Source organism: Nocardia sp. NPDC019323, assembly GCF_044389845.1.
GTDB lineage: Bacteria > Actinomycetota > Actinomycetes > Mycobacteriales > Mycobacteriaceae > Nocardia > Nocardia implantans.
In genome coordinates this window covers 230,687-286,854 of the sequence record NZ_JBIRYN010000004.1, presented here as the reverse complement: position 1 = coordinate 286,854, position 56,168 = coordinate 230,687, and the positions used below count along the sequence as shown (strand labels likewise).

At 67.8% G+C, this 56,168-nt stretch carries 55 protein-coding genes and 1 pseudogene (2 of these 56 running past the window's edge); 31 read left to right on the top strand and 25 right to left on the bottom strand.

Features of this window, described 5'->3' with window-relative positions:
• From ACH49X_RS17950 to ACH49X_RS17910, 9 genes are all read left to right on the top strand, one after another.
• On the top strand, positions 1-413 hold the 3' portion of the coding sequence (locus ACH49X_RS17950; RefSeq protein ID WP_357205889.1) for an ABC transporter ATP-binding protein. Its footprint begins 277 nt before the window's first position; 413 of the gene's 690 nt are visible here — the last part of the coding sequence; its start codon lies beyond the left edge, outside the window; its stop codon occupies positions 411-413.
• Positions 410-781, top strand: coding sequence for a hypothetical protein (locus ACH49X_RS17945; RefSeq protein ID WP_195079206.1), 372 nt, complete (start codon positions 410-412; stop codon positions 779-781). Before ACH49X_RS17950 ends, ACH49X_RS17945 begins: the two co-directional genes overlap by 4 nt.
• Positions 782-1,001: 220 nt before the next feature.
• Complete coding sequence (locus tag ACH49X_RS17940) at positions 1,002-2,168, top strand: acyl-CoA dehydrogenase family protein (RefSeq protein ID WP_357205886.1); 1,167 nt, start codon at positions 1,002-1,004, stop codon at positions 2,166-2,168.
• Positions 2,168-2,932 carry an SDR family NAD(P)-dependent oxidoreductase gene (locus ACH49X_RS17935; protein WP_357103102.1) on the top strand — a complete coding sequence of 255 codons (765 nt, stop codon included), beginning with the start codon at positions 2,168-2,170 and terminating at the stop codon, positions 2,930-2,932. Before ACH49X_RS17940 ends, ACH49X_RS17935 begins: the two co-directional genes overlap by 1 nt.
• Positions 2,932-4,158, top strand: coding sequence for a CaiB/BaiF CoA-transferase family protein (locus tag ACH49X_RS17930; RefSeq protein WP_357205699.1), 1,227 nt, complete (start codon positions 2,932-2,934; stop codon positions 4,156-4,158). Before ACH49X_RS17935 ends, ACH49X_RS17930 begins: the two co-directional genes overlap by 1 nt.
• Positions 4,155-4,988: an enoyl-CoA hydratase-related protein gene (locus ACH49X_RS17925; protein WP_357205696.1), complete on the top strand. Its 834-nt coding sequence runs from the start codon at positions 4,155-4,157 to the stop codon at positions 4,986-4,988. The genes ACH49X_RS17930 and ACH49X_RS17925 overlap by 4 nt, the downstream gene beginning before the upstream one ends.
• Positions 4,981-6,126, top strand: coding sequence for an acetyl-CoA C-acyltransferase (locus ACH49X_RS17920; protein WP_195079210.1), 1,146 nt, complete (start codon positions 4,981-4,983; stop codon positions 6,124-6,126). Before ACH49X_RS17925 ends, ACH49X_RS17920 begins: the two co-directional genes overlap by 8 nt.
• Before the next feature lie 13 nt (positions 6,127-6,139).
• Complete coding sequence (locus ACH49X_RS17915; protein ID WP_357205693.1) at positions 6,140-7,291, top strand: acyl-CoA dehydrogenase family protein; 1,152 nt, start codon at positions 6,140-6,142, stop codon at positions 7,289-7,291.
• Positions 7,292-7,589: 298 nt separating this feature from the next.
• The gene (locus ACH49X_RS17910) at positions 7,590-8,804 is read left to right on the top strand and encodes a cytochrome P450 (protein ID WP_195079212.1); all 1,215 of its coding nucleotides are present in this window, start codon (positions 7,590-7,592) and stop codon (positions 8,802-8,804) included.
• Between the two features lie 148 nt (positions 8,805-8,952).
• Here ACH49X_RS17910 and ACH49X_RS17905 read toward each other — a convergent pair whose 3' ends face one another.
• On the bottom strand, positions 8,953-9,258 hold the full coding sequence (locus tag ACH49X_RS17905; protein WP_357103090.1) for a hypothetical protein: 306 nt from the start codon (positions 9,256-9,258) through the stop codon (positions 8,953-8,955).
• Positions 9,255-9,365, bottom strand: coding sequence for a polymorphic toxin type 37 domain-containing protein (locus tag ACH49X_RS17900; protein ID WP_323124072.1), 111 nt, complete (start codon positions 9,363-9,365; stop codon positions 9,255-9,257). The genes ACH49X_RS17905 and ACH49X_RS17900 overlap by 4 nt, the downstream gene beginning before the upstream one ends.
• A gap of 159 nt (positions 9,366-9,524) precedes the next feature.
• Between ACH49X_RS17900 and ACH49X_RS17895 the strand changes: the two genes are divergently transcribed.
• The gene (locus ACH49X_RS17895) at positions 9,525-12,302 is read left to right on the top strand and encodes an AAA domain-containing protein (protein WP_357205690.1); all 2,778 of its coding nucleotides are present in this window, start codon (positions 9,525-9,527) and stop codon (positions 12,300-12,302) included.
• Between the two features lie 43 nt (positions 12,303-12,345).
• Here ACH49X_RS17895 and ACH49X_RS17890 read toward each other — a convergent pair whose 3' ends face one another.
• The 3 genes from ACH49X_RS17890 to ACH49X_RS17880 form a co-directional block, all read right to left on the bottom strand.
• Positions 12,346-12,885, bottom strand: a complete 540-nt coding sequence (locus ACH49X_RS17890) for a hypothetical protein (RefSeq protein WP_357103084.1) — start codon at positions 12,883-12,885, stop codon at positions 12,346-12,348.
• A 252-nt stretch (positions 12,886-13,137) separates the two neighbouring features.
• Positions 13,138-13,422 (bottom strand): hypothetical protein, encoded by a 285-nt coding sequence (locus ACH49X_RS17885; protein WP_357205687.1) that lies wholly within the window; start codon positions 13,420-13,422, stop codon positions 13,138-13,140.
• Between the two features lie 19 nt (positions 13,423-13,441).
• Positions 13,442-13,639, bottom strand: a complete 198-nt coding sequence (locus ACH49X_RS17880; protein WP_357103078.1) for a hypothetical protein — start codon at positions 13,637-13,639, stop codon at positions 13,442-13,444.
• A gap of 250 nt (positions 13,640-13,889) precedes the next feature.
• Here ACH49X_RS17880 and ACH49X_RS17875 point away from each other — a divergent pair, with 250 nt between their 5' ends.
• The 3 genes from ACH49X_RS17875 to ACH49X_RS17865 all read left to right on the top strand — a co-directional run bounded on the left by ACH49X_RS17875 (position 13,890) and on the right by ACH49X_RS17865 (position 15,685).
• Positions 13,890-14,816: a helix-turn-helix transcriptional regulator gene (locus ACH49X_RS17875; protein ID WP_357205684.1), complete on the top strand. Its 927-nt coding sequence runs from the start codon at positions 13,890-13,892 to the stop codon at positions 14,814-14,816.
• Complete coding sequence (locus ACH49X_RS17870; protein WP_357205681.1) at positions 14,806-15,012, top strand: DUF397 domain-containing protein; 207 nt, start codon at positions 14,806-14,808, stop codon at positions 15,010-15,012. The genes ACH49X_RS17875 and ACH49X_RS17870 overlap by 11 nt, the downstream gene beginning before the upstream one ends.
• 334 nt (positions 15,013-15,346) lie before the next feature.
• Positions 15,347-15,685, top strand: a complete 339-nt coding sequence (locus ACH49X_RS17865) for a hypothetical protein (RefSeq protein ID WP_357205678.1) — start codon at positions 15,347-15,349, stop codon at positions 15,683-15,685.
• Between the two features lie 348 nt (positions 15,686-16,033).
• On the opposite strand, the gene ACH49X_RS17860 is transcribed toward ACH49X_RS17865, so the two are convergent.
• From ACH49X_RS17860 to ACH49X_RS17845, 4 genes are all read right to left on the bottom strand, one after another.
• The gene (locus ACH49X_RS17860) at positions 16,034-17,218 is read right to left on the bottom strand and encodes a DUF4041 domain-containing protein (RefSeq protein ID WP_357205675.1); all 1,185 of its coding nucleotides are present in this window, start codon (positions 17,216-17,218) and stop codon (positions 16,034-16,036) included.
• Entirely contained in the window at positions 17,215-18,393 is a 1,179-nt protein-coding gene (locus ACH49X_RS17855) for a hypothetical protein (RefSeq protein WP_357205672.1), read from the bottom strand. Before ACH49X_RS17855 ends, ACH49X_RS17860 begins: the two co-directional genes overlap by 4 nt.
• 171 nt (positions 18,394-18,564) lie before the next feature.
• The gene (locus ACH49X_RS17850; protein ID WP_357205669.1) at positions 18,565-20,091 is read right to left on the bottom strand and encodes an EAL domain-containing protein; all 1,527 of its coding nucleotides are present in this window, start codon (positions 20,089-20,091) and stop codon (positions 18,565-18,567) included.
• 17 nt (positions 20,092-20,108) lie between these two features.
• Entirely contained in the window at positions 20,109-20,465 is a 357-nt protein-coding gene (locus ACH49X_RS17845; protein WP_357205666.1) for a hypothetical protein, read from the bottom strand.
• A gap of 94 nt (positions 20,466-20,559) precedes the next feature.
• Between ACH49X_RS17845 and ACH49X_RS17840 the strand changes: the two genes are divergently transcribed.
• The 3 genes from ACH49X_RS17840 to ACH49X_RS17830 all read left to right on the top strand — a co-directional run bounded on the left by ACH49X_RS17840 (position 20,560) and on the right by ACH49X_RS17830 (position 22,161).
• A complete protein-coding gene (locus ACH49X_RS17840) occupies positions 20,560-20,910 on the top strand; it encodes a hypothetical protein (protein WP_357205663.1) in 351 nt (116 codons plus the stop codon).
• A gap of 43 nt (positions 20,911-20,953) precedes the next feature.
• Positions 20,954-21,568 carry a hypothetical protein gene (locus ACH49X_RS17835; protein ID WP_357205661.1) on the top strand — a complete coding sequence of 205 codons (615 nt, stop codon included), beginning with the start codon at positions 20,954-20,956 and terminating at the stop codon, positions 21,566-21,568.
• 446 nt (positions 21,569-22,014) lie between these two features.
• Positions 22,015-22,161, top strand: a complete 147-nt coding sequence (locus ACH49X_RS17830) for a hypothetical protein (protein ID WP_357205658.1) — start codon at positions 22,015-22,017, stop codon at positions 22,159-22,161.
• Between the two features lie 62 nt (positions 22,162-22,223).
• Here ACH49X_RS17830 and ACH49X_RS17825 read toward each other — a convergent pair whose 3' ends face one another.
• Positions 22,224-22,520: a hypothetical protein gene (locus tag ACH49X_RS17825; RefSeq protein ID WP_357103072.1), complete on the bottom strand. Its 297-nt coding sequence runs from the start codon at positions 22,518-22,520 to the stop codon at positions 22,224-22,226.
• A gap of 199 nt (positions 22,521-22,719) precedes the next feature.
• Here ACH49X_RS17825 and ACH49X_RS17820 point away from each other — a divergent pair, with 199 nt between their 5' ends.
• The 6 genes and pseudogenes from ACH49X_RS17820 (at position 22,720) to ACH49X_RS17795 (ending at position 26,995) form a co-directional block, all read left to right on the top strand.
• The gene (locus ACH49X_RS17820) at positions 22,720-23,142 is read left to right on the top strand and encodes a hypothetical protein (protein WP_195079220.1); all 423 of its coding nucleotides are present in this window, start codon (positions 22,720-22,722) and stop codon (positions 23,140-23,142) included.
• An 81-nt stretch (positions 23,143-23,223) separates the two neighbouring features.
• A complete protein-coding gene (locus ACH49X_RS17815; protein ID WP_357205656.1) occupies positions 23,224-24,249 on the top strand; it encodes an FAD-dependent monooxygenase in 1,026 nt (341 codons plus the stop codon).
• 237 nt (positions 24,250-24,486) lie between these two features.
• Positions 24,487-24,746 (top strand): annotated as a pseudogene (locus tag ACH49X_RS17810) (IS982 family transposase); the annotation flags it as partial.
• A gap of 38 nt (positions 24,747-24,784) precedes the next feature.
• A complete protein-coding gene (locus ACH49X_RS17805; RefSeq protein WP_357205653.1) occupies positions 24,785-25,198 on the top strand; it encodes an Imm10 family immunity protein in 414 nt (137 codons plus the stop codon).
• 282 nt (positions 25,199-25,480) lie between these two features.
• Complete coding sequence (locus ACH49X_RS17800; RefSeq protein ID WP_195079451.1) at positions 25,481-26,062, top strand: hemerythrin domain-containing protein; 582 nt, start codon at positions 25,481-25,483, stop codon at positions 26,060-26,062.
• 186 nt (positions 26,063-26,248) lie between these two features.
• Entirely contained in the window at positions 26,249-26,995 is a 747-nt protein-coding gene (locus ACH49X_RS17795; RefSeq protein WP_195079222.1) for a DUF6882 domain-containing protein, read from the top strand.
• 37 nt (positions 26,996-27,032) lie between these two features.
• On the opposite strand, the gene ACH49X_RS17790 is transcribed toward ACH49X_RS17795, so the two are convergent.
• Positions 27,033-28,217: a hypothetical protein gene (locus ACH49X_RS17790; protein WP_357103059.1), complete on the bottom strand. Its 1,185-nt coding sequence runs from the start codon at positions 28,215-28,217 to the stop codon at positions 27,033-27,035.
• A gap of 401 nt (positions 28,218-28,618) precedes the next feature.
• On the opposite strand from ACH49X_RS17790, the gene ACH49X_RS17785 reads away from it, so the two are divergent.
• Together ACH49X_RS17785 and ACH49X_RS17780 are read left to right on the top strand one after the other, a co-directional pair.
• The gene (locus ACH49X_RS17785) at positions 28,619-29,203 is read left to right on the top strand and encodes a hypothetical protein (protein ID WP_357103056.1); all 585 of its coding nucleotides are present in this window, start codon (positions 28,619-28,621) and stop codon (positions 29,201-29,203) included.
• Between the two features lie 137 nt (positions 29,204-29,340).
• The gene (locus ACH49X_RS17780) at positions 29,341-31,296 is read left to right on the top strand and encodes an FAD-dependent oxidoreductase (protein WP_195079225.1); all 1,956 of its coding nucleotides are present in this window, start codon (positions 29,341-29,343) and stop codon (positions 31,294-31,296) included.
• A 16-nt stretch (positions 31,297-31,312) separates the two neighbouring features.
• Here ACH49X_RS17780 and ACH49X_RS17775 read toward each other — a convergent pair whose 3' ends face one another.
• The 7 genes from ACH49X_RS17775 to ACH49X_RS17745 form a co-directional block, all read right to left on the bottom strand.
• A complete protein-coding gene (locus ACH49X_RS17775; RefSeq protein WP_195045546.1) occupies positions 31,313-31,687 on the bottom strand; it encodes a DUF742 domain-containing protein in 375 nt (124 codons plus the stop codon).
• Positions 31,684-32,100 carry a roadblock/LC7 domain-containing protein gene (locus ACH49X_RS17770; protein WP_067799109.1) on the bottom strand — a complete coding sequence of 139 codons (417 nt, stop codon included), beginning with the start codon at positions 32,098-32,100 and terminating at the stop codon, positions 31,684-31,686. The genes ACH49X_RS17775 and ACH49X_RS17770 overlap by 4 nt, the downstream gene beginning before the upstream one ends.
• 30 nt (positions 32,101-32,130) lie before the next feature.
• Positions 32,131-34,575, bottom strand: coding sequence for a nitrate- and nitrite sensing domain-containing protein (locus ACH49X_RS17765; RefSeq protein ID WP_357205649.1), 2,445 nt, complete (start codon positions 34,573-34,575; stop codon positions 32,131-32,133).
• Positions 34,576-35,248: 673 nt separating this feature from the next.
• The gene (locus ACH49X_RS17760) at positions 35,249-37,054 is read right to left on the bottom strand and encodes a 3-deoxy-7-phosphoheptulonate synthase (RefSeq protein WP_357205646.1); all 1,806 of its coding nucleotides are present in this window, start codon (positions 37,052-37,054) and stop codon (positions 35,249-35,251) included.
• A 45-nt stretch (positions 37,055-37,099) separates the two neighbouring features.
• The gene (locus ACH49X_RS17755) at positions 37,100-38,569 is read right to left on the bottom strand and encodes an NAD(P)/FAD-dependent oxidoreductase (protein ID WP_195079227.1); all 1,470 of its coding nucleotides are present in this window, start codon (positions 38,567-38,569) and stop codon (positions 37,100-37,102) included.
• 917 nt (positions 38,570-39,486) lie between these two features.
• Complete coding sequence (locus ACH49X_RS17750; RefSeq protein WP_323124068.1) at positions 39,487-39,969, bottom strand: nuclear transport factor 2 family protein; 483 nt, start codon at positions 39,967-39,969, stop codon at positions 39,487-39,489.
• A gap of 121 nt (positions 39,970-40,090) precedes the next feature.
• The gene (locus tag ACH49X_RS17745; protein ID WP_195079229.1) at positions 40,091-40,747 is read right to left on the bottom strand and encodes a TetR/AcrR family transcriptional regulator; all 657 of its coding nucleotides are present in this window, start codon (positions 40,745-40,747) and stop codon (positions 40,091-40,093) included.
• A gap of 184 nt (positions 40,748-40,931) precedes the next feature.
• Between ACH49X_RS17745 and ACH49X_RS17740 the strand changes: the two genes are divergently transcribed.
• Positions 40,932-41,429 (top strand): GyrI-like domain-containing protein, encoded by a 498-nt coding sequence (locus ACH49X_RS17740; RefSeq protein WP_357103042.1) that lies wholly within the window; start codon positions 40,932-40,934, stop codon positions 41,427-41,429.
• Between the two features lie 275 nt (positions 41,430-41,704).
• On the opposite strand, the gene ACH49X_RS17735 is transcribed toward ACH49X_RS17740, so the two are convergent.
• Positions 41,705-42,208, bottom strand: coding sequence for an SPW repeat protein (locus tag ACH49X_RS17735; protein WP_195079231.1), 504 nt, complete (start codon positions 42,206-42,208; stop codon positions 41,705-41,707).
• A gap of 129 nt (positions 42,209-42,337) precedes the next feature.
• Here ACH49X_RS17735 and ACH49X_RS17730 point away from each other — a divergent pair, with 129 nt between their 5' ends.
• Positions 42,338-42,784: a MarR family transcriptional regulator gene (locus ACH49X_RS17730; protein WP_195079232.1), complete on the top strand. Its 447-nt coding sequence runs from the start codon at positions 42,338-42,340 to the stop codon at positions 42,782-42,784.
• A 296-nt stretch (positions 42,785-43,080) separates the two neighbouring features.
• Here the strand turns inward: ACH49X_RS17730 and ACH49X_RS17725 are convergent, their stop codons facing one another.
• Entirely contained in the window at positions 43,081-43,689 is a 609-nt protein-coding gene (locus tag ACH49X_RS17725; RefSeq protein WP_195079233.1) for a TetR/AcrR family transcriptional regulator, read from the bottom strand.
• 56 nt (positions 43,690-43,745) lie between these two features.
• Here ACH49X_RS17725 and ACH49X_RS17720 point away from each other — a divergent pair, with 56 nt between their 5' ends.
• From ACH49X_RS17720 to ACH49X_RS17710, 3 genes are all read left to right on the top strand, one after another.
• The gene (locus tag ACH49X_RS17720) at positions 43,746-46,931 is read left to right on the top strand and encodes a carboxyl transferase domain-containing protein (protein ID WP_357205883.1); all 3,186 of its coding nucleotides are present in this window, start codon (positions 43,746-43,748) and stop codon (positions 46,929-46,931) included.
• 301 nt (positions 46,932-47,232) lie between these two features.
• Complete coding sequence (locus ACH49X_RS17715) at positions 47,233-49,077, top strand: acetolactate synthase large subunit (RefSeq protein ID WP_195079234.1); 1,845 nt, start codon at positions 47,233-47,235, stop codon at positions 49,075-49,077.
• Positions 49,074-49,298: a hypothetical protein gene (locus tag ACH49X_RS17710; RefSeq protein ID WP_195079235.1), complete on the top strand. Its 225-nt coding sequence runs from the start codon at positions 49,074-49,076 to the stop codon at positions 49,296-49,298. Before ACH49X_RS17715 ends, ACH49X_RS17710 begins: the two co-directional genes overlap by 4 nt.
• 40 nt (positions 49,299-49,338) lie before the next feature.
• Here the strand turns inward: ACH49X_RS17710 and ACH49X_RS17705 are convergent, their stop codons facing one another.
• Together ACH49X_RS17705 and ACH49X_RS17700 are read right to left on the bottom strand one after the other, a co-directional pair.
• Positions 49,339-50,502 carry a serine hydrolase gene (locus ACH49X_RS17705; protein ID WP_195079236.1) on the bottom strand — a complete coding sequence of 388 codons (1,164 nt, stop codon included), beginning with the start codon at positions 50,500-50,502 and terminating at the stop codon, positions 49,339-49,341.
• A gap of 13 nt (positions 50,503-50,515) precedes the next feature.
• Positions 50,516-50,809 (bottom strand): hypothetical protein, encoded by a 294-nt coding sequence (locus ACH49X_RS17700; protein WP_357205643.1) that lies wholly within the window; start codon positions 50,807-50,809, stop codon positions 50,516-50,518.
• Positions 50,810-50,849: 40 nt separating this feature from the next.
• Between ACH49X_RS17700 and ACH49X_RS17695 the strand changes: the two genes are divergently transcribed.
• A complete protein-coding gene (locus ACH49X_RS17695) occupies positions 50,850-52,202 on the top strand; it encodes an aminotransferase class I/II-fold pyridoxal phosphate-dependent enzyme (protein WP_357205640.1) in 1,353 nt (450 codons plus the stop codon).
• Here ACH49X_RS17695 and ACH49X_RS17690 read toward each other — a convergent pair.
• Genes ACH49X_RS17690 through ACH49X_RS17680 form a run of 3 tightly spaced genes read right to left on the bottom strand, consistent with a single transcriptional unit; the run spans position 52,199 to position 55,352 of the window.
• Positions 52,199-53,194, bottom strand: coding sequence for an LLM class flavin-dependent oxidoreductase (locus tag ACH49X_RS17690; RefSeq protein WP_357296690.1), 996 nt, complete (start codon positions 53,192-53,194; stop codon positions 52,199-52,201). The two genes, ACH49X_RS17695 and ACH49X_RS17690, sit on opposite strands and share 4 nt — an antisense overlap.
• The gene (locus ACH49X_RS17685; protein WP_357103032.1) at positions 53,191-54,495 is read right to left on the bottom strand and encodes an NtaA/DmoA family FMN-dependent monooxygenase; all 1,305 of its coding nucleotides are present in this window, start codon (positions 54,493-54,495) and stop codon (positions 53,191-53,193) included. Before ACH49X_RS17685 ends, ACH49X_RS17690 begins: the two co-directional genes overlap by 4 nt.
• Positions 54,496-54,509: 14 nt before the next feature.
• Positions 54,510-55,352, bottom strand: coding sequence for a rhodanese-like domain-containing protein (locus ACH49X_RS17680; RefSeq protein ID WP_357103029.1), 843 nt, complete (start codon positions 55,350-55,352; stop codon positions 54,510-54,512).
• A 173-nt stretch (positions 55,353-55,525) separates the two neighbouring features.
• Here ACH49X_RS17680 and ACH49X_RS17675 point away from each other — a divergent pair, with 173 nt between their 5' ends.
• Positions 55,526-56,168: the 5' portion of a sulfurtransferase gene (locus ACH49X_RS17675; RefSeq protein WP_195079241.1), read on the top strand. 254 nt of this gene lie beyond the right edge of the window; 643 of the gene's 897 nt are visible here — the first part of the coding sequence; it begins with the start codon at positions 55,526-55,528; its stop codon lies off the right edge, out of view.

The window sequence follows — 56,168 nt, the reverse complement described above, 5'->3', positions numbered from 1 at the left end:
ACCTGCTGATGATGACCTTCACCGGGCGGTCGCGGGAGGAGATCGAGGAGATCGCCTTCAGCCGCTTCCCGATCCTCGGCAAACGCGCGGGCCAGATCGCGGGCACCATGTCCGGCGGCGAACAGCAGATGCTGGCGCTGGCTCGCGGCCTTGCGACCGATCCGGCCGTGCTGCTGCTCGACGAACTGTCCATGGGTCTGGCCCCGCTGGTCGTCGGCAGGCTCTACGACGAGGTCGCCGAGATCGCCCGTCAGGGAGTCGCGGTGCTGGTGGTCGAGCAATTCGCCGCCGCCGTGCTGGATATCGCCGATCACGCGGCGGTCCTGGTGCGCGGCCGGGTGGTGCGGCGAGGACACCCCGACAGCGCAATCCGCAACGAATTGGCAGCCCTCTACCTAGGAAGTCCCCCATGACCGAATCCCGCGCGGAGCGTTTCGTCCGCGAACTGCAGCAACTGAAGATCCCCGATCCGGCGGTGGGCCGCTCCGGATTGTGGCTGCGCACCGGCGTCACCCTCATGGTGGCCGGGCCGCTGGTGGCGGTGCTGGCGTATTTCCTCTCGCACGGCACGACCGACGCGCTCACCCAGCGCGACGCCATCACACTGGCCCTCGGTGGTGTGGCGGCCAGCGTGGTGGGTTCGGCGCTGTTCCTGCGCTATTCGCTGACCAACTTCCTGCGCTTCTGGCTGGCGCGCCAGTCCTACGACCTGGATGAACTCGGCAATCGGGTGCTCGGCCCCGAGTTGCGCTACGACGGGGCGGCCTCGGCGCCCCGATGAGCCTCGGTGCGCCCGCCGCGCCGAGGGACGGGGATCGGCTCGCGCGTCGTCCGCCTCGACTGGGGAGACGGAGGGCCTTACGCGCGGTACCGAGCGGTCGCCCGTCGGACGCCGCCGGTGCGGGAGGGCTGGATCGACCTTCCGCACCGGCGTGCGGTGAGCGAGCCGCGATACGAGAAGTGGAGGTGCGGAAGTGTCTGGTGACGCCAACGACGAGGGCATGAATTTCGAGCTCACCGAGGATCAGGAGCTGATCCGCACATCGGTGGCCGAGTTGTGCCGCAAGTTCGACGACCAGTACTGGATGGCGAAGGACCAGGCGCACGAATTCCCCACCGAGTTCTACGACGCCATCGCGGGCGGCGGGTGGCTCGGCATCACCATCCCCGAGGAGTACGGCGGCCACGGCCTCGGCATCACCGAGGCCGCCCTGCTGGCCGAGGAGGTGTCGCGCTCCGGCGGCGGGATGAACGCGGCCAGTTCCATCCACATGTCGATCTTCGGCATGCATCCCGTGGTGGTGCACGGCTCCGAGGAATTGAAACGCCGCACCCTGCCGCGCGTCGCGAACGGCGAGCTGCACGTGTGCTTCGGCGTCACCGAACCCGGTGCGGGACTGGACACCCCGCGCATCACGACCTTCGCCCGCCGCGACGGCGACCACTACGTGGTGAACGGTCGCAAGGTGTGGATCTCCAAAGCGCAGGAGTCGCGAAAGATCCTGCTTCTCACCCGGACCAGTTCCTACCAGGACGTCGCCAAGAAGACCGACGGCATGACCTTGTTCCTCACCGATCTCGATCGCGCGCACGTCGACATCCGTCCGATCGCCAAGATGGGCCGCAACGCCGTCACCTCCAACGAGCTGTTCATCGACGACCTGCGTATCCCGGTGGAGGACCGGGTCGGGGAAGAGGGCGAGGGGTTCCGGTACCTGCTGGACGGACTGAATCCCGAGCGCATGCTCATCGCCGCCGAAGCCCTCGGCCTCGGCCGGGTGGCGCTGGACCGGGCGGTGCGATACGCGCGGGAACGCGTGGTCTTCGACCGGCCGATCGGCATGAACCAGGGCATCCAGTTCCCGCTGGCCGATTCGCTGGCCCGGCTGGACGCCGCCGAGCTGATGCTGCGCAAGGCCACCTGGCGCTACGACAACGGCAAATCCTGTGGACGCGAGGCGAACACGGCGAAATACCTGTGCGCCGACGCCGGATTCACCGCCGCCGACCGGGCGCTGCAGACGCACGGCGGCATGGGTTACGCCGAGGAATATCACGTGGCCCGCTACTTCCGGGAGGCGCGCGTGATGCGCATCGCCCCCGTGAGCCAAGAAATGATCTTGAACTACCTGGGTTCGCATGCCCTGGGATTGCCGAGGAGCTACTGATGCCGCAGCAGACATTGTTCGACTTGACCGGGCGTTCTGCGCTGGTCACCGGCGCGGCGGGCGGTATCGGGTCGGCGGTGGCGCAAGCGCTGGCCACCGCGGGGGCGGCCGTGCTGGTCACCGATCTCAACGGCGAGGCGGCCGCCGCGGTCGCGGAGAAGATCGTCGCGGACGGCGGCGTCGCTGCCGCGTGCGCCCTGGACGTCTCCGACCGGGATTCCGCCGCGGCGGCCGCCGAGCAGGCCGCCGGGCTCGCCGGCGGCGTGCTGCACATCGTCGTGAACAACGCCGGGGTCACCGCGCCCGCGATGTTCGCCGACACCACAGCGGAATCGGTGCGGCGGCTGTTCGACATCCACGCGCTCGGCACGATCAACTGCTCGCAGGCCGCGTTGCCGTTCCTGCCCACCGACGGCACGGGGCGCATCATCAACGTCACCTCCGCCGCCGGCATCGTCGGCACGCTCGGCCAGGTGAACTACTCGGCCGCCAAAGCCGCGATCATCGGCATCACCAAATCACTGGCGAAAGAGTTGGCGCGCAAAAACATCCTGGTCAACGCGTTGGCCCCGCTGGCGGCGACGCCGATGACCCACACCATCCGCACCGACGAGCGGTTCTCCGAACAGATGCTCAACCGAATCCTGTTGCGGCGCTGGGCCGAACCGGAGGAAGTCGCGGGCGCGTTCGTCTTCCTCGCCTCCGACGCCGCCTCCTTCGTCACCGGCCAGGTGCTGCCGGTGGACGGCGGCACGGTGATCTGATGGCGGACCTCGCGCAGGGCGTCGAGTCGTCCGGTGGGCCACTGGCCGGTATCACGGTGATCGCCCTGGAACAGGCGGTGTCCGCACCGATGTGCACCCGCACCCTCGCCGATTTCGGCGCACGGGTGATCAAGGTGGAGCACCCCGACGGCGGCGATTTCGCCCGGTACTACGACGACGTGGTGCACGGGCAGGCCGCCCACTTCGTCTGGGTCAACCGCGGCAAGGAATCGGTCACCCTCGACCTGAAAACGCCCGCGGGCGTAAAGTTGCTGCACCGCCTGCTGGGCCGGGCCGACGTGCTGGTGTCCAACCTCGCGCCCGGCGCCACCGCGCGCCTCGGCCTCGCGCCCGCGGATCTGGCCGCACGTCATCCGGATCTGATCGCGGTGGAGATCGACGGTTTCGGCGCGGGCGGGCCGCTGTCGCACAAACGCGCCTACGACCTGCTCGTGCAAGCCGAATCGGGCGTCTGCGCGGTGACCGGAACCGCGGACGCCCCGGCCAAACCCGGGCCGCCGGTCGCCGACGTCACCACCGGTCTGTACGCGGCGCTGTCGGTCCTGGCCGCGCTGTGCGGGCGGGCCAGGGGCGCGGCCAACGGCAACGCGATCGCGGTGAGCCTGTTCGACACCATGGCCGAGCTGATGGGCTATCACCTGACCTACGCGCGGCACGCCGGGGTGGATCAGCAGCCGCTCGGTATGAGTTCACCGGCCGTGGCGCCCTACGGCGCCTACGCCACCGCCGACGGGCGAACAGTGGTGCTTGGCACCACCAACGACCGGGAGTGGCAGCGTTTGGCGACCGAGATCCTGAACCGCCCGGATCTCGCCGCCGACGAACGATTCCGCACCAATCCCGGGCGCGTGCGCCACCGCGCCGAGATCGACGCGGCGATTGCCGCGTGGTGTCTGCGTCACGACTTGGCGCGGATCCAGAAGATCGCCGACGACGCCGGGATCGGCAACTCTTGCTTTCACCGCCCGAGCGAAGTGCTCGGCCATCCGCAGCTCACCGAGCGCGGCCGTTGGCGCGACATCGAGACCCCCGCAGGCCCGATCCCGTCCCTGCTGCCACCCGCGATCCTCGCGGGTTTCGAGCCACCGATGGGACCGGTGCCGGGTCTCGGCGCGCACACCGACGCGGTGCTTCGCGAACTCGGCTGCACCGCAGCGGATATCGAGGCGCTGCGCGACTCGGGAACGATCGGGCCGCGCCGATGACCGGGCCGGTGCTGCTGCGGGAGGATCTCGACGGCGTGCGCACGCTGACGCTGAACCGGCCGCATCGCAAGAACGCGATCGACGCCGAACTCTGGGCCGCGCTGGCCGACGCGCTGCGCACCGCCGCGGCCGACCGCACCGTTCGCGCCTTGGTGCTCACGGGCGCGGGCGGCGCGTTCTGTTCCGGCGCGGACATCTCCACTCCGGACAACGCGCACCCGGTCTACCGGATGCGCGCCCTCACCGACGTCGCGATGCTGCTGCACGAGCTTCCGCTGCCCACCGTCGCGAAGGTCGCCGGGGTCGCGGTCGGCGCGGGCTGGAATCTGGCGCTGGGCTGCGACCTGGTGGTGGCCACCCCGGAATCGACGTTCGCGCAGATCTTCGCCCGCCGCGGCCTGTCGCCGGATCTCGGCGGCTCCTGGCTGCTGCCCCGGCTGATCGGCATGCAGCGGGCCAAACGGCTGGCGCTGCTGGCCGAGACGATCGACGCGGCGCAGGCACGGGAACTCGGGCTGGTGACCTGGGTCGTAACGGGGAACGAGATCGACGGATTCGTCGCGGATCTGGGTGCGCGGCTGGCGGCCGGACCGCCGGTGGCGCTGGCTCAGACCAAGGCGCTGTTGCACGAAGGCGCGGTTTCGGCACTCCGCGAAGCGCTCGCTGCCGAGGCGAGGGCGCAGGGCTTGAACTTCGCCACCGCGGACGTCCCCGAGGCGTTCGCGGCCTTCGCCGAACGGCGTGAGCCGCGGTTCACCGGCCACTGGACGGTTCGGCGGCCACCGATCCGCGCCGCCGAGAATTCCGAGAAGGGGAGACGAGATGCGTGAGGTAGTCATAGCCGCGGCGGTCCGCACCGCCGTCGGCAAACGCAACGGGGGACTGTCCGGGGCGCATCCGGCCGATCTGTCCGCGCTGGTGCTCACCGCGCTGGCCGAGCGCTGCGGCATCGACCCGGCATTGATCGACGACGTGATCTGGGGCTGTGTCTCCCAGGTCGGCGACCAGTCCAGCAACATCGGCCGCTACGCCGTGCTGGCGGCGGGCTGGCCGGAGAGCATCCCGGGCACGACGGTCAACCGGGCCTGCGGGTCCAGCCAGCAAGCGCTGGATTTCGCCGCGCAAGCCGTGCTCTCCGGACAGCAGGACATCGTAGTCGCCGGGGGCGTGGAAGTGATGAGCCGGGTGCCGTTGAACGCGGCCAAGGCATCCGGAGCCCCCTATGGGCCGAAGGCATTGGCCCGCTACCAGGATTTCGCCTTCAACCAGGGCATCTCCGCCGAGTTGATCGCGCGGAAGTGGGGTTTCGGTCGCACGCGGCTCGACGAGTACGCCGCGCGCTCGCACGAACTCGCCGCCGCCGCCCAGGACGCGGGCGCGTTCGCCGACCAGATCGTCTCCGTCACCACCGAGTCGGGCGTGGTGCGCGCCGACGAGGGGATACGGCGGGGCACCACCGCGGCGAAGCTCGCCGGGCTGAAGCCCGCCTTCCAGGACGACGGTGTGATCCACGCTGGCAACGCTTCCCAGATCTCCGACGGTGCGGCCGCACTGCTGGTGACCACGCCGCGGAAGGCGCGGGAGCTGGGCCTGACGCCGTTGGCCCGCTACCACGCCGGCGCCGTGGCCGGTTCCGATCCGGTGCTGATGCTCACCGGCCCGATCCCCGCGACCGAGAAGGTGCTGCGCAAAGCGGGTCTGGCGCTCGCAGACATCGGCGTCTTCGAGGTGAACGAGGCGTTCGCACCCGTTCCGCTCGCCTGGCTCGCCGAGACCGGCGCCGAGGAGGCGCTGATGAATCCGCTGGGCGGAGCGATCGCGCTCGGGCATCCGCTGGGCGCGTCGGGAGCGGTGCTGATGACCCGCATGCTGCACCACATGCGGGACAGTGGAATCCGCTACGGCTTGCAGACCATGTGCGAGGGCGGCGGAACCGCCAACGCCACCGTCGTCGAACTGATGTCCTGAACGGAGGAGCGCCGTGCGACGAGAGCTGTTCACCACCGACCACGAGGCGTTCCGGGAGCTGGTCCGGGAATTCGTCGACAAGCGGATCGCGCCGAACTATGCCGAGTGGGAGAAGAACGGCAGGATGCCCCGCGAGATCTTCGCCGAGATGGGCCGACTCGGGCTGCTCGGCTTCGCGTTGCCCGAGGACCACGGCGGAGCCGGGATCCGTGACTACCGGTACAACGTGATCCTGCAAGAGGAGGCGGCGCGAGCCCTGGTCACGCTCGGCACCGTGCGCACCCAGCTCGACGTCATCCTGCCGTACTTCCTGGAGTACGCCGATGCCGCGCAACGGGATCGGTGGTTTCCCGGACTCGCGTCGGGGCAACTGCTCACCGCGATCGCCATGACCGAGCCCGGCACCGGTTCGGACCTGGCGGGCATGCGGACCAGCGCGGTGCGCGACGGCGAGGACTATGTGCTCAACGGCGCCAAGACCTTCATCACCGGCGGCCTGCTCGCGGACCTGGTGATCGTGGTGGCGCGCACCGCCACCGACCCGGACGACCGGCGCGCCGGGCTGACTCTGCTGGTGGTGGAGGACGGGATGCCCGGCTTCACCCGCGGCCGCATGTTGGAGAAGATGGGCTGCAAGGTTCAGGACACGATGGAGCTGGCGTTCCACGACGTCCGGGTGCCCGTGGCCAATCGGCTCGGCGCCGAGGGCGCGGCGTTCGGCTACCTCGGCCACAATCTGCCGCAGGAGCGGCTCACCGTCGCGGTCGGCTCGGTCGCCCAGGCGGGTGCCGCGATCAACGCGACCGTCGAATACACCAAGCAGCGCAAGGCCTTCGGCACGCCGGTCGCCTCGTTCCAGAACACCAAGTTCGAACTCGCCGCCCTGTCGGCGGAAGTCGAAGCCGCGCAGACCATGATCGATCGCGCGGTGCTCGAACTGGTGGAGGGCACGCTGTCCGGCGCGGACGCCGCCCGCGTGAAACTCTTCTGCACGGAGGTGCAGGCGCGCGTCGTTGACCGTTGCCTGCAACTGTTCGGCGGATACGGGTACATGATGGAGTACCCGATCGCGCGCTTGTACACCGATGCGCGCGTGGCCCGCATCTACGCGGGAACCAGCGAGGTCATGAAGATGATCGTCGCCAGGGACCTGGGCCTGTCCTGAAACTGCTTTGATTTTCAACGGTTTACTGGAAATTGCCTGTGCATCTTTCCTGAGACCGGTACCGTGCACAGCGCTGATATCTGCATCGTTGCTGATGACTCGACGCGTCATCGCCGCGCGCGGTGTGGGCATCGGCGGAGTTGGTTCGTGAACAGCACTGCTCTCCGAGCGGGATCGGCGTACCTGCCCGCAGGAGTGAGAACGCTCGGCGAGGATCTGTTCCATCGATTGGAGTCTCGTCTTTGACCGTGCACTACATCCCGGTGCCGCCGCGACAGCGTTCGTCCGCGGGTGCCCGATGATCCAGGGTGAGCCCACCGGAGGGGTGGGACCGCGCTACGCCATCTACGGGGAGGAATTCGCCAACGACCCGCACCGTGCCTATGCCGAGATGCGGGATCGCCACGGTGCGCTGGTCCCCATCGAACTGTCGCCGGGCGTACCGGCCACCCTGGTGATCGGCTACGCCGCCGCTCTGCGCATCCTCAACGACCCCGAACGGTTTCCGGCCGATCCACGCAACTGGCAGAACAGTATCCCGGCCGACTCACCGGTGCGGCCGATGATGGAGTGGAACCCGACGGTGCTGCGCAGCAGCGGTGAACTGCATCAACGCTTTCGGCGCGCTCACGTGTACGCCCTCGACGGGATAGACCTGTACGAGTTGCGCCAGGATGTGGAACGTATCGCCGTCCCGCTCATCAACTCGTTCTGCGAGTCGGGGAAGGCCGATCTCGTCACCCAGTACGCGTTCCCGCTGGTTTTCCAGGTGCTCAACCGAATGGTCGGCTGCACACCGGAGTTGGGTCAGCGGGTGGCGGCCGGGGTGGCGGCGCTGTTCGAAGGGATCGACGCCGAATGGGGGATGAAGCATCTCGCCGAGGCGCTGCTGGAACTCATCATCCAGAAACGAGCCCACCCGGGCGACGATGTCTCTTCAAGGCTGGTGCACCATCCGTCGAATCTCGACGACGAGGAAGCGCTCTACAACCTGAGCACCATCTACGGCGCCGGGGTGGAACCGCAACAGAACCTCATCGTCAACACCCTGCTGCTGATGATGACCGATGAACGATTCGGCGGCAGCATGCTCGGCGGCAGCCTGGCCACCCGAGACGCCTTGGACGAAGTGCTGTTCAACGATCCGCCCCTGGCGAACTTCTGCACCACCTATCCGCGTCAAGCGGTCCTCGTGGAGGACACATGGCTGCCGGCCAATCAGCCGGTGCTGATCAGCCTGGCCGCGTGCAACAACGACCCGGCCATCCGAAGCGGCGACTTCACCGGCAACCGATCCCACCTGGCCTGGAGCATCGGCCCGCACGCCTGCCCGGCCCGCTCACCCGCGTACGTGGTCGTCGAGGCCGCGATCGACCTGCTGCTCGACGCACTCCCGGAACTGGAACTGGCGATACCGGCCGAAGAACTCGTCTGGCGGCCGGGACCGTTCCACCGGGCACTGGCGGCCCTGCCGGTCGTCTTTCCACCGTCGCCACCACTGAACGCTTTGTAAGGCACGCGTTGCCGGTGATGCCGACCGCGTCCGGTTTGCCGGCAATTCGGTCTGAAGCTCACATACGACCACGAGCGGGTTGTCGTGGCGAAAATTGATCCACAACTACCCGTGTGCGTGGCCTGTGTCTGAAGACCGGATGGGGCTGCTACCCGAAGACTTCTTCGTGCCACCAGCGATCGGGGTGGCTGAACCAGGGGCCGACCCGGTCCGCGCTGAGGACTCGTAGTTCCTTCAGGTCGATGTGGTATCTCCGGTAGAGCGCGACGATCTCGTACAACCCGCCTTCATCGACGGCGTCGAGATCGACGGTGAGATACAACGTGCGCGATTGTCCTCGGTACGACTCGATGCAGGGGATCGCGTCGAGCCACCCGAAGAACACCGCCTCGTCGTGCGGCGAGTAGTGCGTGACGCCGGTGGCTTCGATGACCACGGTGCCTGTGCCGTTCATCGCGACTTTCCGGCTGGATACACGTTCGTATAACCACCTTCCTTCTCTTGGACGTCCCAGTGCGGGACGCCGTGTGCTGTCGAGCCTCGACCGGTCGGTACCCACACGTCTATCCGCGTCTGTCATACCGAATGCTGCTCAGCGACAGTATGTTTCAATCGAAACGTGTAGTCTGTGCGCTGCGGGGACGTCAAGCAAGCAGCGGTGGCCGCAGCGGCGTGGAAATCGAGCACCGCGCACTGTGGTGCCGGCACAAGGGGGGTTCGATGCTCGATCCGCGAGTTGTCGCGGTCGTCATCCGTCGCAAGGAGGACTGGGTCCCAGAGGACAAGACTCTGGAGATCACCGAGTTCGATCCGCGATCGGACCGGGTATGGGTGCGGTTCGGCAGGTCCAGGAGCTATCCATTCGGGCGGGAGCGAGTGACGATTCTCGACCGGCCTGCGCCGGTATCGCTGGGCCCGTATGCGCAATTGTTCGTCGACGGAGTCCCGATGGACGCGATCGAGGCGCACGTTTTCACCGGACCGCCGGAGGCGGGATCGTGGTGGCACGTCCGCGGTACGGGCGGATGGAATGTCTACAGCATGGATCGGGTGCAGGTACTGCCGAACGCCGCCACTGCCCCCCGCTCCAAGGATGTGCTGACCTACTGGCGGACGGTGGCTGAGCGGCTGACCGACGATTCCGGCCTACTGCTCCGAAACCACCAGAACCTGAGCTTCATTCATCCAGAAAGCGCGTTGACCCGGATTCTCGAGCAGGCGCCGGTAGAGCCCCGCCCGGACAGCGAGGTGCCGCTGGCGGTGTACCCGTTCCGCACGAACATCAGTCAAAGTACGGCGGTGCGCAACGCATTGCGGTATCCCGTCTCGGTGATGGATGGTCCACCTGGCACCGGGAAGACGCAGACGATCCTCAACATCATCGCCTCCGTCATCTGCCGACCTGGTGCGACCGTGGGGGTGGTGTCTTTCAGCAACTCCGCTGTCGACAACGTTTTCGAGAAGCTGACCAAAGAAGGCTTCGGGATGGTGGCGGCCAATCTGGGACGCGTCGAAAAGCGGCAGGAGTTCTTCGACCGCCAGGCGGCACGCAACGTGGCAGTCGATGCGATGCTGCGCGTCGGTACCGCACCCGCCGCGGACGCTGCAGATGAACTCGCCAAGGTGAACCGGCGACTGGCCGCGCTGCTGGAACAGGACCGTCTGCGCGCCCGGCTACGCCATCAACTGCACGCATACCGGCTGGAACAACAGCATTTCCAGTCGTTTTTCGACCGCCACGAGATACCGGACGCCGGCGACCTGCCACTGCTGCGCCGCTACAGCGCGGACAAACTGCTCGATTTCATCGCCGACACCGATCCGCGCTGGATCCGCGACCGTGGCTTGGGGCGGATGGTGGAGTTGATGAATCGCTACTTCAGGTACCGGGCGCTGCGCCACGTCGACGCCGGGGACATCGACGTCGTGCTGCGGATTCAACGCTTGTATTACGAGAAGAAGATCGCCGAACTCGAGCGGCGGGCCGAACAGCTGACCAGAACACTGGAGCGCAAGGACTTCGAAGCACTCTTGGCGGACCAGGCGCGGCTGTCCCAGCAGTTGCTCCATGACGCGCTGCGCTCCCGATACGGCTCGATACCCCGCACGGTCTACACCCCACAGTATCGACAGCAGTTCGGGCAGTTCACCCACGACTACCCGCTGATCCTGAGTACTTGCCATTCGCTCCACAACAGCATCGGGCGCTCCACCCTCCTGGACTACCTGATCATCGATGAAGCATCACAGGTGGACCTGGTGACCGTGAGCCCGGCACTGGCATGTGCGCGGAACCTCATCGTGGTCGGCGACCTGGCACAGCTACCGCCGGTCACGAAAGACCTCACCGACCCTCCGCCGGCACCCGATCCGGTCTTCGACTACCGGCGCAGCGTTCTGTCCTCGGTCATCGAACGGTACAGCGATCAGTTGCCCCGGACGATGCTGCGTGAACACTATCGGTGTGATCCGGACATCATCGAGTTCTGCAATCGGAAGTTCTACGACGGTCTGCTGATTCCGTATACGCGCAGCACGCCCGGTGTGGCCCCGATGACGGTGGTGCGTACGGCCCCCGGCAACCACATGCGCCGCGCCTACGGCGACGACGACCCGAAGTCGAAGGGACGGAGCAACCAACGCGAGATCGATGTAATCCTGCACGAGGTGCTGCCCTGGATATCCGCCGATATTCCACCGCACGAGGTCGGGGTCACCACTCCGTATCGCCGTCAGGCGAACAAGGCGACCGATGCTCTGATCGAGGCCATCGAGTCCGACACAGTGCATCGCTTCCAAGGTCGAGAGAAGGACGCGGTCGTCATGACCACGGTGTTGGACGACACCCCCGGCAGCCGGGCAGCTTTGCGGTTCGCCGACGATCCTCAATTGATCAATGTGGCCGTATCCCGGGCGATGCGCTTGTTCGTCCTGGTCACCCATCATTCCGGGCTGCCGGAGAGCCGACACCTGCGCGATCTGATCGGCTACATCCGGTACCGGGACCCGGACAACGCGGTCGTAGACAGCGATGTGGTGTCGATCTTCGACCTGCTGTACACGGACTACACGCGGCGGCGGCGCGCGCACCCGCATATCGGGTGGGAGCGCACCGGATGGCCTTCGGAGGACATCGCCCTCACCATGCTGGAGGGGGTGCTCGCCGAGCCCCGCTACGGTCACCTCGCAGCACACCGGCAGGTCTACCTGCAGAATGTGTTCCCGCGCGGTCTCGACCGGCTCGATGCTCGGCAGCGTGAATTCGTTCGGCGCCGATCGTCGTTCGATTTCGTCATCTACAACCGGATCACCAACGAGAGCGTCGGCGCCATCGAAGTGGACGGCTTCAGCACCCATGAAGCGAACCCGACGCAGCTCGCCCGCGACGCGGTGAAGGACGAGATCTGCCGGCGCTACAACTTCGGACTGCTGCGCCTGCCGACAACCGGGAGCGGCGAGGTCGCTCGGGTGCGCAGGTTCCTCGACCGGCTGCCTTGAGACCCGAAAATTCGCCGCCGATACCGGCTGCCACGCCGGACGTTCATCCCTTGGCTGTGACGGTCCATATCGCCAGCTCGGCTTCGCGAGTCGGCGTTCCGTTCCACGGATGGGTCCGGAATTGATTGTCCGCGAGGTACTCCATGTATTTCGCTCCGGCATATCCCCAATTGGTGATATCCAGCTCGGCCGTCTTCTGTCCGAGTTCGCTTTCTTTCCAGACATGTGCGATGTCGGTGGCGATCGGGCGTAGGTCATCCGGTGTTGCCGCCGTGGGTACATCGAGGGTGATGAGGAATCTCATTTCGTCCAGTCGGCGGGGATCGCCCACCACATTCACAGAATTGAGACACGCTCCCACCGGTAGGTGCGTCGCTGCCAGGGCGGTCTTCAATTCCTCGGTAACCAGGGGGTCGGCAGACAGGGCGGGGCAGCTTGCTGGTTTGGTTGTCGTCGAGGGCGTCGCATCGCTCGGCTCCACCGCCGAATCCACCGAGCTGCCCGAACCGCAACCGCCCAGCACTGCGACACCGGCGACGGCGGCCAGCAGACTGGACCCAATACGAACCATCAACCCCACCATGTTCCTCCGCTCGGGTTCGACTCAGCCATGGGCCGCATGTCACCCCTCCCCGCATCTCTTGCGAGAACAGTCCGGAACTCCCGATATGACTGAGGTTTTCATCCTATCCGCCGCCGCCGGAACCCGATCCGGCCACCGCGAAGCCCTGGTTACACCGTCGCCGACCATGCACTGAGCAGGCGACTGCCCGCACCCGCGACGCGAGTTGTCGGATGCGTCTCAGATCGCCGCGACCTCCGTCCTCGATCGAAGTCACTCGAGGTGTGGGTGTTTCCCCTGTTCTCCGGGTGGATGCCACCGGGTCAGCTCCCGGCGGCACGCCGCGAACTCCTCGGGGTCGCGCAGCGCCCGGCCTGCGGCGAGATCCAACTCGAACGAGTGGTCGCTGTGGCCGGTCGTCGCCGCGATCATCTCGCGGGCGGTGGTGCGTATTGCCGACTTGTCGCCGGTCATCGTCCAGCAGTACGCATCCGGCACGTGGATGAGCCAGCGTGGGCCGCAGCAGTGCACCTCGACGTAGTACCGGCGCACGGTCACGGCCTCCGCGCCCTGACCGTCACTCGGTCCATGACAGGGCTTCGGTGAGGGTCACCGGAGGCGGGGGAGGGGTCGACACCCCGCCTCCGGGACGTTCGGGTGCGGCGGACCACTGCCGCAGCGCGGCCGCGTAGCGCTCGAGCACGGGCAGCGGCACGCCCCTGTAGGGGGCGCGCGGCCGGGGGAAAGGAACGCGTTGCGGCAGTCGGTTGGTCATGTGTCCTCCGCTGGTCCAATGGCGGCGAACGGGGAGTCTCGCCGCGCCGATCACGCGGTCAGTGGAGCACCCGGCGCGGGCCGTGTGGATATTCCCGCGGAAATTCGCGATGCGAAGTGGCAAAAGCCCTGGACACCTTCCAGCGATCCTGCACAATGGCGTCCAGAAGGCCGAAAAACCGCCTTCCACAATATCTTTCGAAATATTCCAGTCAGCGGGTGCGGATATTCCACAGAAGGGAGCAAACAGCATGGGGGAGAGCGATGCGAGCGCCGGTATTCGGCAGCTCAAGGCCGACATTCGCGGGACCGGGGGCGTTCCACACCGCAGCCTCGGCCGCTGCCTGCGCGGGATGAGGCAGGAGGCGGGACTGTCCATCGAAGTGGCGGCGCGGGCCATCGGGCGCGGGGCGGGGACGCTGCACCGTTTGGAGACCGGTGCCCCGAACGTGATCGTGCGCGATGAAGACCTGCGGCGGCTGTGCAAGCTGTATCAGCGGGTGGACATGCTGCCGGTGTTGAAATCGCTCGCGGCGCAGGGGAGAACGCCGTCATGGCTGGACGAGTTTCCCGATCAGGTGAATCCGACGTTCAACGCGTACATCCAGATGGAGGCGGCGGCCTCGCATCTCACGTTCTATCGGCCCGACATGGTGCCCGGACTATTTCAGATCCCGGACTACGCACGGGCGCTGGATCGTGCCTACTTTCCGATGGACACCGCCGAGGAGATCGAACGGCGGGTGCGTGTTCGGCGCAACCGGCAGGCGTTGATAACCCGGGATTTCGCACCGCTGGCTGCGATGCTAGTGCTGGACGAGGCGGCGATCAGACGGGTCGTCGGCAGTCCACGCATCATGTCGACGCAGCTGCGACACATGGCGGACCTGCCACCGAACGTTCGGGTGTACGTTGTACCGTTCGGTGCCGGATTCCCGCTGGGAACATCGACTGGTCCATTCACAATCTTGGACTTCGCCGCTGATGGCGACGGTCGGCCGTTGGAGCCGCCAGTAGTTCATGTCCAGAGCTACACCGGCGACATCTACCTGGAAGGTGCCGACACTGTACGCAGGTACAAAGCTGGAATCGATGTCATGCGCCGGGTAGCGTTGGACACGCTCAACAGCAAGCGTCTGCTACGACAGGTGGCGAAGGAGTTCGACTGTGTCCGTTGATCTATCCGGAGCGCGGTGGTTCAAGAGCACATACAGCTCAGCTGGGAGTGAGTGCGTCGAGATCGCGCATCTGGACGGCGGACGCGTGGGGGTTCGTGACTCGAAGAACCTCCACGGCGGGGTGCTGGTGTTCACGCCCTCGGAGTGGGACGCGTTTGTGTCGGGCGCGCGGAGCGGGCAGTTCGACCGGCTCTGAGTTGCACCTGCTCGATGGCCGGTGTCCACCGGAGACGACAGTAGGCGTGCGGCGGCAGCGAAGGTCCTGAGATCGGGGTTCCGATAAATATCGTGCGCACCACCGGCTGCGTCGGCGGGTCGGGCGACCTGCCGACGTTCCGGCAGCAGTTCTAGCGGTGCGAGGCCCCGCGGGTCGATGCGGTGTCCGATCTAGTCGATGCGGCGTTGTGCGCGAATAGCCCTGTCCGCCACTACCGGAGTCATCGCGGGTTGGTAGGCATCGATGGGGCGGTGGCAGATGTAGCGCGAGAACCGAGGAGATTGTGAGTAGCACACCGATTCCGCCGCGAGCGTTGACCGAACTCGAAACCAACGTCGTCACCAGGCTGCTGTCGTCGAATGCCCCCGGCGCCACTGAGTATCTGGCGCAGGTACCGTACTCGCAGGTCGTCGCAACGTGGGGTGTCGGTTCACCGAGTGTCGATCTTGCGGTCCGGCCCGGCGCGGTGCAAGCATCCGGTTCGACCGACGGGATCTTCGCCAGCGGAGCGGTCACCGACCGCAACGAATCACCGATCGGCGAGGTCATTTTGTGGGTCGAGAATGGTTGGCTCAGTGGAATCGAGTACGCCTGGTATACGAACGAACGCCCACACACGCTGCCCGAACCCGATCAGATCGTACTTCTATAGCGAGCGATGATTGGGCGAAGCACCGACGGAAAGCGGCGAACTGGATACACATAGTCGGAAGTGGTGGCCGAGTTGCTGCCCAGGCTTCTCAATGATCGACAGTTTGCGGGTACAGGATTGCCTGAGTTTTGGGGCACATTTAAAAGGAGCTGCTCGACGAGCTCGGACCACGCCCTTGATCGGCCCTCGGCCGAAGGGCCACCACATTTTCGCGCAAACGAGAAGGCCTCGAACCACACAACCCCTGTACTCAGCCATCGAGACCGGCAAGGAATGCCGGCTGGATTCGCCGGTCGCCGGGCAGCCGGTCCGGATCGAATACGTGGGCGCGGACTTTCTCGGATGGGGTCACACTCGATGGTCGGGCCAGTACCGCTTGGATTGGAAGTATTGTGTAGCCGCCGGCGCGTCGTTGTAGTCGAGGAGGTTTCCCACCTTCTTCGCAAGTACTCGACGTACCTCTTCGGGGCTGGCGAAGAAGAACTCCCGTCGAGTATTCGCGTGGTTCAGTCGCACCGCAGCGAACTCTTTGTGGAGTTCGTTTTCGAGTGTGACGGCATCGTCGGAGAAGTAGACGGCGTGGACGTCGAAGGGGAAGGGGACGGACGCGCCGCCGAGTTCGCGGACCCGGTCGAGGGGTTCGAGTCTGCGGGTCAGCCCGATCTTGACGACGTTGGGGCCGAAGGCGCCGATGTTGGAGATGACGTAGACATAGCCTGCGCGGATGTTCGCAGCGCGGTAGTCGTTCTGCGCGATCGCGTCGGCGATGCGGGTGAGTTGGTCTTCGATGTCGCGGGTGTCTTGTCCGGTGGCGGTGAGTCGTTGCAGCACGGCTCGGTAGTGTGCTTGTTCTTTCTCGAGTCGCTCACGTTCGGCGGCGAGTTCTTGTTCCACTTTGCGTTCCTCACGCAAGCGCTCGCGTTCCTCGCGGGCGGCTTCACGTTCCTCCTGCACCTTCATCATGTAGTCGGCTGTGAGTTCGAGTTCCTTGATCCGCAGCGCGTGATACGTGGGGGACACGTGCATCTGCATTGCCGCGCCGAGCTTTTCGATGTCTTTGGCAGCCTTGTCGAGTCGTCGTTTGGCGGTGTCCAGGTTGCCGGCGCGTATGGTCCGGACGCAGTTCTCCGCCTCGGCGTTGTATGCCCGCAGCATGAGCTTGGACAGGTCTGCGGTCAACCGACGGCCTTCGGCGAGGGAGTTGTTGAAGCTGAACTTTCTGGCTACCACGATGGCCTCGCTGGTCTTTACGGCTTCACGCACGTCGGCCCGCAGCTCGGCGAGGGCCTGCTTGTAGCTGTCGGCGTTCTCCAAGGGATGGTGATACTCGTAGATCCCCACCTCTTGAAGCACCAGCGCGTCGTCCACGGTGATGAGCCGGGAATCCTTCGGTGGCGGTGCGGCGGCTGAGATCGGGCGCGCGTGCAGTTGCGCGGTGAGCTCTTGAATGCGGTCTTGGAGGTCGGCGGATTCGCGTTCTTTGACGATCAGCATCTTGCGCAGTGCGACGATCGCAGCTTGGGGGTCGTTCATCCGCGTACTCCGTGGTTTGCCAAGGGCGCAAGCCCGTAGGGGTTCTTCGAGACTGCGGCCGCAAGGTGAGTCAATGTGGCTGCCGGCTCCACCCGTGCAAGGTCGATCGACAGAAAATCGGCGCGGTCAGTGGCGAGCCGCACGAGGTCGATGCGGGTGTCGTGGCCGGTAGCGGCATCGACGGTGTCGACAGCCACGGTTAGTGCGATGCTGTCGATGATCTCTTCCCGATCGGCTTCGAACACTTCGTGTACTGTCCGCAGCGCGGTCTGCGCGATCGCCGATGCGTAGCGACGTTTGACCTCAGCGGCCGGCAGCGTGGTTGTCGTGATTTCGTCGGTGGTTTTGTTGTAGCGGAACGCTTTCGATGTCGGGAAGGTGTCGGGATGCGGGGCCAACACCGTGACGCGTAGTTCGCGGTCGCTCGCGTCGAAGGAGTGCTCGTAGGACACTTCGAATTGCTCGGGATACACCGAGTTGGCCAGCACAATGCCGACGTATTCTTCCATTGCGTCGGGCCGACGCTCACGTAATCCAGCGATGAGCCCATCCAAGCGCGCGTTCGATTCTTCGACCTGTCGGCGACGTACACTGCTTGCTTGCTCGAGCCGTCGCCGGGCATCGCCCAGCTCCGCGACCCGCGAGGCTTCGTGCTGTCGCCACTGGGCACGTAGTTCCGCGTTGGCGGCGCAGGTTCGGGCGAGCGTCAGCTGCCACTGCTGTACAGCGTTGAGGTATTCCCGTTGCGCCGCCTCCAGTTGGGCCGCGTACCTGCGGTTGCCGCCCAGAGCACCGCCGAGACCTGTTGGCTGAGCAGGTGGCACGAAGATCGGGTGATCCGGCATTGTGTGGTAGCGAGGAGCCGGTGATGGTGTGAGCAACTCGGGACGATCGAACGGGAGGTTGGTAGCCGTTTCGCGCAGGGATTCGAGGTCGACCCAGTCATCGACTTCCAGCGTGGCGTCCAGCAGGTGGTCGATCGCGTCGTAGGTGGCGGCGAGCTGCGCGTTCTTCTCTTCGACCTCTGCCTCACGCGCAGCGATGTGGGCGAGTCTCGCAGCCATCTCCGCTGCCGCGCGTTCGGCGGCCGAGGCACGCATAGCCGCGGCAGCGGCTCGTTGCTGCTCCCGGGCGAAGCGTTGCGCCTCCCTTACGGCCACATTGTGGGCACGCATCGCTGCCCGTTGCTGCTGCGCCTGCCTTCGCTGCGCCAGCCTATGCTGGTGCTGTAGTTCAGCGAAGAACCCCCTGCGTCGCGCCACCCAGCTACACCCCTCTTCCAACTTCGACGTGATCTGGCCGGAGAACCGCGGCCCGCAGTTACTGTCGTGACAGAACCAGCTCCGTTACATGCGCCACACAATGAATTTTCCAGCTATCAGCGCTCGAGCTTCCTCGCGGGTCACCGGTGGTGCGAACAGGAATCCTTGAGCCCGATAGCAGCCGAGATCAATCAGAGTTCGGGCGGCCTCGGGGGTTTCGACGCCGGCGGCGGAAACACTCAGTCCGAAGCTGGTGGCTAGCGCGATGATAGCTCGTACGATGGCGACGTCTTCAGTGTTGCTGTTGAGTCGCTGAACGAAGGCGCGGTCGACCTCGAGTGAATCGACCGGGAGCCGCTGCACCATCTTTATCGAGCTGTTGTAGGTCCCGAAGCTGTCGATGCCGACCTGCACACCCAGACGCTTCAACCCACGTACTGTGGTGACAGTGGCGTCAAAATCTGTGTCTTCCCGCTCTGTGATCTCGATACAGACAGATGGGCAGTCCACGCCTGTTCGACGCAGTATGTGTCCCACCTTCTCTACGAACGCCGGTTCGTCTAGAAGGGTCGGAGACACATTGATTCGCAACGTAAGATTGCGGCCGAGTCCATCGGCCTGCCAGCCAGCAAACTCGGCACATGCCGTTCGGATCACCCACCATCCCAATTCTTCTGCCAGGCCTGCTTTTTCCGCTGCCGAAACAAAAGTATGGGCCGACAAGAATCCCCGTGTCGGATGATTCCACCGAACCAGCGCCTCGATCCCGAGGACCTCACCTGTCCGCAGGTCGATTTCGGGTTGGTAGTGCAGTGTCAGCTGTCCAGTCCGGATGGCATCACGCAGTTGGGTGTCGAACGGTGGTCCAGCCAGGTGTGCTCTGTTTCGAATCAAGCCGAGATGGTCGAGCAGTGGATTGAGGTCCGCCTGTGGCTGCCGAAGGCCTACGGCGGTGAGTTCGTAGCACAGTTGCCGATGTAGAGCTGGCAAAGTAAGGAACTCATCACCTAGCGGCATGCCCTCGCGGAGTAAGCGGATAAGGCGGTCGGTATAGGCGGGGTAGGTTTCCGCATCGAGCTTCTTCGAAATCCCGTTCGGCGGTGCCGAAGTCAAGACCGCGGTTCCCTCGGCGGCGATCTCGACGAGCAGATCATGGGCGCCCGGGGACTGGTTCAAGCCGAGCGCGCGTCCGGAGTAGCAACAGTCCAAGATCACGACGCGCGCCGCAGTGGCGCTCTCCAGATAGAGATCGCGTACAGCATCGAAAGGGACACCTCCGATGCCTGGACGAAGAGGATGGGTGTCTGTAACGGCAAGATGCAGCTCGCTCCGCCGGGGGCCCAGCACACCGTGCCCTGCGAAATAGATCAACAACAGATCTTGTGCTTGGTCCGACGCTTCGGCAATCGCGTCACCGATATCGGCTGGTGATGCCCGCTCAGGTAGTAGAATACAGCCATCCAACAAAAGAGAACCGTGCACCGGATCGGTGAGAACATCCCTCAGTTCCTTGGCCCCAGCGTGAACACCCGACAGGTCCGGCAGATGATCGTAGGTGTCGATCCCGATCAGAACGGCCCGCGACATCTCGCGATCCGGCAAACGGATCACCGAACCTCCTGTCACATTTAGCAACTATCGAAGTCCAAGACGCTCTGCAAAAGGGCGGGTACATCGTTTACTCGCTTGGCGTTGACAGTTACAGATCGTCCATCGGAACTACGGATTTCGATTTCGACGTCCGAGCGGCGCGGCTGCGTGAACCATGTCTTCAACGACATCGCCAACACCGACAACGCACCGCCCCCTCCGACAGCGACCGTAGCGAAATCGACCCAAGACCCCATCTCTCCGTGCGACGGAGCATGGACTACAGCTTTGCAACGACCCCGTAGCTCCGGCTCTCGGCTGAGCCATCGTAGGAGCGCTTCCATATGCTCTGAGTGCTCACCGGCAGGGATGGCCAACGTGACTTGGTTATCCATGACTCCCCCATCCCTAGGCTTGACCGCCACAGCCTCTAGGAACGATACGCCGCCCGTCGAGATTTCGGCGCGAAAAATCGGAATGATGGAGCGGATGAAGCGATTGATCGGCTCGACATGGCGAGGGTACGTGAGTCCACGCGCGTTGCTTCAACCGGCCCGGACAGCTGCCGCGCTCGGGGTGCTGTATGACTACACCTACATCCTGTCGTTGCTATGGCAAGTAGGAGTCGATCCTGGCAAAGCTTGCGGATGCAGCATTCCGGCTTGGAGGCGCGCTGCAGACGCTACTGACGTAGGAGCGGAGCGATTCGACCCGATCTGCCGTGGGCGTGTTGCACACTGTTCCAGCAGTGACGACACGGAAAGGAACGGTATGGACGATATCCACCTCGACGAGGGCGAGCTGTTCGTCCTTGCCTCGCTTCAGGTGATGATGCGCTGAGTTCCGAGGCGTGCGATGGGTGGATGGCGTCAAGGAGTCCGTCGTGGTATCGAACGGATTCCGTGGCGACATCGACACCGTCGCCGATGCATTTGTGGCGCTGCTGAAGCACCTCGCGGCCGATTTCGTGACCCCCATGGGTCTGCCGATGCCGGGCGCGTCCCTGCTGCACGAACTCGACAACCGTGAACTGCGCAAACTCATCCACCGGGCGTACCTCGGTAGCTCGGACGGCAACGGCTTGAACCTGCGCTCCGGAATCGTCTCCGCGGGACTGCCCGCGCTCAGCACCGAAGTGCTTATCCGACTCCACGTCCACGCGACTGCATACCGCGGTACCGGTAGTACGGAACTCGATTCGGCCCAGGAAGCCATGTGTACCGAGTTACTCCTCGCCGCGCACTCGATCGTCGCTGCGTCATCGATCAGTAAGGCGATCGCACGGGCTTACCGCCTGGACGGCGACAACAGGTACACCGCAATGCGGCACATCAACGCGCCGCTACTACTGGCAGTCGCCAGTAAAGCAGCCGCAGTCATCCACGACGTTCGTGTCAGGCATGACACCGGCGGTCCGTCCTGGGACGATCTCCTCGCCGAACTGGACGAACCGTCGTCACTGGCCACTGCAGTGTTGCTTAGTGAGATCATTACCTGAGCCGGTTGACCCGCCTTCGGCATCGCTGATCCGTCGAGTCAGACAGGTGTCCGCTCAGGCGAGCACAGCTGCATGAGATCGAGGGAGTCCAGGTCACGGCAATGACCTGTTCGATGGTTACTCCCGGCAGGACTTCACTGGGCCAGTGCACCTTCGCCGATGAGATCGATGACTGGCGGGTGTATCGTGCCGTGCGATGCCAGCACGGCGGGTTCCGCTGTGCGCCGCCGCAGGAGCTAATGCGTCGAATGCTGACTGTGGAACTGCCATGCATCACGCACGATGTCGGTGATGTCTGGTTTCTGTGGTGTCCAGCCGAGTTCGCGTCGGGCCACGCGAACTCGACCTGGTGAACGGGTTGCCCGATCACGCTTCCACCACAACAGGAGCGGGCACGCTTCGCGGCCGCCTACGGCTACGACCTTCTCGACTGGCCCGGATGGACCTTGCTGCGCGACATCACCGAATTGCACTCGCTCGGCGCCTACATCCGGCTTGCACCGACCAAGCCTGCGGCGGCCGAACAACTGCGCCATCGCAGCCGATCCTTGCGAACCGGTGACAAAGCCGCAGTCTGGCAAGCCATCGCATGATCTCGTGCCTGTGTCCCGAAGGACAGCACCTGGCAGCCCACCCGAATCGAGCGGTCGTCTCGTCAGTCGCCGACGAACAGGAGATATCCGTTGGCGCGGAGCGCGATGGACGATGCTCGCCTCAGCAGGTCGATGGCCTGCCGCTCGGCATCGGTCCGTACCTCGATCCCCTCGATCTGATCCAGGATCAAGCCGAGCTGGTACCGATTGAACATGGTGTCGCCGTAACGGGAGATGCCCCGTACCAAGCTGGTTTCGGGCTGCGCAGTGCACAGCTTGAACAGCGTTTCGTCCGCATCGTCACCGAAGCGGTGAATCTCGGCATGGTTGATGTCCTGCACAACGATGTCTGAAGCCACCTGATCCCTACTCGTCTCCTGCGGAATCCAACACTACGTCGATCAGGCGAAACAGCGGATCACGGCGGTCGTGGACATGGCCTCGGCGTAACGCCCATGGGCTGATGACGGATAAGACGTGCAGTCCGGTGTTCTCGAGCTTCCAGGGGCCCGGCCACCGGGCATGCCGATCAGTGTGCAGACTCAGAGGGGAAAGTTCATGCGCTCAGTCACCAAATTCGCCGCGACCGCCGCTGCCGCCGTCGTGGCCTGTGCTCCGGCGTTCGTCTTCGCCGGTACTGCCTCGGCCGAGGCGGTCAACCTGCCGGTCCTCTACACCACCGCGACGGAAGCGGGTCTGTGCTACGGCACGATTCGCGGGAACGTGGACCAGGACTCGTCCCAGGGGCTCCACCTCACCAGCGCCTTCCAGGGCATCGGTACCTGCGCGACCACCGCATACGTCTCCTGGCACAACATCGATACCGGGGCGCGCGGAAACACCACGATCAAGCTGGTCGGCTCGTGGTACAACTCGGCCACCATCCCCTCCGGCCCCGGTCACGTCGAATTGTCCGTCACCACGAAGGAGATCTTCCACTCGCCCGATTCGGTCCAGGTGCAGTACGTCATCCCGGGATAGACCGGGCGCTGTGCTTCTGCCGCCCTGGCGTCGGCAGCGATCGGCGGCGCGACCGTCGCATGCCGCTCTACGCTGAGTGACATGGTGACCATCGTCGGTGGAGGAATCGCCGGGACCGTGCTGGCGGGAGCGCTTGGCCGCGAAGGTATTCCGGTCCGTGTGTACGAAAGTCAGCCTTCGGTCGGCGTCGGGGCGTTCCTGGTACTGGACGACCGTGCCCATGCCGCGCTGACGACTCTCGGCGTGCCCGCCGATCGGCTGGACGAGGTCGCCCATCCGGTGGACGCCCTGCGGGTGGAGTACCAGCCGGGCGAAGCCCGTTTCGGGCCGAGCCGTGGTCATCGGCTGTACCTGCGTGCCGAACTCATGTCGGTGCTGACCGAATTCGCCACTGCCACAGCGGCGGAATTCCACTACGGCACCGCGGTGACCGATATCGACCATGGCATGCTGTTCAGCGGCGCTACCCGGCTGCCCGCCGACGATGTCGTCATCGCGGCCGATGGCATCGACTCCCTCGCCCGCCGCCGGATCGAGCCGGGACGAACGCCCGAGTACGCCGGACAGATCGTGTTCTACGGCCGCACCGAGCGTGCTCAGGCGTTGCGCACCAAGAGCGCGGTGCTGCACTTCGACGGCCGCATCGGTGCGGATGGCCGCCCAGCGGGCGCGTTCGGTCACTACTGGGACGAAGGACTGTCCGTCTGGTTCGCCAGAGTCACCCGCCCAGCTCTTCCCGCTCCGGACCTCGGATTCCATCCGGTAGTGAAGTGGGCCGAACTGATCCGAACGGTGGCCCCTGGCATCCGTGACGTGGTCGATCTCCTGTTGGCCGAGACGGAGACCGTGCACATCTCCAATGCGCGCAACGTCCCTTTCACCGCAGCCGCTCCCGCACAGCTGCCGGTCATCCTCTGCGGGGACGCCGATCACGCCATCACACCGGCCGAAGGAGTCGGCGCGCGCGACGCCATCGAGGACGCGGCAGCCATCTTTCACGCACTGTCCACCGGGGCCTCGCCCGCGGACGCGATGACGGCCCGGCGCCGGCGGATCGCCACCGACCGGGAACGGGTCGTTCCGCCCTACCGCCGCGCCGCGAACTAGACGAGTAAGTCCGAAGGCCCGGTGATGCCCGGACATGGGCGGAGGGCGTCGAAGATCATTGAGTGACGAACGATCTGAACGCCCTCCTGACCGCACTGTACGTGAAGATTGATGATGAGTTGGCCCGGACCGAGGTGGACCGGCCGTCCGCCGGTGTCGACCGACTCGGAATCGGTGTGTCTGGCGGTGGCGCAGTCGTTGCTGGGGTTCACCTCCGAGGCGCACTGGGGGTGGTACGGAATCACCATGCTGCGGCCCTCGCGCAAGGACGAGACCGCCCGTTACGGTGAGCCGCTGCTGAAGAAGGTGCGCCAGTTTATCGAGTCGGTCAACGACACGCTCAAAGGCAACTCGACCTTGAAGACCACGGCGGCCGCAGCGTCGAGGGCGTCGCGATCCGCGTCGCCCAGCGCATACTGGCGATGGCCGCCGCGATCTGGCACAACCATACGATCGGCGCACCGGTCACCCGGTCACTGATTGCCTACGACCACTGACCAACACTCGGATCAGATGAGCATGCTAGAACACGTGGATGGCGTACAGGTTCACGGCGCTGGTTGCGTGCGAACTCGATGATCCAGATGTAGACGACTGCATGATGGCGGGCGTGGCGGAGTCGAATGACGAAGAGGGGTTCTCCTTGTTGTTCATGTGCGACTTCGACGATCCCGACGAACAGGATGTGTCGCTGGGCATGGACACACATTGCCTTGTCACGCCCGATCAGGGCACTGCCTATGGCTGCGTACGCGAGGTGGAGCTGACCGGCGACGTGCTTCGGGTGACCTTGGATCCCGAGTCGCTGGATGATCTCGGCCTGACCGATCCCGTTGTCGAGGCGTTGCTGCATGCGCCAGCAGCGGACGTGGCACGCATGCGCGAAGTGCTGCCGCGCATTCTGGCCTACGGACGCCCAGATACCCGGCCGCGACTGATCACGTCGTAGCAATTCATAGCGCCATCTGCCACAACCGCACCACCGGCAAACCCCGCACCCGGTCACGCATCTCCTACGACCACTGACCGAACTTCGGACTTACTCGTCTAGACGTCACCGCCGCGCGCTCCACCGCCGCACAGAGAAGCGGACACGCGGCGGTGCGTCGGCAGCGGAATGGCTCGGCGGTGAATTAACTTCAGGATCCCTGAGGAGATGCCAGCTGCCCCCGGAGGGGCGGTCCGCCTCGGCGTTCAGTGCTGACCTGAAGTGCGATCTCAGGGAGGAATCGTGGACATTACCCAGCTGATTCTGGACGACCACCAGGAACAACGGCGGCTGTTCGCGATCCTGGAGCAGATCGATCGCGCGGACACCGGCGCGCTTTCCGCGATCTGGCACCGGCTCGCGGCCTTCCTCGAGCTGCACGCGCAGGCGGAGGAGGAGATCTTCTACCCCGCCCTGCTGCAAGTGGGTATCGCGGCCCGGCGCGCGGGCGGGGTGGAGAACGAGACACTCGACGCCATCCACGACCACAACGAGATCAGGGACGCGATCGCCGAGGTAGCCCGTCATCAGGTCGGCGCCGACGCCTGGTACGCGGCCGTCGCGGCGGCGAACGCGGCCAACAGCGATCACATGGCCGAGGAAGAACGCGAGGGCCTCACCGACTTCCGCCGCCTTGCCGGGCTGCCGCGTCGCCATCAGCTGGCCGTCGCTTTCGCCGCTTACGAGGCGCGCAACTTCGCCGGCGTCCAGCCCGTCGACAAGGATCCGGTCAGCTATGTCCACGCGGCAGAGGAGGGAGCAGAGAAGAAAGCGCGGCCCGCTGCGAACGGATCGCTGGGTGTCGGCACCCTGAGAAGGAACTGACCGGCAGGCCGTACCCCCACCGCTCCCGCGACATTCGCGTGGATCGCATGCCTTCGTTCGGTGGGATGAACCGAGTGGGCCGAGGGCCGCACGGCTGCGCGGCGGGCGGCGGCGTCGCCGCGCTCCGGATGTTCGGAAACCCGAGCGGAAGCGGAGAAGTGACCGCGCGTTGACTACGCTGTCGCGGTGTCCCAAACCGTGCCACTGACGAGACTTCTCGATGACGCGGGCTTGCTGTCGCTCGAACACCGGCTCCACGTCGAGCAGGTGCTCGGCGCCCACGTGTTGGAGGCCGACCTGGAAGGACGTCGGCTCGAATTCCTCGGCGAGGAGCGCTCCTTCGTGTGTACCGACGTCCACCTGCTCGGCACGGCGGACGACGACGCGTGGCTGTGGGGGTGGGTCAATCCTTGGGGCTACCCGCGGTCGCTGCTGCGTGCCGCGGAGACGGTGCGCGAGTTCGGCTCCCGCTACCGTGTCGCCGAATTGTGTTCGGCCGAGCTGCCCGTGGTGCTCGGCGCGGCGGCGCCGGAGCCCTATCAGGTGGCCTCGTTGATGGCGGACGCCGCGAAGATCGTCTGTGGGCGGTGGAACTCCTACTGCGGTGTCATCGATGGCGCGTGCGTCGCGTTCCTCATCGACCACCCCGCCTTCGAGTTGCCGGCGCCCACTCCCTCCGGCCTCGCTCGCGTGCTGGCCCACGGCTTCGGCGCGCTGCCGCTGACGGATCACCGGCGTGCCGTGTACAGCTATCTGACCCGGCGGGGGCTGGACACGGAATTCCTCGACGACTATCGGGTGCTGGAGTTCGGCGGCGAGGGGCTCGCGGGGGAGGTCGAGTTCGACGCTGAGGGCCGGATCGCGAATCTCGATATCCGGATCGTCGTGGACCGGGTCGGCGCACATCTCGCCTCCGAGACGCAGTCGGCGTGATCCGCTCGACCGCCGCACCCACGCGCGGCGGCGCTGGTCAGCTGGGCGGGAACTGGTGCTGGAACCAGCCGAGGATCTCGGGGACGGCCACCCGGGCCGTTCCGGCGTGGTCCAGATCGCCCAAGTCGCGCAGTGTCGCGTTGCCACCGAGAGCTCGCAGGCAGTGCTCGGCATTCGGATACGGCACGGCGCGGTCGCTGCGGGAAGCGTAGAGATGGACGGGTATGCGCGGTGTCCAGTCGCAGGTGCCGTCGCTCTCGGCGATCGCCGCCGCGGCGGCGCCGGTCGGCTCGGCGGCCGATCGGAGGAACCGGGGGGTCAGCAGTTGCCCTGGAGTGGGGGCCAGCGAGGTCACGATGGTGATCTCGCTGTGGAAGCCGTCGAACAGGTCGTCCACCTTGTCGGCGTAGGCCTGTTGGAAGGCCTCGGCCGGATCGTCGTAGAGGTGGTGGATCCGGTTCATCGCGGTGATCCAGTAGGAGAGGAACAACACCGCCGCGCCCGGTAGGACCCGCCCGTCGAGCGCGGCGGGCGCCTGGACGTGCTGGAGGTCGTAGGGTCCGCTGATCGGGGCCAGGGCGGCGACCCCGAAGCCGGGGATGGTCCCGGCGGCCAGTGCCTTGCCGAGCGCCATCGCCGCGTGGCCGCCCTGGGAGAACCCGGTCACGAGCACCTCCGGGTCGAGTTCTCGCCGCTGCTGGGCCGCGAGGGAGCCGGCCGCCCGCAACAGGTCGGCCGATGCGCTGACCTCCGAGGGGGCATGGGTGTAGGGATGCGTGCCCGGACCGGTCCCCAGGCCCAGATAGTCGGGTGCGGTCGCCGCGTAACCCGCGGCGGCGAAGGCGACCGTGCGCAGCCGATCGGGAAGATCGCGGGTATCGACCGATGGCGCGTCGCTCTTGAGCGTCATGGTCCCGTGCTCATAGCTGACCACCCGCAGTCGCCGGGAGTCGGTACGCGGCAGCGCCACCAGCCCGCTGGCGGTGGTCGGCTCGCCGTGCGGGGTGATCGTCCGGTACTCCAGACGAAAGGCGTCGACGCCGTTGCGGACCGGAGTGGAGATTCCGCCGTTCGTCAACAGCGCCGCGGTCTGCTCGGGCGTCAGACTCAGCAGGGGCGTGGCCGAAACGATCTCGCCGCGAGCGGGTGGCGGTTCGTGCTCGGTGTTCCCGCATCCGGCGGCTGCGAACACGACCACCACAGCGACCAGCAATCGCCTCATACGGTCCATCCGTGGTCCTCTCGACGATCATCGGCTCCGCTCCATCATCGCGCGTGCGCGGACCGGAGCGGTGCGCGCCGGGCCCCGACGGTCGCCTCGGGGCCGCGGAGGGCTCGGACTTCGCGGGCCGCGGAACCCCGCTTCTCCTGTCCTGTGCCTGGTTGTAGCTGATCTGTCGGCGAACAGTTGGATCAGGCATTAAGTGAACGACTGTTTTCAATATGAAGAGCTATCTACCAGTTCAAAGTAGCGATATGTTATGAATCATTACTGTCGACCGTGGTGGTTCGAGGCGATTGCTACCCGGACGGCACTGGGTTGTCGACGCCAACCGGCCGACGCTGTCCGGCGGCGTCGACATCCCCACGGCTGCCGATCGAGGCACAACCCGAGGAGTGGGCATGAGCACGCCGACGGCGAGCGCGACTACCGAGATCTACTTCCGCGCGGCGGCCGCGACACTGGTCGAGGCCGCGACGGTGCTGGCGGACTTCGGATGCTCGCCGGTCGATGTGTCGGGAATTCTGGAGCGCTTGCGCCGAGTGGAGCACGCGCTCGGCGTGGTCATCGGCAACTTGACCACCGCGCTGGAGTCCGGGCCCGCGAGCGCCGACCGCGCGCAGTTGTCCGAACTGGGTCGTGCGCTCGGAAGCGTCGTCGAGCGAACGCGGGCGGCCGCCGCGCTCGCGGACGCCTATCTGCTCACCGCGGTGCCGGACGAGGTGCTCGAAGTCGTGGTGACGATAGGTCGCTGCGCGCATCTCACCGCGGCGGCGCTGGGCGCCTGTGACCAGCCGCTGCTGGGGTCGTATCGCGCCGAGTTGCTGCGTCTCGCGGTGCACGCGGAGCGAACCTTCACCCGGTGGTCGCTGGCGCGGCCGAGGGCGGGCGCGGATCCGGTGGCGGAACTCGGCAAGGCGCTCGTGTCGGTCGTGCACGCCTTCCTCGCGGTCGGATACGCCGCCGCGAGCGTCATCAGGGCGTGAGCGCGAACCGTGCCCGTTATGTGTGCAGGGATTCTCCTGGGTTGAACCGGAATCACCAGGACAGATCGGCCTTTAGTTAGTGGTTGTTCATGTCGTGTGATAGAACTCACTGGCGTAAACGAAGGGGACTGTTCGACATGGAACCAACAGCCAAGCAACGCGCGGCGATGAACCTCATCTGCGACACGTTCAACCCCGGCGACGGGTTGACGCTGCCGTCGGCAAGCGCGCTCGGCGCCGTGGACACCGTCTTCCAGCTACTGGGGCGGAATCCGCGCGAGGCGGAGAAGAAGCAGCTGGCCACGTTGCTCAACCTATGGGATTCCCGGCTGACCGGGCTGCTCACCGGCAGCGGTCCGCGGCGCTTCTCCCGCCTGTCGCAGGAGCAGCGGGAACGGGCGTTGCTGCGGCTCGCCGATTCGCGCTTCGAATCGGTGCGGGTGATCTTCCAGGCGCTCAAGCAAGCGTCGCTGCTGTCCTACAACATCACTCCGGGCCCGGCGGGTGTCAATCCGCTGTGGAAGGAGATCGGTTACCCGGCTCCGGCCGGCCCGCTGACCACGGCGCCCGCGCCCGCGTTGACACCGCTGCGCTGCACCGAGCCGACCGAATTCGACTGTGATGTGGTGATCGTCGGTTCCGGCGCCGGAGGCGGTGTGGCAGCCGCGGTGCTGGCCGAAGCGGGCCTCGATGTGGTGGTGCTGGAACGCGGGAACTATTACGACGACCGCGATTTCGGCACCGGCGAACTCGGCGGGTTGCAGCACCTGTACGCGCCGGGGCCGCCGGGATCGAGCGAAGGCCAGATCACCCTCGTCGCGGGCACCTGCCTCGGCGGCGGAACGGTCGTCAACTGGAGCACGTCTTTGCCGACCCCGCAGGACGTCCGGGCGGAGTGGGCCGCGCTGGGCGCCGCCCAGTTCGCCGAAGCCGAATTCGACGACGCGCTCGACGTGGTGCAGCGGCGGCTCGGCGTCACCGATCGGCGGTCGGTGCTGTCGGCTCGCGACGGCGTTCTGGAACGCGGCGCCCGCGCGCTCGGCTGGGAGGTGGACACGTTGCCGCGCAACGTGACCGATGCCTGTGACGCCGGTGTGGAGTGCGGCCGGTGTGGCTACGGCTGCCGGCTCGGCGCCAAACAGTCGGTGACCAAGACCTGGCTCGCCGATGCGGCCGATCGGGGCGCACGGCTGGTCGTGGACGCCGATGTGCGGCGGATCGCGGTGCGCAACGGTCGAGCGCAGGGGGTTTCGGCGGTCACCTCCGACGGGGTGGCGATCGAGGTGCGCGCCCGTGCGGTGGTGGCGGCGGCCGGAGCGATCCAGACTCCGGCGTTGCTGCGGCGCTCCGGATTGCGCAACCAGAACATCGGCCGCCACCTGCGCCTGCACCCGGCGGCGGCGGTCTTCGGGGTGTTCGAGGAAGAGATCCGGCCGTGGGAAGGCGGCTTGCAGACCCGGATCTGCCGCGAGCACAGCGACTTGGACGGCAACGGTTACGGCGTGATCTACGAAACCGGTCCGATCCATCCCGGCCTCGCCACCGGGTTCATGAGCTGGCGCGGCGCCGAGAAGCATCGGACCACCATGCTCGATTTCGCGCATTCGAACGCGATCGGCATCATCACCCGCGACCGCGATTCGGGCACGGTGGCCGTCGACCGCGATGGTGAGCCGATCGTGAATTACCGGTTGTCGGACTACGACGCCGCCCATTTGCACACCGGGTTCGAGGGGGCGGCGAGCATTCTGGAAGCAGCGGGCGCGCGGCGCATCTTCTCCGGGCACCAAGCGGGCGTCTCCTACGAACCGGGCCGCCGGGGTTCACACGCCGATTTCGCCGTCGCGTGCCGGGCCGCGGGGTACGGGCCGGGGCATTGCTCCCTGGGCGCACTGCACATCATGGGCTCGGCGCGGATGGGCGGCTCACCGGAAACCTCGGCCACCAACCCGGACGGCGCCACCTGGGAGGTGGCGAACATCGTCGTCGCCGACGCCTCCAGCTTCCCCACCGCGTCGGGCGTGAACCCGATGGTCTCGATCGAGGCGATCGCCTACATGAACGCCAAAAGGCTTGCCGCCCAGTTGGGCTGAGGATCGGTCGGCGCGGTCAGAGCGCGCGGATGCCGTCGAGCACCGCGCGCAGGAGGCCGAGGTCGGACTCCGACCCGGCCGTTGGCTGCGCCGACCGGTAGATCAGCCTGCCGTCGTCGAGCAGGTCGCCGATGAGGACCTTCGTCATGGTCAGCGGCAGGTTCAGGCGCGCGGAGACCTCCGCCACCGACTGCGGGGTGCGACACAACTGCACGATCGCGGCGTATTCCGGTTCGGTACGCCGCAGTGCGGTGCCAGGCGCGCCGTCGACCACCAGGGTGACCAGATTCAGTTCCCGGCGCACGGCACGACCCCGGCCGCGGGTGATGGCGAAGAGCCGGACCATCGGACCGGCGTCTTCCTCATACCAGGGATCGTGCTGATAACTCATGGCCGTGTCGAAGCGGGGGGATGCGGACGCGTGTCGACCGACAGGTGTGTCCCGACTCGCTGCACCGTCTGGTTCATTTCGTAAGCCACCATACCCATATCGGCGGTCTCGGACGCCAGCAGCGCCAAGCAGGCGTTGGCGCCCGCCGTGGTGACGAACAGTACCGCGCGGTCGAGTTCCACCACGGTCTGGCAGACGCCACCGGCGTCGAAATGGTGGCCCACACTGCGGGAAAGACTGTGCAGTGCCGATGCCATCGCGGAGAATCGCTCGGCGTCGGCCTTGTCCAGCTGGGCCGAGTGGCCGATCAGCAGGCCGTCGGAGGACAGCAGTACCGCGGACTGCGCTCCGGCCAGCCCGGTGACCAGCTCGTCGAGTAGCCAACCGATACCGGTTCCCTGGGAAGTAGTCATGGTCGCCTTCTGCAGATGGGGAGTTGCGGACTAGTCGAAGTCGGGACGCTTCCGGCGTCCCTGGCGGGTGCCGTTCTCGATGGCACTCATCAGATTGCGTGCTTCATCGGCGGTCCGCTGTCGGATCGGGGCTGGCGTCGCCGTCTGCGGCTGTTGCTCCGGCTCCTGCGGAGATTGGCGGCGGCGGCGTGGCAGCGGCGGCCGGGCGTCGGCCGGACCGGGTTGCGCGGTGGCGCCGGCGTCGAAGCGGCCGTTGCCGGTGTCGAAGCTGCTGTTGCCGGCCTCGAAGCGCCCACCGTTGGTGTCGAAGCTACCGCCGTTGGCGTCGAAGCGGCCGTGGCCGGTTTCGACGCGTCCACTGCCGGTGTCGAAATTGCCGCCGTCGGTGTCGAAGCTGCCGTCGTCGCCGTGCGGTGCCGGGGCTGGTACCTGCTGATCGGAGGCCGAGGTGAACCATGCCGATCGGCCCGGCACCGCCGCAGGCCGAGGCGCGGCGCCCGGCGCCGGTGTGCGCACGGGCTCGACGGGCTCGGCGTCGTTCTGCTGGCGCGGTGACGTATCCGATTGCAGAAGTGCGCTCGGAATGAGCACCACCGCACGGACGCCGCCGTAGACCGATTCGCCCAAGCGCACCGAAATGCCATGTCGGTGCGCCAGTTTCGCGACGACGAACAGCCCGAGCCTGGTGTCGCTGGACAAGGTCACCACACTGAAATCCGGTGGATTGGACAACAGCTCGTTACGCGCGGCGAAATCGGCCTCCGACATGCCGAGACCCTGGTCGATGATCTCGACCGCCACACCGCGCCCGACCACGACGCCGGACACCTCGACCCGCGCCTGCGGCGGAGAGAAGGAGGTCGCGTTGTCCATCAGCTCGGCCATCAGGTGGATCAAGTCGGCGACGGCGTTGCTCGACACCTGGAGTTCCGGAAGCCGGCCGGTCTGGATCCTGGCGTAGTCGAGACTTTCGGCGACGGCGGCGCGGACCAGATCGACCAGCGGAACGGGCTTGCGCCAGCGTCTACCCGGCTTCTCGCCGCCGAGAATGATGAGGTTCTCGGCGTTGCGCCTCGCCCGCGTCGCCAGGTGGTCGAGCTGGAACAACAGCTCGAGCTGGTCGGCGTCCTCCTCTTTGCGTTCGGCTTGATCGAGCAGCGCCAGCTGGCGGTGCACCACGACCTGGCTGCGATGGGCGATGTTGAGGAACACCGCGTTGACGCCGGCTCGGGTCTTCGCTTCCGCGACCGCGGCGGACACGGCCGCGACGTGGGCACGGTTGAAGGCGTCGGCCACCTGGCCCAGTTCGTCGGTGCCGTAATCGAGCCGGGCCAACTCGGCTCCGGAGCCGACGCTCTCACCTCGGCCCAGCCTGCTCATGAGATCGGGCAGCTGCTGGTCCGCCAGTTCCAGGGTGTCGCGCCGCAACCGCCGCATTCGTCCGATGAAGCGATTGGCCATGATCAATGCCGCGAGGAAGGCGATGGTCGAGACCAGCAGCACGCCCGCGCCGCCGAGCATGGACTGCCGCGCGGTCTGGTCACCTCGCTCGCGAGCGATCTGGTGGGCGGCGCGGCTCTGATCGTCCCAGACCTTCAGCAGGGCGGAGGAGACCTGCCCGGAAGCCTCCTGCCACGCCGCGACGCTGAGGGGCAACGGGGTGGTCCTGGAGGTCGACCGGCCGCTCTGGGTCCGACCGGTGCCGGTGGACTCGTCGGAGTCGGAGCCCGCTTCCACCGGTCCGTGCACCAGCACCGCGTCTTGCATCGCGATCAGCTTCTGGTAGGCCGGTCCGGCGGTGATCTCCTGGAGCTGGGCGAGACGCTTGTCCTTCAACACCCGGCCGGCGTAGGCGACCTCGCTGCGGAATTCACCCACCAGCCGGGCGAACTCGGTCAGTTGCGCGGGCGTGTTCTCGCCGACGGTGAGCGCCACCGTGCCCAAGGTGTCGGCCATCGACAAGGCTTCGGCGGCGCGCAGAGCCTCGACGCCGTAGTTCAGCTCCATGGCGATGTCGGCTTCCGGCGCCACCCGGGCGGCGAGCGTCGAGGCGGCGACGATCGTGCCGATGACCCCGCTGAAGATTTCGACCACCTCGTTCGGCGCGGCCTGCCGGGTGTCGACCCCGGCGCGCACCGTCGGAACCATCGCGAACAGCTTGTTGTAGGCCTCGATATCGGATGCCGACCCGTCGGGATTCAGTTTGCGGGCGGCATCGCCTTTCGCCATCACCGCCGCGAGCCCCGCGTCCGAATGCTGGCGCGCGGTGGCCAGCGCTCGGGTGGCGTCGGTGTCACCGGCCAGGGACAACAACGACAGGCGGCGTTCCTCCTGGAACGCCTGGACCATTTGGATGGCGGGCGCCGTCGTGCTGCTGGCCAACTCCGCCCATTCTTTGGCCGCTCGGGCGGATTGCACCAGATAACCCGCGGCGCCGACGCCGATGACGAGTAGCGTGACGCTCGATATGAGCACGATCGCCAGCAGTCGTACTCGGACACCGACTCGACCACGGACATCGCGCCGGCTCGACCGAACCACTCCCATAGCGGATTCGCGAAGCTGAGACCACTTGCTCACGGCTGAAAATGCCTACCTCTGACACGGCCCCGCCCGAACCCAGGCGGCACCTCACCTGTACCCGTTCCGAAGAATAACGAAAGTGTAGCGGTTCGATCGCGAATCGCACGGATTCGCGACTTGTGTTAAGTGAACCGAAATTATTACGTGGCAGTATCGTGCGGGCCGGAGCGCCATCGCGACCGAGCGCGGTCGACAACCGCCGAGTTCGCGCGGGTCTGATGCTACTCGGCGGTATCACTGCGCGAACTGCTGTTACGGGAATCAGAGCGAACCTCTATCGCTAACTTACCGACAGTTCTGGTCATTAAAACAATGCCCTCGATACAGCGACTGCCGCCCGTGTGCCCTGTGGCCGGACGGCTCCTGTCATCCGAACCGACACCGAGAAGGGCTGCGAACGCCGCTCGGAACCGGGCGATGATATAGCGCCGATTCGCTTTCCGGTTTCCCGCTGCTGGCAATCACGCCGGTGCGAACGCTGCCGGGGAATTCACCATGTGGCCGCACCGATGATGGGTGATTCCCCTGGTAGTGGCTTCTACCGGAGCGTGGGAACGGGAAACCGTCAGCGCGGCGACCATTCGGCCCGCAGTTCGAGCGCGGCGACGACGCAGAGAAGCGTTTCCACGGGATCGAGACCCGGCTCGCCACGCCGTCGGCGTTGCGCGGCAGGCTGCTCCGCCCCGTGCGCGTCCGGCGCGTCGAGGACGGCATCGGGACCGCATCGAAGATGCAGACCGCCGGGAACGGTGCCGCTCGCCCGGCAGGCGTGGAAGAACGCGCCGATCGCGCCGACGACATCCTCGGAACGAAATGTGCTGCGTTCGCGCGTAATTCGAGGGTACGGCATCGGATCGCACACCCAGCAGATCGGCGTTTCACACGCCGCCGCGGCGGCGAACAAGGCCGCAAGCGCGTCACGGGTGCGGGCGAGGCCCAGTTGCGGTACGAGCGTGAGCCGGCCCGGCTGTCTCCGCGGATTCAACGTGCGACACAGATACTCGATATCCGCGGGGGTGGTGGTGGGGCCGAGGGTTACCGCGACGGGGTTGCCTGCACGGCCTGCGACACGCATCCGGCCGCGCGCGGAAGGTCCAGCGCGATCGCCGAGCCACAAGAGGTGCGCCGAACGATCCCACCAACGTCCGTCGGGTTCTCGGCCGTCCTGCTGCGCTCCGGGCGAGACGGACGGCTCGCGCGAGACGCGCGGCCGGGGCAGCCAAGTGTGCAGTTCGCCTGCGCCCGGCGGTGCGATCGCCGCGACGGGCAACAGTCCGCTCACCGCGCGCAGCAGGTCACGCCGCACCGGGGCGGGAGACCGGTCGGCGGCACGGCGCAGGAGGTGCACGCACAGCGTGAGCGGCAGCCGGTCGGCGGGCCATCCGTCGAGCGCCGCGGCGGCGCGTGGGTCGCCGTGCTGCTTGGCCGCTCGCTCGATGGTGATCGTCGTAGCGCCCAGCCCATGCGTCATGACCGCGGCGGAGGCATACATCAGCGCCCTGCGCGCGGCGAGCTTCGTGATCTCCCTGCCACCGGACAGGTCGTCCCGGCCATCGAGGTGCAGCACGAATCCTTCTCCTCGTGCTGCCCTCGCGAGATCTGCCGTCAGCGCGTCGCATTCGCTCGGGTGGGGGAGTTCGGTCCCGTGCCGTGGCCGTCGCGTGCGGATGGGGAGTGCCGTGGATTTCGCGCCCGGCTGTTCGCTGTCGAAGGATTCCCGCGCAGCGAACAGTCGGCTCGCCACCGCGAACGACCCCGGCCGCGCGGAGAGGGGTTCGTCGGCCCACGGCGGATCGGCACCGGCCGTGGCGTCGTAGTCGGGCGGGATGACGTCGGGGTTGAACGATTCCCGGATGTAGCACAGTGGCCGATCGCCGAGCGTCATGACGTACGCCCGTGCCGCGCAGAGGCGACCGTCCGGCCATCTCGTCACGCCCGTCCGCAGCAGATGCCGCCGCTGGGAAACGCCACGGGCGATGAGGCCGGTCCCGATCGGCACCCGCACGTCGTCCATGCCGGAAGCGGCCGCGCCCGCGCGCACCGCGACGACGTAGTTGACGGACACGGTGACCAGATCGGCGCTGACCAGGCAGGATCTGCGGACGAGGACCCGATCGGAATCGGCGACGCCGAGAGCGTCGGTGACGGTGTTCGGCAGCCGACCGGCCGAGATGTCGTCCTGGCGCAATACGCGCACGTGCAGATCGGTGCGCAGGATCGCCGCCAGCGCGGGCGTGGTGAATCCGTCACTCGCCAGCAGCATCCTGGTCAGCGGGTGGCCGAACCGCCCGATCTCGTCGTGCTTGCGGAAGCCCGAACCACCGGGCGGGCAATCACCCGGTGGTTCGGTGCCGGTGTGCGTGATCGTCACGACCGGCTCCGTGTGGTGCCTGTCATGAGAATTCCGTGCCGGCCGCTACGGGGTGGTGGCCGCCGTCGGTGGGAGAACGGGCCGAGCCACGGCGGCGATCTCCGCTTCGGTGCGCGGCCGATCGGTCAGGCCGAGCACCGGATCGGTCGTGATGCGCAGCTCGCCGGTGGTCGTATCCGCCAGCGGATCACGCCAGTGATCCCAGACGACCGACATGTCCAGATGGCCCATGTATTCGAGATTCGCCGACTCCGCGTGCAGGTGTTCGGCGGCGGAGATGATGGTCGCGGTCGCGGTGCGCTGTTGCGCGCCAGAGGATTCGTCCATGTCGGTCAAGCCCGCCATGATCTCGGTGAACTGCGCCTGCTTGGTGTCGCCGCTGTGCCCGGTCGTCAGAGTGCCCGCGTGCGCGAAGTACTCCTCCGAGCCCACGTACTGTTCGTACATCCGCGACACCAGCACCAGGAATCGGGTGTAGGCCCGGCGATAGGCGTGCTCGTAGAAGCCGAGCGCGTCGGACTCGCTCAGTTCGCCGCGCAGGATCGTCGCGATCGCCGCCGCGGCGACCAGGGCGGAGTACGTCGCGAGATGCACGCCGCTGGACAGCAGCGGGTCGAGGAAGCAGGCCGCGTCGCCGACGACGACCCAGCCCGGACCGCTGAACCGGTCGGAAGTGTAGGAGTAGTCCTGCTCCGCCTTGACCTCCGCGACCTGCCGCGCACCGACGAGCAGCTCGCTCATCGCGGCGCTGTCGGCGATGGTCTGCGCGTAGTACGCCTCGCGGCCCAGTTCGCGAAGTTTCCCGGCGGCCTTGCGCGCCGAGACGACATAGCCGACGCTGTGGCGGCCGTTCGACAGCGGAATGTTCCAGAACCAGCCGCCCTCGGGCGTGGACACCACATTGATCGCGCCCTCCGGGCTGTCCGGATGTAGGTGTGCGCCCTCCCAATACGACCACACCGCGACATTGCGGAAGGCCGGATGCTGCTGACGTTCGATGACCTGGTGTTTGGCCAGCACGCCCGCGCGGCCGGATGCGTCGACGAGGAAGTCGAACTCGGTGGTGTCGACCCGGTCGTCACCGGCGACGGTCCATTCCACGGCCGTCGGCCGGTCGCCATCGAACAGGACGTTGGTGACCGTGGCCCGCTCGATCACCTGCGCACCCTGCTCGGCGGCGTTGCGCAGCAGCAGGTCGTCGAACACGTCGCGCTGGACCTGCCAGGACCAGGCTTCGGCGTCCACGAGCTTGGACCAGTCCAGCAACCAGTTGTCGTCCTGCCACTGGAAGTGGCCGCCTCGTTTGATCTGGAACCCGTGCGCGGCCACCGCGTCGTAGGCGCCGGAGACGCGCAGGGTCGACAGCACCGATGCCAGCAGACTTTCGCCGATGTGGTAGCGCGGGAACTTATCTCGTTCCAGGAGGGTCACCCTGACCCCCGATTTCGCGAGCAGCGCAGCGGTGGTCGACCCGGCTGGGCCGCCACCGATGACCAGAACATGCGGATTGTCCATAGCGAACTCCCTGGAACTGCCGACAACGGAACGTGCGCCCGCCTCAGTGCGGAAGAACTCCGTGCGGGCCGCGGTCTTCGACGCGTACGAAGTAAGGTTGCCACTGATTAGCCATGCTAACGGTGCGCCATTCGATTGTAGCAATTGATAGCGAATCCTCAATAGTGACAAGCTATTTAGCAACCAACGAACTACTCGACCGCGGATTACTGAAGGATTGCCAAAATGCCCGCACGTGACCTTGCCGCCGGAGGGCCGTCACCGGGCGTCAACTGCGACACCGAAGGCGGACGACAGCACGGCGTTCATGAAAACCGCTGCGGGAGAGAATATTTCGCCAGCGCCTCAAGGGCGCGGCGGGGGAATGCGGAGGTCTGGAGGTAGGCGTGATGGCATTGCCGTTCGGTCATCACCCCTCTTTCCCAACCGATTCAGGATACGGCGGACGCTGGCGTCGTACGAGCCGTTCACCCAGAGTTATCCTCCCCGCGGCCCGTTCGCCGCTTCCGCCAACTCCCGGCGACGGCGTGCGTGAGCGAAGGGCGTTGTGGCGCGGCCTTATTTGCCCACCCTCCTGACCTGCGCATCGAAGAATTTCACGGTGTCGGCGGACCTGACACCACGGTGGACGATCTCGCGGCATGCGCGGTGGTGGACGAATGAATTCCTCGGTCCGAGAGGCGTTTTCGTCGGATGGCCGCCGAGTTCGGCGGTGTACGCGGAGGCGTCATCGGGAGGTCGCAAACAGCGACAGAGTGGCGCGTGATCCCAGTTCATCCGCGGGTGCGCGCCGTGAGCGGGTGGGTTCCGGTACGGCCGGTGCGTGGGGCGCCGAGACCGGCGGTGACCGCCGCGATACCGGAGAGCGGACGGGTAGGAGCCGGGTGCGTCCGGCCCGCCCGAGAGAGGCGGGCGGGTCAGACCGGTCCGCGCCCGGCGGCGACGCGGCCCGCGACCGGCCGCACATCGCGGTGGGAGATCAGCCACTCGCCGTCGTACTTCTGATATCTGTCCTGCACCAGGCCGATGGTGGTCCAGTCCGCGGGCCGGTTCGGGTCGGCGGATTCCCTGGTGGTGGACCAATGCCACACCGTGGCGTAGGCGGTGAGCAGCGGGCCCTCCTCGGTCCACTCGATAGTGGCCTGCCCTGCGACGTGGGCGACCATGGCGCGCTGGGATTTCGGCACGCGGCTCATGTACGCCGTGAACTCGTCGCGTCCGTGGAAGCGCTGCACCGGGCCCGGCATGATCCGGTACTCGATCAGCGCGTCGGGGGTGAAGCATTCGACGAAACGTTCGCTCTCCCCGGTGTCCGCGAGGCGGAAGAAGTGGTAGAACGTCCGGTAGATCGCCCGCTCGGCTTCGATGGTCGCGAGCAGATCCTCGGGTGAGCCGGTCACGTCGGTCCTTTCCACCGGCGACGAGATATCGCGCGGCACATCGTTCTGGCGCCCGCTGGGCGCGGTCGGTTCTGTCGGATCGGCAGCGGTGACGGATGTCGCGCCGAAGCGGAAAGGGTGCTTATTCGTCCTCCGGCACGCCATAGGCGCGCAGGAAGGTGTCCACCGCGGCCGTGGCGACCGCGCGCATCTCGGCGGGGGCGACCTTGCGGGTGCCCAATCGCGAACGGCCCTCCATCGGGCCGGTGATCAGCACCAGGAACTGTTCCGCGGCGGTGGCCGGATCGTCCGCGCGCAAGCGGCCCGACAGCGACAGGCGCGCGAGCCGATCGGCCAACGCCTCGGCCAACCGGTCGGACGTGCGGCTGACGACGATGTCGATCAGATCGGGGAATTGGGCGACCTGGCCGTAGGTCAGCCGGCGCAGCGACCGGGATCGTTCGGCGCAGCAGACCCGGATCAGCCGGTAGGCCAGGTCTTTCAGCGCGGCGCGCAAGTCGGGCCCTGGATCGCGCAATCGTTGCACCACCGCGAGGTTCTCGGCCAGCACCGCGTCGCTCGCGGCCGCCAGCGCGTGCCGAAACAACGTTTCCTTGTCGTTGAGGTGGTTGTAGATGGTCGGCTTGGCGACGCACGCCTCCTCGGCGATCTCCTGCACGCACGCCTGCGCGTAGCCGCGGCGTGCGAAGACGGCGAATGCCGCGTCGAGGATGGCCTGTCGTTTGTCGATCCGCCCGCGCGAAGCCGGCCGGCCCGCATTCGATGTCACCGCTGGCACGCTCGCAGTGTAACGCACAGACGGTGCCAACTTTACTGACTGGTTCAGATTTATGAACCTGTCTTAGTCGTACCGGTCCGGATACTGATTTGAACTGGTCAGTACAATAGGCGGCGGACCGATGAATTCGGGGCGGCGACGGCGTCGTTGGTGATGGAGTATCCCGACCTGATGAAGGAGAGTCATGACCGACGCCGCGGCCGATCCCGAGTTCGTCGATGTGCCCGAGGTGACCACGGCGGTGGTCCGCGATCGTGTCGCGCCCGCGCGATTGCGTGACTTCTTCGATCGGTCGTTCCGGATCCTGCCGGAGATCGTCGCCGGTCAGGGCGCGAAGATCGAAGGGCCGGCGTTCTGCGTGTATCGGGAAGAGTCCGAAGCCGCGCTGGATCTGGAAGTGGGGTTCGCGGTCGATCGGGGCCTGCGCGCGGAGCGTGACGTCCGCGCCGGTCGTCTGCCCGCGGGCCGGGTGGCCAGGGTCGTGCACGCCGGTGGATTCGACGGCTTGGCCGCCGCCTGGGAGAACTTACGATCCTGGATCGATCAGCAGGGCCTCGCCGTGGGGCCGCTGCGGTGGGAGGTCTACCTGACCAGGCCCGCTCCGGACCTGGACCCCGCGGAACTGCGCACCGAGCTGAACTGGCCGGTGGAGGCGCCCTACGTATCGGGGTCTTCGTCTTGACCGCTTCCGGGGCCTGGGCCCGCCAGCTTCCCGGAATTCTGGGATCGGCCTTCCGCGGTGTCCTTCTCTGTCGCGCCGGGAGTTTCGTGCGAGTCGTCGTCGGCGGTGTCGTGAGGCTGGTTCATGTGTGCGTCTCCTCGCGTCAGGTAGGCGCTCACCGCATCGACGGTGTCTCGGTCGATGCGGTAGTCCTGCGGGGCGGCTCGAACGTCGGCTGAGGGGCGGGCGTCGGTATGCGCCCGCCGCGAGCAGGGGTTGTCGGTGCCGTATTCGGTTCAGCGCGTAGTTGTTTCCGGCGGGAGCCCGGACGGTCGCTGGGTTCGCGGCGCGCCCGCATGGGATGCCTGGCCGGCGTGGCGTGCGGTCCGGCTCATCCCGAGCAACATCGACCCCAGGCCGAGCAGCACGGCGAGTGCGCCTGTGACGACGTTGTTCCAGATCGTCGACCTGGTGTCGACGTTCCCGCTGACGATCCACGGGGCGAGGATCGTCCACAGGCCGATCAGCGGTGCGGCCCAGACGATGCCGTGCGTCCGTCCGTAGACCGAGGCGAACCCGAGCGCCAGCATCGCCAGAGCGATACCGCAGACGAGATTGTTGACGGTCAAGGTCGAAAACCCGTTGAACCCGACGACCCACGGGGAGATCGCGAGATACAACCCGGTCAGAAACAGCAGTCCGGTGACCGCCTGGGCGTCCGGCGCTTCGGAGGCGCGCTCGTACTTCTCCCGCAACTCCACGATGTCGGGATGCCGGCTCATCATGGTTTCACTACTCATGTTCTCCACCACTCCTCGGACATAGTGGCGAATCGAAGCTCTCTCGAGCTCGGGCGGCCGGCTATCGGTCCGCAGCGCGGCCGTCGCATCGCCGCTCACTCATATATCATGCCGTGATAATATCACTCCATGATTGAAGGGGCGACGTCCTCGACTGCCCACCTCAGCGACCAGGAGTACTCCAAGCTGCTGGCGTTCCGGACCGGGCTGCGCCAACTGCTGCGGTGGAGTGAGCGCCGGGCGGCGGAAGTGGGCCTCACCGACTTGCAGCACCAACTGCTGCTGGCGATCCGGGGACATGCCGACCCGGACGGGCCCAGCATCGGGGAGATCGCCGGATACCTGTCCGCGCGCCATCACAGCGTGGTGCAACTGATCGACCGCACCGAGCAGCTGGGCCTGGTCATCCGGAGGCGAGGAGGGGGCAAGGATCGCCGCGTGGTCCGGCTGGCGCTGACCGAGGCGGGCAGGCAAACCCTCGCCCTGCTCGGTGCCGCGCATCTGGAAGAACTGCGGCGCCTGACTCCGCTGATCGGCGCGCTGGGTGACCCCGCGCTGGTGCCGCAGGCCGGGTAGGACGTCCTGGAGTCGGTGGCCGCGCCGGCCCGCTGGAACAAGTCACCGGTTGGCCGGACACGTCGCCCCCCTGCCTGCGTCGCGCCGTGGCTCGCCGGGGCGTCCGGCTGGGCGGAGCGCTGTGGTCTCCTGCCCAGCCTCGAGGTGATCCGTGAGCTCCCCGCATGGGGCACTACGCCGACGACCCCGCCGTGACACGCGCCGAGGGGCATCGGACGAGCTACCGGCGTCGCCGAGAACCTGCCGGACCGCGGCCCGTCGCGGACATGACGCACGTCGGGCCGAGGCGGGGGCTGCTACAGACCCAGTAGGGTCTCCGCGACCTTCCCCATGGCGTCGCGATACTCCGCGAGGCCGGATTCGTCGGCGGTCCGGCGCGCGAGGATGCCCGCGGTGAGGGTGTAGCCGATCGTTTCCGCGATCACCCGGGGCGTCGTCACCGGGGTGACGCGGCCGGCGTCGAGTTGACGCTGGAGGTAGCGGGTGAAGCGGCGGATCGGCCGTTCGGTGATCTCCTCGGCCAGGGCCGCCACCTTCGGGTCGACTGCCCCGCGCTCGTCGATCAGGCGCAGCAGAGGTCCAGCCGCGGCGACCGCGGCGGCGAACGACTCGATGGTGGCGCGCAGCATCGTTCGCGGATCGCCGTCCTCTATGCCCGGCTCCTGCGCGGCGAGGAAGTCGTCGCGCACCCGCTCGGCCAGGGCGAGGAAGATCTCCTCCTTGGAGGCGAAGTAGACGTACATCGTCGCGCGGGAGACGCCCGCCTCGGCGGTGATGGCGGCGACCGTGGTGTTGTCGTAGCCGCGCTCGGCGAACACGCGGGCGGCGGCGTCGAGCAGCGCGCGGTGCCGGGAGGTGTGCGAACGCTCGCGCGCGGCGCGCACCGACCAGGTGGACTGGGTCACGCCGGATATGGTCGCCTATATTGACGTTGACGTCAATGTCAACGAGACTGTGCGGCATGCAGGTCGTCGTGGCGAACAGGGGAGAAGTGGCGGTGCGGGTATTGCGCACCGCCCGGGAACTGGGTTGGCGGACCCTCGCGGTGCACACCGCGGAGGAACGGGACGCGCTGCACGTCCGCCTGGCCGACGACGCGGTGACGCTGCCGGGCGTCGGAGCCGCCGCCTACCTCGACGTCGCGGCCGTCGTCGCGGCGGCGCGAAAGGCGGGCCCCGGCGCGCTGGTGCATCCCGGCTACGGATTCCTCAGCGAGAGCGCGGAATTCGCGCGGGCGTGCGCAGCGGCCGAACTCGTGTTCGTCGGTCCGTCGCCGGCGGCGCTGGAGATCTTCGGCGACAAGACCGCGGCGCGTGCGGCGGCCGAGCGCGCGGGTGTCCCGGTGATCCCGGCGACCCGCCGCGGCGCGGACATCGCCGAAGCGGAGGCCCTGCTCGCCGCGCATCCCGACGGTGTGATGGTGAAGGCCGCCGCGGGCGGTGGCGGGCGGGGCATGCGGGCGGTGCGCGAGGCGAGCCGTCTGCCGGAGGTGTTCGAACGCTGCCGCGCCGAGGCGCTGGCCGGATTCGGCGACGACGCGGTTTACGCGGAGGCGCTGATCACCGGAGCACGCCACATCGAGGTCCAGATCGTCACCGACGGCGCGGTGGCGGCGGCCGTCGGCGATCGCGATTGCAGCGTGCAGCGCAGGCGGCAGAAGCTGCTCGAGGTCGCGCCTGCACCGGACTTGCCCGCGGGGTTGCGCGAGCGGTTGCATCGCTGGGCGACCCGGCTGGCCGAATCCGTCGGCTGCCGGGGCGTGCTCACCGTCGAGTTCCTGGCCCGCGGCGACGAGGCCTGGTTCCTCGAGGTCAACCCGCGGCTGCAGGTCGAGCACACCGTCACCGAAGCCGTCCTCGGCATCGATCTGGTCGCGGTGCAATGCGACCTCGCCCACGGCGCAACGCTGGCCGATCTCGCCCTGCCCGATCCCGGTGCCGCGCGCGGCTACGCGGTGCAGGCGCGGCTGAACGCCGAAACCGTCACCGCGGGCGGCGACGTGCTGCCCGGCACCGGCACGCTGACCCGGTTCGCGCCGCCGACCGGCGCCGGCGTGCGGGTCGACACCGCCGCGTTCACCGGGATGCGGCAGGACGCGCGCTTCGACTCCCTGCTGGCGAAGATCATCGCCTCCGGCCCGTCCTATCCGGCTGCGCTGCGCCGGTGCGCCGACGCCCTGGCCGAGACGGTCGTGACCGGGGTGGACACCAATGTCGCCGTGCTGCGCGCGGTGCTGGCGGACCTCTCGGAAGGCCGCGTGGTGCCGACCACGTGGTTCGAGCAGAATGTCGACCAATTGGTCGAGCGCGCAGGCGATTTCGCCGTCACCCTGTCCGCCGTGTCCGGCTGGGAACAGACCGCCCCGGCCGAAGTGACGCTGGCCGACGACGAAGAAGTGGTGCGCTCGCCCATGGGCGGCACGGTGGTCGCTCTCACCGAACCCGGCGCGGTGGTCGCGGCGGGCGGCGAGGTCGCGGTGCTGGAAGCGATGAAGATGCAGCACGTGGTGCGCGCCGAGCGGGACTTGCGGGTGCGCCGTCACGTCGCGGCGGTCGGCGCGGTCGTCGATCCGCACGCGCCGCTGCTGACCTTCGTCCCCGCCGAGCACGACGGCGCGGTACCGGATCACACCGCGGTAGACCTGGACTCGGTGCGCGCCGACCTCGCCGAAGTCCACGCTCGCCACGGCGTCGTGCTCGACGGAGCCCGGCCGGAGGCGGTCGCCAAACGTCATCGCCTCGGTCGCCGCACCGCAAGGGAGAACATCACCGACCTGGTCGACGCGGACAGCTTCGTGGAGTACGGCGCGCTCGCGGTCGCGGCCCAGCGTCTGCGCCGCAGTCCGGAGGATCTGATCGCGAACACGCCCGCGGACGGGCTGATCGCGGGCGTCGCCACCATCGACGCCGAGCGGTTCGGTCCGGACCGGTCCCGCGCGGTGGTGCTGTCCTACGACTACACGGTGCTCGCGGGCACCCAAGGGATGCGCAACCACGTCAAGACCGACCGCATGCTGGAACTGGCGCGCGAGCAAGGACTTCCGGTGGTCTTCTTCACCGAGGGCGGCGGCGGCCGACCCGGTGACACCGACTATCCCGGCATCTCCGGCCTCGACGTGACCACCTTCCGCGCGATGGGCGCGCTGTCGGGCCGGGTGCCGCTGATCGGCATCGTGTCCGGGCGCTGCTTCGCGGGCAACGCGGCGCTGCTCGGGATGTGCGATGTCGTGATCGCCACGCCCGACGCGAATATCGGCATGGGCGGTCCCGCCATGATCGAGGGCGGCGGCCTGGGCGTCTACGCCCCCGAGGACATCGGTCCGATCGACGTGCAGCGCCGCAACGGCGTCGTGCACATCGTCGCCGCGGACGAGGCGGAGGCGGTCGCCACCGCGCGGCGCTATCTCGCCTACTTCCGGGGCGACATCGCGGAGTGGACCGCGCCGGACCCGCGCCTGGCCCGGCATGTGGTCCCCGAGAACCGACTGCGCGCGTTCGACATTCGCGCCGCCATCGAAGCCGTCGCCGATGTCGGCTCGGTGCTGGAGTTGCGCCGCGACTGGGCGGGCGGGATCGTCACCGCGCTGATCCGCGTGGAGGGGAGGCCGTTCGGCCTGATCGCCAACGACTGCCACCACCACGGCGGCGCGATCGATGCTCCGGCCGCGGACAAGCTCAGCATGTTCCTGCGACTGTGCGACGCGCACGGCTTGCCGATCGTGTCCTTCTGCGACACACCGGGTTTCATGGTGGGGCCGGAGGTGGAGAAGGACGCCACGGTGACGAAGTTCAGCCGCCTGTTCATCGACTCCGCCGCGCTCTCGGTGCCGCTGGGCACCGTCATCGTGCGCAAGGGCTACGGTCTGGGCGCTCAGGCCATGGCGGCGGGCTCGTTCCGCGCGCCCCGGTTCGTCGTCGCCTGGCCGACCGGGGAGATCGGCGGCATGGGCTTGGAGGGCGCGGTCCGCCTCGGGTTCGCCAAAGAACTGGCCGCCATCGAGAATCCGGACGAGCGGCAACAAGCGTTCGACAACCTGGTCCAGCTCGCCTACGCCAACGGCAAGGCGCTGACCGCCGCCACCGTCCTGGAAGTCGACGACGTCATCGACCCGGCCGACACCCGCCGCTGGATCCGCACCCTGCGCTGACCCCGCCGTTCGGCACGGACCGGGGATCCGGCGCGACCCGCTACGCCCGCCGGGTTAAGATCGTCATCCGCACGCGCGCCCCATCAGGCGCCGTGCCAGGACGGTCCGTCCTCACCACGGGATCGCGGACCGGCGAGCCGGGCAACGCCCGCGACGCACCCACGGCAGAGAGACCTGCCGCGACCAGCCGGTGTGTCGCTCCTGGCGCGGCCGCTTCCTCGATCACCGGCGTCAGCCTGCGCGAAATACGTACTGCCGCAGCGGTATCCGCGCGCCTCGACGCACCAGAACGGAGTTTCCCGTGAGCTCATCCCTCGCGCGGCCGACCGCGCCGCGCCCGCAGCATCCCGAACCGGCGTTCCCGCCCGCGACCACGGAGCGCATGACCGGCGCGCAGGCCGTGGTCCGCGCGCTCGAGGAACTCGGCGTCGAAGTGGTGTTCGGCATCCCGGGCGGAGCGATTCTCCCGGTCTACGACCCGCTGCTGGATTCGCGCCGGATCCGGCACGTCCTGGTCCGCCACGAGCAAGGCGCCGGGCACGCCGCCACCGGCTACGCCCAGGCCACCGGCAGAGTCGGCGTGTGCATGGCGACCTCGGGACCGGGCGCGACCAACCTGGTCACCCCGCTCGCCGACGCCCAGGCCGACTCGGTGCCGGTGGTCGCCATCACCGGTCAGGTGGGCACGCCGGTGATGGGCACCGACGCCTTCCAGGAGGCCGACATCACCGGCATCACGATGCCGATCACGAAGCACAACGCGCTCGTCACCCGCGGCGCCGACATTCCGAGAGTCCTGGCGGAGGCGTTCCATCTGGCCGCGACGGGACGACCCGGCGCGGTGCTGGTCGACATCCCGAAAGACGTGCTGCGCGCGCAGACGATCTTCCAGTGGCCGCCCCGGTTGCGCCTGCCCGGCTACCGGCCGGTGACGACGCCGAATCCACGGCAGATCACCGCCGCGGCGCGCCTGATCACCGCGGCGCGGACACCGGTGCTCTACGTCGGCGGCGGAGTGATCAAATCCGGGGCGGCCGGGGCGCTGCGCGCGTTCGCCGAACTCACCGGGATGCCGGTGGTGACAACGCTGATGGCGCGCGGCGCGTTTCCCGACAGTCACCCGCAGCATCTGGGCATGCCGGGCATGCACGGCACCGTGACGGCGGTGGCCGCGCTGCAGAAGGCGGACCTGCTGATCGCGCTCGGCGCGCGCTTCGACGATCGCGTCACCGGCGATCCGCGCACGTTCGCGCCCGGCGCCGCGGTGATCCACGCCGACATCGATCCGGCCGAGATCGGCAAGAACCGGCGCGCGGATGTGCCCATCGTCGGCGACTGCCGCGAGGTGCTGGAACAGTTGCTCGCCGCGGTCGCCGCGCAGCCGCTGCCGGATCTGTCGTCGTGGTGGGCGCGGCTGGAACGTCTGCGCACCGACTACCCGCTCGGCTACCAGTGGCCCGCGGACGGCTCGCTGGCACCGCAATTCGTGATCCGGGAGATCGGTCGTGCGGCGGGGCCCGACGCGATCTTCTGCGCGGGCGTCGGCCAGCATCAGATGTGGGCGGCGCAGTTCATCGACTACGAAAAGCCCCGCAGCTGGCTCAATTCCGGCGGTCAAGGCACGATGGGGTACGCCGTGCCCGCGGCGATCGGCGCGAAGCTCGGCGCGCCGCACGCGGAGGTGTGGGCGATAGATGGCGACGGTTGTTTCCAGATGACCAACCGGGAGTTGGCGACCGCCGCGGTGGAAGGCATCCCGATCAAGGTCGCGGTGATCGACAACGGGCACCTGGGCATGATCCGGCAGTGGCAGAACCTTTTCTACGACCAGCGGTACTCGCAGAGCGATCTGCGCACGCACTCCCGGCGCGTCCCGGATTTCGCGGCGCTGGCCGAGGCGCTGGGCTGTGTGGGCCTGCGCTGCGAGCGGAAGGAGGATGTCGCGGGGGTGATCGCGGCCGCTCGCGCGGTGCGGGACCGTCCGGTGGTCGTGGACTTCGTCGTGGGCGCCGACGCGCAGGTGTGGCCGATGATCGCGGCCGGGGCGGGCAACGACCTGATCATGGCGGCCAGGGACCTGCGGCCGTTGTTCGACGACGCGGACGAGCCGCCCGCCTCGGGCAGCCTTGCGCAGGACGGCCGATGAGGACGCTCGACCTGCTCGTCGACGATGCCTCCGGCGCCTTGGTTCGACTGGCCCTGGTGGCGCGCCGATTCGGCGGCGCCGTACGCGAATTGACCGTGACCGCGGACCCGGCGACCGGCACGGCGCGGATGCGCGTGGTGCTCGGCGGCGACGACGCGACGACCACGCGGATCGCCGACCGCGTCGCCGGATTCGTCGGCGTGCGGGTGATCGAGCGTTGAGCGCTCGCCCCTGCGCGAGCGCGCCTGCCGCCCTGATCTGTCAGCGCGCGTCGTCGAGCGCGTCGACCAGGCTTCGGGCGCGCAGGTCGAGCGCGCCTTCGACGATGTGGTTGGTGACGTAGGCGAAGGCGAGACGGCGTTCGGGATCGGCGAACGCGAGACTGCCGCCGCGGCCGGGATGGCCGAACGAGGAACGCCCGCCGAGCGGCATTTGCGCGGTGGGCAGCATGTACCCCGAGGCATACCGGCCGGGCAGCATCAGCACGTGGTCGGTGCCCGCGACCTGCTCCCGGGTGGCCGCGGCGAGGGTGTCGGCGGTGAGCAGGCGCGTGCCGTCGACCTCACCGACGAGCGCCGCGTACAGCCGGGCCAGGCCGCGGGCGGTGCCGATGCCGTTGCTCGCGGGCAGCTCCGCGGCTTGGACGGCAGGCGAATCGAAGTCGATGTCCGCCGGGTCGGTGATCTGGAAGGCCCGATTGACCAGCGCCGAGGGATCACGCATCGCCGTGAGCAGTGGACGCAGCGGCTCGGGAACGGCTTCCTCGGGCACCGCGGTCAAGTCGGGTGCGGGCGCGAACACCAAGCGGCTGACTCTTGCCCGCTCGGAGGCAGGCAGGCCGATGAAGAAATCGATGCCGAGCGGACCCGCGATCTCCTCGGCGAGAAACCGGCCGGGCGTGCGACCGGAGACACGCCGGATCACTTCGCCGACCAGCCAGCCGTAGGTCCGGCCGTGATACCCGAACGCGGTGCCCGGGCGCCAATTCGGCGCCTGCGCGGCCAACGCGTCGACCATCGGCTGCCAAGCCAATGCCTCGCTCAGCGCGACCGGTTCGTCCAGCGCCGCCACGCCCGCCCGGTGGGTCAGCAGCCAGCGCACCGGGATGTCGGCCTTGCCCGCCGCCGCGAACTCCGGCCAGTACTGCGCCACCGGAGCGTCGAGGTCGAGTTCTCCCCGTTGCGCCAGCAGGTGCGCGATGGTGGCGACGACGCCTTTCGTCGCCGAGTAGACCAGCTGCAGCGTGTCGCGCTGCCACCCTCGCCCGGTGCCGGGATCGGCCGTCCCGCCCCACAGATCGACCACCGGCCGGCCGTCCCGGTACACGCAGACCGCGGCGCCGATGTCACCGTGCTCGGTGAAATTCGCCGCGAACGCCTCGCGCACGGCCTGGTAGCCCGCGTCGGCCGTTCCCTCGATGATCATGCCGGCCAGCTTGTCACGCCGCGTCCGGGCGGGCATCCGGTCCGGTGACCACCATCGAGAAGTCTTCCGCCGCGAGATCGCGCATTCCGCGGTTGGGCATTCGGTGCGGCCGGACGGGTCGGAACAGATGCGCTGGCGACCGTGGATTCCCGATCACGGAACCGCTGAGCGCCTGGTAGTCCTGGTCGACAGCGATGCCACGATCACAGCGGCCCGCCGTCGGCTGATCCGGTGGTCGCTCCGAGGTCGCTGGCGGGCTGGAAACATATATCCGGAAACCGGGAACAAACTGGTTCTCCGGATACATATATCCTCCGTACGGATGGCCGACGACGAGTGGAGTGTCAGTGACGGAGCTGGATTCTGCACTGCTGGTGCGGGCGTTGCAGGCCGATGATTCGCACACCCCCGAGTCGGTCCGCGCGGTGACGGCCCGGTTGATCCGGGACGGCGCGCTCACCGCGGGCGCGCGCTTGCCGACCATTCGCGAGGTCGCCCGGCGCTGCGGGCTGAGTACGCGCACGGTCGTCGCCGCGTGGAGCGCGCTGCGCGAGGAAGGCCTGATCGCGACCAATCGACGCGGTGGCACGGTGGTTGCCGCGCTCGCGGAGGTCCCGGTGGGCCGTGCGCTCGCGGCCCGCGACCTGCTCACCGGAAGTCCGGACTACGCGCTGCAACCCGATCTGGCGCCCGCCATGCTGGCCGGGTTGCACACCGATCAGCTCAACCGGCCCGGTCGTGACTACATCACCGATCGGCTCCGCGCCGCCGTCCTCGACAGCTGGCCGTTCGCGGCCGAGGCCTTCGCCGCGGCGGGCGGCGGTTCGGAGGGGTTGTTCCTCGCGGTGGACGCCGCCGCACCCGCGGGTTCTCTTGTCGCCGTGGAGGAGCCGGTGATGCCGGGCTTCCTCGACACTCTGGCGGAGGTCGGGTACGAGGTGCTCGGTATCGAATCCGACGAACAGGGCGTGCTGCCCCGGGCGCTGGCGGCGGTGCTGCGACGGCAGCCGTCGGTGGTGGTGCTCCAGCCGGAGGGCGGGTACGCGACGGGTGGCGCGCTGTCGGAGGACCGGGCCACCGAACTGGCCGCGGTGCTCGCCGCGGCGGAGCGGGTGCCGTGGATCGTCGAGGACGATGCGGTGGGGCCGCTGGCCGTGGCCCAGGCGCCCTCGCTCGGCCGCTGGTTCCCGCGCCACAGCGTGCGGGTGCGCAGCTATTGCAAGGCCTACGGCATGGACATCCGGACCTGCGTCATCGGCGGCAGCGCCGAATTGGTCGACCGGGCCATCCGGGCACGGGTCCACGGTATCGCCGCCAACAGCCGGATCCTGCAGAACGCACTGGCGCACCTCATCCTCGACCCCGCGACCGCCGCGCTGATCGACACCGCCCGCGCTCGCTACACCGCCCGCAGGGACGGGCTGCTCGCGGCATTGCGCCAGCGCGGCGTGACCGCCTGTTCCGGGGTGAACAGCCTGGTCGTGTGGGTGGAGGTCGCCGACGAACAGGCGGCGCTGCTCGGGCTGGCCCGGCACGGGATCGTCGTCGGCTCGGGTGCGAAATCGTATGTGACGCCGCCGCGTCCGGGCGTGGTGCGCGTCGCGGTGCCGCAACTACCCGATGCGGAGGCCGGGCTGGCCGAACTCGCGCGCCTGCTCGCCGAGGCCGCCGGTGCCACGCATCGGGAATTCCTCGACTAGCGGACGGGCCGCGGATGCAGCCGCGGTGCTATCTCGGCGCCTACCCGGTGCAGGCATTCCGCGTATCGGGGATGACCGACCGCGAGTGGGATCTGGAACAGCACCTCGGTGGCGGCGGCCAGGCCCTGGTCCTCGCGCAGCTGTTCGACGATCTGCTCGGCGCTTCCGGCCCGGATGCGGTTGTCCGCCAGGAACCGTCGCCGGTCGGCGGTGCCCCGCAGCTGCGGGTAGTAGGCCGGACTCAGCCGGATGTCGGTGTCGAGCAGGTCGAGCGCATCGCGTTCGCTGTCACCGGGCAGCACGGTGACGCTCGACCCGATGCGCGGTGTGCCGCGGCAGGAAGACAGGTAGGCGTCGACGAGTTCGGCGACGTCGCCGCCCGCGCGCGCCTGCGAATTGCCGTGCGGAAGCAGCCCGTCGCCGGCCGCGCCCGCCCGCCGAGCGGTGTCGCTGTTGCCGGTGGACTGCCAGATCCGGGAACGCAAGGTGCCCGGTGGCGGATACAGGGCGATGTCGTCGGTGACGCGCCCGGCGGCCAGGAGACGCTGTAGCGCGGCCAGCCGCTCGGCGTACAGCGCCTCCCGGTCGGTGTCGGGAACACCGAATCCGCTGTAACTGGTGGCGGAGTGGCCGAATCCGAGGCCCTTGCCGACACCGAGCTCGAGCCGTCCGCCGCTGAGCGCGTCGGTGACGACCGCGTCCTCGGCCAGCCGCACCGGATGTTCGAACGGCAGCGCGACCACGCCGGTGCCGAGCCGGATCGTGCTGGTGTGCTGGGCGACCGCGGCGACGAACGGGAACACGGAGGGCAGCGCGGCGTGATGGGCCTCGAAATGCCGGGTCGCGAACCAGACGGCGCCGAAACCGAGCCGTTCGGCGCGCACACCGATGTCGATGGTGTGCCGGTAGACCTCGGCGACGGGCGGGCCGCTGCGCAACTGCACGAACAGCGACGGTGCCGTGAGCACCGCTGGTGACGACGAAGTGATCACAGCCGGTAGTGCCCTCTCAGGGTGGTGGTGTCGTATTCGGTGCGGAAGAGGCCGCGCCCGCGCAGCAGCGGCACGACATGGTCGACGAAATCGGCCAGGCCCCCGGGCAATTCGTCGATCATCACATTGAATCCGTCGACGGCGCCCGCCTCGAACCAGTCGGCGATGAATCCGGCCACCTGTTCCGGGCCGCCGACCACCTTGGCGTGCACACTGCCCGAGGCCAGCAGTCGCGCCGCGCCGCGCGTGTCCGCGCCACTGGAGCGCACGTACTCGAGCAGCACCGCACGCTGTCCGCGCGACCCCGCGTCGGTGTTCTCGTCGGGGATCCGCTCCCATGGCAACGGTGCGTCCAGGTCGAGATCGGCGGGGTCGACGCCGAGCCGATCGGCGAGATTGACCAGTTGGACCTCGTCGGGAATGAGGTCGATGAGCTCGCGCTCACGTCGCCGGGCCGCGGATTCGGAATCGGCGAGCACGACGATCAACCCCGGCAACAGCTTCACACTGTCGGGGGCGCGCCCGGCGTCGACGGCCCTGCGCCGTAGTTCGCTGCGACGCTGTGCCGCCGACCCGGGATCGACGTGCGCGGAGTAGACGGCGTCGGCTGTCCTTGCACCCAGTTCCACGCCGTGGGTGGAGGCGCCCGCCTGGATCAGCACCGGCCTGCCGTGGGTCAGCGGCGGCGCCTTCAACGGCCCGGCCACCTGGAAGAACTTGCCGTCGTGGTCGATCGGCCGCACCGCCGCCGGGTCCAGATAGCGGCCGGTGGCCTTGTCGCCGACGAGCGCGCCCGCGGGCACCGAATCCCACAGCGCGGTCACCACGTCGAGGAACTCGGCGGCGCGGGCGTACCGTTCGGACTTCGGCAGGGCCCGGCCGAGGGAGTAGTTGCGGGCCGCGGCGTCGCCGCCGGTGACGACGTAGTTCCAGCCCACCCGGCCACCGGACACCGCCGACAGCGCGGCGAACGAGCGCGCCAGATTGTAGGGGTCGTTGTAGGACGTCGTGGCGGTGATGATCAGTCCGATGTGGCTGGTGTGCGCGGCCAGCACGGACTGGGCGATGAACGGATCGAGCAGCCGGCTCGGCGCATTCCAGTCCTTGGCCTGGAGGTCCGGTGAGTCGGCCAGGAAAACCGCATCGAGCCGTCCGCGTTCGGCGATGCGTGCCACGTCGAGGTAGTGCTCGATCCCGACGAAATGCGCCGCGGGTTGTTCGGCGCGCCGCCACGGGCTGCCGAGGGTGCCGCCGGGTATCAGGTTGGCGTTGAGGATGATATGTCGGGGTTGGTCGGCCATGGGGGTCTCCGGGGTCAGAGTGACGGGACGGGGGCGTCGCCGCGGACGAGGGGGCGTGCCGGGTCGGCGGCCCACTGCGAGAGCGAGCCGGGATACAGGGCGATCTCGATGCCGAGCGTGGCGAGGACGAAGACCTGCAGGGCTGCGGCCATCGCGCTGCCGCAGTGGGTGGCCGCGGGCGTCGCGGGGCCGAGGCCGAGGCCGTGATAGCGCGCACGCAGGGTGCGTTCGTCGCGCAGCAGTCCGTGTTCGTCGAAGTCGTCGAAGACCGGCGCGCTCACGGCATCGGGGATGTGGCCGGCGAATGGGCCCTCGCCGCGATAGTGGCTGTGCGGGCGGGCATCCAGGAGTATGCCGCGTGCGGGCAGGGTCGCCACGGCGGCGGTGCCGATCACGGGAAGTCCGCCCGGACGCGCGGATGCGGTTCCCGCCGCGACGGTTTCGGCGCCGGAGACGACGGGGCCGCCTGCCGCGCGCCAGGCCAGCAGCCCGCCGTCGAGGAGCCGGACGTCGGTCAGTCCCGCCCAGCGCAGGACCCACCAGGCACGGGCGGCGGGCACCGAGCGGGAGTCGTCGTAGACCACCACGGCGCTGTCGGCGCGGATGCCCCAGCGCCGGAGCGCGGTGGTGAGCGCCGCGGCTTCCGGAAGCGGGCGGGCGCCGGAGCCCGCGGTGGCGGTGCCCGCCAGGTCGGCGTCGACGTCGACGAACCGCGCTCCGGGCAGGTGCCCGCGCCGGAATGCGCCCGGGTCGGGCCCGGTCGCGCCGACGCGGACGTCGAGCAGCACCAGTCGTTCCGGTGGGTCGTCACGCAACTCGCTCGCCGAGATGAGGTGGGCGGCACGGGCACCGGACATCGCGATCCTTTCGACGCGCGGACGACGGGCGGTGCCGAGGATATGTATCCCCACGCGGTGAAAACATAATTCGGGTCTTCGTGACTTTTTGTGTTCACAGTATCGCGGTGCTGCTCATATGTTTTCAGCGCCGAGGTCGACCGACCCGGCACAGATCAGCGGGAGGGGCTGCTGTGGGAGACGTCCTGACGAGCCGAGTCGTCGACGCGGAATGGTTGCGGACCCGTCTCTCGGACCCCGGCGTCGTCGTCATCGAGGTGACCAACACGCCGGGCGCCGAGCCGGACCGCAACGCCATCGCCGGTGCGCGCACCGTGTACTGGAAGGATCTGCTCTGGCACCATTCGCGCCGGGAATTCCCCTCGGCGCAGGTCCTGATCGATCGTCTGCGCGCACTGGGCGCGGGCGCCGAGTCGACGGTGGTCTTCGCGGGCGAGCCGACGCAGTTCGCCGCGTACGCCATCTGGGTGGCCGCGGCCGTCGGGGTCGGTGGTGACCTGCGCTATCTGGACGGCGGCTTGCCCGCGTGGCGCGCGGCCGAAGCCGCCGCGAGCGCCTCTGCCGGACCGATCGAGCGCGCCGCCGATGCGGCCGGGGAGACTGCCGCTGCGCGGGCCGCCGAGACGCCGGAACCGCTGCCTCGGATCGCGCCGTGCCACGAGGACATCGTCGTCGGCCGCGACGAGGTACGCGCGGCCATCGGATCGCCCGTCGTGATCCTGGATCTGCGCTCGCCACAGGAGTATTCGGGACAGCGGGTGTCCCCGCTCACCGAGCCGATCGATCACGGTGCCGAACGCGCGGGCCGGATTCCGG

What these genes read in the sequence shown, in the direction of transcription:
- ACH49X_RS17685 (WP_357103032.1), bottom strand. Translation starts at nt 54,495, where the DNA reads ATGGCCGACCAACCCCGACATATCATCCTCAACGCCAACCTGATACCC.
- ACH49X_RS17730 (WP_195079232.1), top strand. Translation starts at nt 42,338, where the DNA reads ATGATTGAAGGGGCGACGTCCTCGACTGCCCACCTCAGCGACCAGGAG.
- ACH49X_RS17910 (WP_195079212.1), top strand. Translation starts at nt 7,590, where the DNA reads ATGATCCAGGGTGAGCCCACCGGAGGGGTGGGACCGCGCTACGCCATC.
- ACH49X_RS17775 (WP_195045546.1), bottom strand. Translation starts at nt 31,687, where the DNA reads ATGAGTTATCAGCACGATCCCTGGTATGAGGAAGACGCCGGTCCGATG.
- ACH49X_RS17705 (WP_195079236.1), bottom strand. Translation starts at nt 50,502, where the DNA reads ATGATCATCGAGGGAACGGCCGACGCGGGCTACCAGGCCGTGCGCGAG.
- ACH49X_RS17700 (WP_357205643.1), bottom strand. Translation starts at nt 50,809, where the DNA reads ATGTATCCGGAGAACCAGTTTGTTCCCGGTTTCCGGATATATGTTTCC.
- ACH49X_RS17940 (WP_357205886.1), top strand. Translation starts at nt 1,002, where the DNA reads ATGAATTTCGAGCTCACCGAGGATCAGGAGCTGATCCGCACATCGGTG.
- ACH49X_RS17785 (WP_357103056.1), top strand. Translation starts at nt 28,619, where the DNA reads ATGAGCACGCCGACGGCGAGCGCGACTACCGAGATCTACTTCCGCGCG.
- ACH49X_RS17680 (WP_357103029.1), bottom strand. Translation starts at nt 55,352, where the DNA reads ATGTCCGGTGCCCGTGCCGCCCACCTCATCTCGGCGAGCGAGTTGCGT.
- ACH49X_RS17740 (WP_357103042.1), top strand. Translation starts at nt 40,932, where the DNA reads ATGACCGACGCCGCGGCCGATCCCGAGTTCGTCGATGTGCCCGAGGTG.
- ACH49X_RS17815 (WP_357205656.1), top strand. Translation starts at nt 23,224, where the DNA reads ATGGTGACCATCGTCGGTGGAGGAATCGCCGGGACCGTGCTGGCGGGA.
- ACH49X_RS17735 (WP_195079231.1), bottom strand. Translation starts at nt 42,208, where the DNA reads ATGAGTAGTGAAACCATGATGAGCCGGCATCCCGACATCGTGGAGTTG.
- ACH49X_RS17875 (WP_357205684.1), top strand. Translation starts at nt 13,890, where the DNA reads ATGGGGGAGAGCGATGCGAGCGCCGGTATTCGGCAGCTCAAGGCCGAC.
- ACH49X_RS17855 (WP_357205672.1), bottom strand. Translation starts at nt 18,393, where the DNA reads ATGCGTGCCCACAATGTGGCCGTAAGGGAGGCGCAACGCTTCGCCCGG.
- ACH49X_RS17770 (WP_067799109.1), bottom strand. Translation starts at nt 32,100, where the DNA reads ATGACTACTTCCCAGGGAACCGGTATCGGTTGGCTACTCGACGAGCTG.
- ACH49X_RS17930 (WP_357205699.1), top strand. Translation starts at nt 2,932, where the DNA reads ATGGCGGACCTCGCGCAGGGCGTCGAGTCGTCCGGTGGGCCACTGGCC.
- ACH49X_RS17945 (WP_195079206.1), top strand. Translation starts at nt 410, where the DNA reads ATGACCGAATCCCGCGCGGAGCGTTTCGTCCGCGAACTGCAGCAACTG.
- ACH49X_RS17845 (WP_357205666.1), bottom strand. Translation starts at nt 20,465, where the DNA reads ATGGATAACCAAGTCACGTTGGCCATCCCTGCCGGTGAGCACTCAGAG.
- ACH49X_RS17895 (WP_357205690.1), top strand. Translation starts at nt 9,525, where the DNA reads ATGCTCGATCCGCGAGTTGTCGCGGTCGTCATCCGTCGCAAGGAGGAC.
- ACH49X_RS17710 (WP_195079235.1), top strand. Translation starts at nt 49,074, where the DNA reads ATGAGGACGCTCGACCTGCTCGTCGACGATGCCTCCGGCGCCTTGGTT.
- ACH49X_RS17780 (WP_195079225.1), top strand. Translation starts at nt 29,341, where the DNA reads ATGGAACCAACAGCCAAGCAACGCGCGGCGATGAACCTCATCTGCGAC.
- ACH49X_RS17925 (WP_357205696.1), top strand. Translation starts at nt 4,155, where the DNA reads ATGACCGGGCCGGTGCTGCTGCGGGAGGATCTCGACGGCGTGCGCACG.
- ACH49X_RS17755 (WP_195079227.1), bottom strand. Translation starts at nt 38,569, where the DNA reads ATGGACAATCCGCATGTTCTGGTCATCGGTGGCGGCCCAGCCGGGTCG.
- ACH49X_RS17935 (WP_357103102.1), top strand. Translation starts at nt 2,168, where the DNA reads ATGCCGCAGCAGACATTGTTCGACTTGACCGGGCGTTCTGCGCTGGTC.
- ACH49X_RS17805 (WP_357205653.1), top strand. Translation starts at nt 24,785, where the DNA reads ATGGCGTACAGGTTCACGGCGCTGGTTGCGTGCGAACTCGATGATCCA.
- ACH49X_RS17920 (WP_195079210.1), top strand. Translation starts at nt 4,981, where the DNA reads ATGCGTGAGGTAGTCATAGCCGCGGCGGTCCGCACCGCCGTCGGCAAA.
- ACH49X_RS17890 (WP_357103084.1), bottom strand. Translation starts at nt 12,885, where the DNA reads ATGGTGGGGTTGATGGTTCGTATTGGGTCCAGTCTGCTGGCCGCCGTC.
- ACH49X_RS17905 (WP_357103090.1), bottom strand. Translation starts at nt 9,258, where the DNA reads ATGAACGGCACAGGCACCGTGGTCATCGAAGCCACCGGCGTCACGCAC.
- ACH49X_RS17790 (WP_357103059.1), bottom strand. Translation starts at nt 28,217, where the DNA reads ATGAGGCGATTGCTGGTCGCTGTGGTGGTCGTGTTCGCAGCCGCCGGA.
- ACH49X_RS17880 (WP_357103078.1), bottom strand. Translation starts at nt 13,639, where the DNA reads ATGACCAACCGACTGCCGCAACGCGTTCCTTTCCCCCGGCCGCGCGCC.
- ACH49X_RS17820 (WP_195079220.1), top strand. Translation starts at nt 22,720, where the DNA reads ATGCGCTCAGTCACCAAATTCGCCGCGACCGCCGCTGCCGCCGTCGTG.
- ACH49X_RS17840 (WP_357205663.1), top strand. Translation starts at nt 20,560, where the DNA reads ATGAAGCGATTGATCGGCTCGACATGGCGAGGGTACGTGAGTCCACGC.
- ACH49X_RS17720 (WP_357205883.1), top strand. Translation starts at nt 43,746, where the DNA reads ATGCAGGTCGTCGTGGCGAACAGGGGAGAAGTGGCGGTGCGGGTATTG.
- ACH49X_RS17860 (WP_357205675.1), bottom strand. Translation starts at nt 17,218, where the DNA reads ATGAACGACCCCCAAGCTGCGATCGTCGCACTGCGCAAGATGCTGATC.